We start from the raw sequence: 49942 nt of genomic DNA, 5'->3' as shown, positions 1-49942 counted from the left end.
GCACGAATTCCCATCTCTTTCTTCAACCTTTGTACGCGTTTATGGTTGATATTCAGTTTGTATTTTCTCTTAAGCCAGACTTTGACTCTCCGATACCCGGTGATTCCTTTCAGTTTTTTATGGCACTCTTCGATTTTTTTCTTTAACTGCTCGTCTTCTAATTGCTTTTGAGAAGGGTGTTTCTGCCGTTTTACCCAATTGTAATATCCACTTCGAGACACGCCTGCAATCTTACATAATTCTTGAATAGAAATATGGTTACCAGCCATTTCATGAATGAGGGCGAACTTCTTATGAGTTGGTACGGTTTCCATTCCCCCTTTCACATTTTTAAGAGCTTTTTTAGCATTTCTACTTCCGCTTCAAGACGCTAGATTTTCGTTTCAGGATCTTCTGGACGAGTTCTCGGTCTTCCTTTTCCTAGACCTTTTGCCTTCCTGCGTTTTTCCTCCAGACCGTTCATTCCTTCTTTGTCATAGTGTTCTACCCATCGACGTACCATGGTATGATCAATCCCTAACTCTTTAGCCACCGATTTGTAGCCCATGCCCTCTATTTTATATAGATCCACAGCTTTCTTTTTAAACTTTACATCATATGTTTTTCGTATTTTCCCCATAGAAAAAATCCCCTCCATAGTAGACAGATTAATGTGCTTTCTTTTTTCTGTCTACTATAAGGGGATCATATCACTTTGGTAACTATTGGTAAAAATACTAAAAACCTAAGAAAGAAAGGTGAGTCTACTTTGATAAAATTTAATCTATAACTCTTTATTATTTTCTTGTACCTAGGTATTATTATAGGTATTTAGGAAAGAGAAAATGCTACGAGGAATTAATGATATTAGGTTAATTTAGCTAGACTCAACCACTTTTGCTAATTTTTGAATTAAATTTTAAAAATACTCGCTACTAAATACTTTTGCTCCACAAAGAACTTCTATATTTTAATGTCCATAGATAGGGGTTTTCTTCTATTATCATTTCTCGTTTCATAATCACATTAAGGGCTTTGTCATCATGGATATTAGTCAAATATCATTGATTTACACCATTTTAAAATTTATATGGATATTCGGGTTAGAGTTAATTAACAAAATTTTTTCCTTTTTTATCTTTTTCTGTTTTGGATTTATCCAAAAAGAAAATTGTGATGGGTAACAAAAACGGGTAATGCAAATTGTCGCTTTCTTTCACTGTTCATGAAGCGTATGAAAGGAAATATTTAATTGCAGCTGTTTATAGTTTTTAAAAGTAATGAGAGACTGTGTTTTGTTAATAGGTGAGATTTCCAAAATTTGATGGAAAAATATCCATATGCAATGAGTTTGTTCTGGGGAATGTGTGGGAAAGGCAATAATTTTCTCAAATTGATTAATCAAGGCAACATCAATGGGAACGGGGTTGCGTCCTGATGTGGACAAAACAAAGAAAACGTCCTCTGGGCGAATATCCTCGTCGGCAATAAACTCTTGAGCAGAGTTGTTTTCCCATTCCAACATCGATGAACGAACAGCACCTTCATGAAGCATTAGGGGTTCAACAAATATTGGTTTAATCGGTACAAGACCTTCAGCGCGATAAAACACTTCTTCTGCTAAAATGTGTGAATGGCCGCATCAGAATAATTGAATAATACCACCCTTCTGAATTGCTTCGCTTACGGCATAAGCCACCTTTATTATTTTTTCTTTTTCATTTTTTAAAACGAGTTTGAGCCGCTCGGTCACTTTTTAAAAATAACGTTCGATCATAAATGGATATCTCCTTTTAAAATTGCTTCTACTTTAGGATCATCAAAATTATGAAATTCGTGATGAAAATAAATTCTCCTTCACATAAACAACTGCTGTCTCCCCATAACATAAGGAAATGATATTTCGGCGTTTCTAAGACAATATGAAAATATGAGAAAAGAAAAAGGAACCAGAGTGTTTTGTCCTCTGATTCCTTCTTACTAAACACAAACTGATCCCATTTACTTTGTTTCTCTTAACCCTTCAACATATTTAATAATCGCATCGGCAAGAGGATGGTCTTTTTCTAATTGCGCATATTGAGATAGGGCTCCCTCGATGCCAGCTTTCATTATTGTTTCTTGCAGTTCGATTGCTTCAGGGTCGTCTTTGTAATCAAATAATAAGAGCGCGGCAATTCCTTTTGTCAAACCGGCCGGTACTTCTTTGAATAGGTCGTAATATTGCTTGGCCGGTTTCATTAAGCGGTCATTCGCTCCTACTTTGCGAATCGGTGAACGTGCGACTCTGACGATTTCATCTGAAATAGATGGATTTGTAAATCTATGAATAATTTTTTCTATATATTTCTTATGTTCATTTTCATTAAATCCGTACTTTTTCACGAGTACAGCGCCTGACTCGTTGAGTGCCTGTTGTACATCAAAGTAAATTTCCTTATCATCCATCGCTTCTTTAATTGTTTGAAGCTTTTTGTTATATCCTAAGTAAGCAGCCATCGCATGCCCGGTATTGACGGTAAAAAGCTTTCTTTCAATATAAGGCAATAAATCATCCACAAGCTGCATGCCTTTCACGTTTGGAATGTCTCCAACGACATTCTTTTGTTCGACCACCCATTCAAAAAACGGCTCGACTGTGACAGCCAGCGGATCGCTGTTTTTTTGGTTCGGAACGATGCGGTCGACGGCGCAATCCAGAAAACCATAGTTTCTTTCGAATAAACTTTTTTCTTCATCTGAAATTTTTTCAAACACTTTTTCCTTCAGGAAGGTGGTTCCGCCGATCATATTTTCACAAGCAATAATATTTAACGGTTTTTGATTGACGGATAGTCTTTTGCGAAGTCCTTCCGCTAAGGTAGATGAGATGATCGGCAAAATATTCGGTCCGACCGCTGTGGTTACTAAATCTGCTTCTGTTAAATAATGAATGACTTTGTCACTTTCTGTTTGGCTATTCACAGCGGATACGTTTCGAATGATTTCCTCTTTGCCGGATTCATCCGCGATGAGAACCCGGTATTCTTTTCTCTCATTTAACAAGCGGACGACTTCATCATTGACATCGACAAAAACAACCTCATAACCTGATTGGGAAAGCAAGCTGCCAATAAATCCTCTCCCAATATTTCCTGCACCAAAATGGACAGCCAACATGTTAGTTCACCTCGCTTAAAAGGCGGATGATATCCTCTTCGCTTGCTGCTTCGATGAGTTTTTGAATATTTTCTTCCTCTGAACAAACAATCGCAATCTTCGAAAGAATTTCTAAGTGTTCATTGTCTTTTCCGGCAATTCCAATTAAAATTTTTGCGATATTTCCGTCGCCGAAATCTACCCCGTCCGGTACTTGGACGACAGAAATGCCCGCATGCTTGACGAGGCTTCTCGCATCCTCCGTACCATGAGGAATCGCAACAAAGTTCCCCATATACGTGGATGTCAGTTCTTCCCGTTCGAACATTTTATCAACATAAGAAGGTTCCACATACCCTTGTTCGACTAAAATGTTTCCCGTTAAACGGATCGCTTCTGTTTTATCTGCAGCGTTTGCACGCAATACAATATTTTCTTTTTTCAATACTGCCATTGACATGCTGATTCACTCCTTATGATGTTGAATTTGTTCGTAAAAATATTTCTCCAGCTGGTAGCTTAAAAATGAATAAATCTTTTCATAACTTCCTGATGAAAATACAGCGATGCTCTCCTCATCTTTAATAATTAATGAACTTATGTGGCTTAACACCGACAGCATCTCTTGAGGCGCAGATTCCGGTGCTAAGAGAAGCAAGATCGTGTTCATCTTCATCTCCTCTTGATGCATGCCGGTTACCGTTTGCCATTTCGCTAACGTATAGATGGTAAAGGAAGGAACCGTAATCGCCGGACTCCGTGTATGGTACAAAGCAAAGGGAGTATCCGGTATGCCTAATCCCCCTATTTTTTCCCTGTTAATCAAATACGTCAGAACCTGTTCCTGATCGCTGATAACCTCTTTTTGATACAGCTGTCGGCACGATTCAGCCAGGGCATCCTGGACAGATTCGGTCTCTAATTTTTGTAAAGTAAACCCCTTCAAAATATGGACGATGGTTTCGCTCATTTTTTGAACGGAGCTGAGCTTTTCAACAACTCTCTCAGCACCTTCCGTCCGTTGTTGGTCTTGTTCCTTTGGAGCTTTCACTCGTCGATTTTCAAGGAACTTTTTAATCGTTGAAATTTCCGTATCTTGAAGGATCGGGCTCACGACAAAATAATGACCCGTAAAGTTGTTCAGCGGCACAGTCGAGACAATGAGATCAAATTGATCCGTATCCACATCTTTTAATTCCAGGACAGATGTATGCTGAATGCGTACAATATCCGGAATTTCTTTTTTTAATCTCGTTGCTAAGATTTTGGCCGTGCCTAACCCGCTTGAACAGATGACTAAGGCGTGGATCCCTTTCCTTTCTCGTAAAAGAGCGGAGGCAAAGTGCAAAACTAAATAACCGATTTCCTCCTTTGGGACCGTCAGATCAGGGAATACTTTTTTGACGCCTTTTTCTAACATTGAAAAAAGCTCAGGATAGTCTTGAACGATTTTTGATAAAAGCGGATTGGCAATCCCCATGTTATGTTCAATGCGGTAAATCGCCGGTTTTAAATGAACGACTAAATCCTGAAATAAAGGATCGTTGTTCGTTAAATCGACGTTCAGTTCATCGCTGACAAAGCGAATCAATTCTTGTGCTTTGATTCCCACTTCAAAACTTGCTTCCTCTAACATGTAGCCTTGACGATCCCGAAGTTTCGCCCCCATTAAATGCATCGTAATATAACCAATTTCTTCATCCGGTATCGTGATTCGGAAGGCATGTTCCAGCGATCGGGCAATTTTTTCGGCCATTTCGAATTCCTTCGTTCCGCGGATCGTTTGTAAGTATTGCGGATCAAAATTGATCGATTCCCCTTGAATAATCCGCTCCACCGCCAAGGCCAGGTGGACAACTAAGGCTACATACGAGCTGTCCGCAATCGTATAAGGAAGCTCGTCTTGGATTTCATCAATTTGCTTTTCAATCGTTACTAACGTTTTCTGATCAACGAGTCCGAGGAGTTTCTCCGTCACGGAATTGAGCGTTTCCGCTGATCTTTTTTGAATCGATTCTTTCATGAATGAAAGAAATTCATATTCGCCGAAATGATGGAATAATAACTCGCTCATCATCCTGCGTTTCGCCGATTCAGAACCCTCAATTTCAACGCCGTATCCTCTTTTTCGAATAAGAGAAAGCCCGTATTTTTCAAGGGATTCGCTGATTTTATCTAAATCATGGCTAATGGTCGCGACGGTGACGTTTAAATCATTGGCAAGAGCTAAAAGCTTAACAGGCTCGGTCGCCTCCAATAAAGTGATCAGGACAATGGTTTGGCGCTCTTCCGGCGTGTATTCAGTTTGGGACAAGTGGAAAAGATGTTTTTGCAGCTCTTTTTTGTTGTGATCATCTCCAGCTATTTGGATGCCGAAGCCTGATTTTTTGATAAGCTGCAAATGAAATTCTTCTAAAATGCGCTCTACCCCTTTTAAATCCCGGTGAACCGTGCGGTTACTTACATTCAGCTGCTCCGCAAGCACCCTTACCGGAATTCCCTGATCATGAGCCAACAACATATCGAGGATTTTTCTTTCTCTTGCAGATATATACATCTCTTCTTCACCCGTCCCATTCGAGCAACCATTTTGCCCTTTCAATGGAAATTTTAGATTGATAATTGGTTTATGACAACAAATAGAAAATTCATTTTCATCCATTTATATGTTGCCATTTTTAAATAACATGTACCCCCAACAAGTGGGGGCTGCTCTCTATTCGTTCTTTTCTTTTAAACTGTTAATTAACTCGTCATATTTTGGACTATTGAGGAAGTTTTCAACCGAAACGTGATAAGCGTTTGGCCGTTTCTCCTTCGCGCGCTCTGTTAAATTTTTATGCGTAATGACAATATCCGCATCTTCCGGAAGCTGGTTGATCGCTGTATTCGTAACTTCAATATCCAATCCGGCTTTTTGTACTTTATTTCGTAAAATCGAAGCTCCCATAGCGCTTGAACCCATTCCCGCGTCACATGCAAACACAATTTTCTTCACTTTGGTTGGAATGGTTGCTTCTGTTTGCAGCGCAGCCGCAACCTCACTCTTTTTCCCTTTTAATTGCTGCATTTTTTCTGTCGCCTTGCTCAAGTCTTCCTCTTCTTCATTATTTTTTGCAGCTTTTAAGAAAATAGATGCGACAAGGAAGGATACTGCTGCTGCCACAATAACCCCTGCCAATACGCCAAGATGGTTTCCTTTAGGCGTCATCGCTAACAAGGCGAAAATACTTCCCGGAGATGGAACCGCTACAAGTCCTGCATCGAAAAGTGTAAACGTTAATACGCCGCTTACGCCCCCAGCCATCGCCGCTAAAATTAAGATCGGTTTCATTAAGATGTATGGGAAGTAAATTTCGTGAATACCGCCAAGGAAATGAATGATTACCGCACCAGGAGCCGATTGTTTGGCATTACCTCTTCCGAACAGCCAATAAGCAAGCAAAATACCAAGACCCGGACCAGGATTTGTTTCTAATAGGAATAAAATCGATTTCCCTGTTTCCGCCGCTTGCTCGATTCCAAGCGGACTCAAAATTCCGTGGTTGATTGCGTTATTTAAAAATAAGACTTTCGCAGGTTCAATAAAGATATTCGCTAACGGTAAAATTTTGTGATTAACAATGAACTCAACACCAGCAGCTAACGTTTTGTTCAGTCCTAAAACGACTGGTCCGATTCCTTTAAATGCTACTAACGTTAAAATCCCGCCGATGATTCCGGCAGAGAAGTTGTTGACTAGCATTTCAAAACCTTGTTTAACTTTTCCATGGATGAGCTGGTCAAATTTCTTGATCAAGTAACCGCCGAGCGGTCCCATAATCATCGCACCGAGGAACATCGGAATATCAGCACCGACAATAACCCCCATCGTCGCTGTTGCACCGACGACGCCTCCGCGAACATCATAAATCATCTTACCGCCTGTATACCCGATTAACAATGGCAATAAGTACGTAATCATCGGACCGACAAGCTTGGCAAATGCTTCATTCGGAATCCAGCCTGTCGGAATAAACAACGCAGTAATAAAGCCCCATGCAATAAACGCCCCAATATTAGGCATAATCATTCCGCTTAAATAACTGCCAAATCGTTGTATTTTAACACGTACACTTGATTGATTGTCCTTTTCGTGAACCATTAATTGTCATCCTCCTTTTTTACTATACTAACTTTCCTGTTTTCATATTAAAGCGCTTTCAAATAAGGTTCAACGAAAAGTAAATGTCATTTTGTCGCAAACGTTATTGTCATTTTTTAAAAAGATGGGGGAATACACCATCGTAACGAATTTATTTTGATTTTTCGCGTGGTGACAGGCATCAATCCCAGTTATGAAACACCAGGCTAAGGGGCTCTCACTTTTAAGCCAAAAACTTGAGGAGAATTTTTCGTTAAACTATAGTTTTACCAAAGTTTGAGGCAGGAAATAAAAAGTAATATAATGAAAGAAAATGGCCCGGATTGCGGTAAAGAAAAGGAGGGACGGTGTTGACTGAACAGATCGAGCCAATCATCATTGAAGTGTTGACCGAAACGGTGTCCCCATATTTGATTTATTTGTTTGGATCAACGGTTACAGGACATGTTCATCAAGACAGCGACATTGATATCGCTTTTCTCAGCGACCAAAAACAATTGGATCATTATGAACGATTTATGGTTGCGCAAGAATTGGCATCCAGACTGCACCGGGACGTCGATCTTGTGGACCTCAAACAAGCAAGCACTGTGTTTCAGGCGCAAGTGGTCAGTTTCGGCAAAGTCATCTATTGTCCAAATGAACAGAAAAAAGCAGAATATGAATGGAGAGCCTTGAAGATGTACGCAAAATTGAATGAAGAACGCACGGAAATCTTGCGAAACATTAATGAAAGCGGGTCGGTTTATGAAAAATGATGTCATTTTAAACAAATCAATACCGTCTCTTTTGAAAGCTCGGTGTTTTCATATTGCACATCGACAATCCTATCGCGGCCCGTGTGGTTTAAAATCCCGTTCAAAAACGCGATCGTAATTCGCTTTCGGCTTGGGTGGCCGAACAGCTACTTAAACATAAAATACATTTTCAAATCGAGGTATTCTTCTGTTATTGGAGACCATCCTTTCGGGGAAATTTTTGAGAGGAGATAGGTGGATACGATTTTATTAAAGCGGAATGAAGGGGGAAAAATCAAGATTCTAAACAGAATTTTCTGAAAAAAGAGAGCCGAGTGATTACGAGCTCTCTTTTTCTGAAATTTTAACAATCTTCGACATGGTATTATGTCAAGAAAACAGACACGTTAAACACAGAAACTGAATTTATGCAGCTACTTTTCTCTGATTAGCGTAATAAGCAGCCTCAAATTCGCATGGCGATACATAGCCAAGGGCTGAGTGACTTCTCTCGAGCGGTGACAGGCACCTATCCCATTGAAGCCAAGGCTAGTCCAGAAGAATATTCTTTCGGGAAGTTTAACTTGGCACATATTAGACTCTATGGGTATATGTTATTTATGGCAACCGACTATCATATAATTCTAAAAGATACACATATAAAAGCACGGTATCAATCGTATCGTCATTAAATAACCATTCGTTTAACGCAGCGCTGTCAATATCTTCGCCAATTTCATCATCAAATGTTTCTTCATACTGTTCTTTTTCTTCATCAGATAAATCATCATAATGATTACCTTCTTCAAGAAACTTTAATTTTGTTTCAATCGTACGATAATCAACTAAATATCCATCTTGAACAGCTTGATCTAATTCATAGGCATAGGTCGGTACCCCGTTTTCTAAATCAAACACTTCGTAACGAAATTTATGACAATAGCATCACTTTTTTCAATTTCATCCTTAATCAGCGACCTAGGCGCCGGATGCAGCCATTAAGCAATCATTTTGCTTTGGCAACAGCGACGCCTGAAATACTGGAATCTTTATAATTTGCTGATTTATGCTGAATGTTTTAATAATCCTTCCTTCTCTTTCCGGTTTTCCTTTCGCTTTATAACAGTGCTTTTGAAAGTGCCGGCAATGCCTTTAGGAAAACCTAAAATAACAATTATATAGAGAAGACCTAAGAAAATCGGCCATCGTTCAAAAATCGAATACTCGGTCCCAAGCTCCGATAAATAGTGCTGAATAAATTCAACCGCTCCGCTGCCTAAAATTGGCCCAAACAAAGTACCGACGCCGCCGATCATTGTCATAAGAAGCGCATCTAATGTGGTTTCAATGGAGAAGACCGACGGATTCACAAAGCGAAGGGTCACTGCATATAAAGCTCCGCTGTATGCGGCCACCACCCCGGCTATGACGCTTGCGATAATTTTATAATGAAGAACTTTAAAACCAAGGGCTTCTGTTCGCTTTTGATTTTGCGAAATCGCTTTTAATACTTTTCCAACAGATGAAGAAGTGAAAGTACGAAGCAAAATATAGATAAGAACAAGGCTGATTAATGAAAAAAAGTAAAAAGTAAACCGGTCTCTCAAAAATTCCGGCACCTGGAAGGTAAATCCGTCACCCCCCTGCGTCATCGATCTCCATTTTTCTGCAATAATAAGAAATAATTCAGAAAATCCCAAGGTAAGCATAGCATAAAAATGACTTTGCAGCCTTAACGACAGCATTCCGATTAAGAAGCTGATTAACACAGCTGCAATAACAGCAATAGCGATGCCGAGAAGGAAAAATCCTATTGTATTATCATTGGCATTCAGTATAATCGCCGTGCTATAAGCCCCGATGCCAAAGAATAGGCAATGACCAAAGGAGACGATACCGGTATAACCTAAAAGAATATCATAACTCATCGCAAAAATAGCAAAGATAAAGATTTGCGTAAATAAAATGAGCATGCTGCGGGAATCATTTATGAAAGGGAAGATGCTTAAGAAAAGAATTGCGATTATGCCGGCGATGAGTGAAAAACGATTATATTTTGCTAAAGCCACTTTAGACTCCCCCCTTTTCTCCTAAAAGTCCGGACGGCCTGAGCAATAAAATAACAATAAGCAATAACATATTTACAGCAAGGGACAGATCAGGGTAGTAATAAGCGGTATATGCGCCTGCCAAGCCGACAATGATTGAGGCAACGGCTGCCCCCTGAATGCTTCCCAGGCCGCCAATAATAACGACAATAAATGCTAATACCGCATATTGCATTCCCATATCAGCAAAAATCACGCCGGAATATGGCCCCAGCAAAAATCCGCCCAAAGCGGCCATTCCCGCTCCCAGCAAAAACACAAAGGAGAAAACGCCTTTAATATTTATGCCAAGCGCCTGTACCATTTCTCTGTTGTCCACGCCTGCGCGGATCATAATCCCGATTTTCGTTTTATTTAATAGAAGCAAAATCATAACGTAAATAACCAGCCCGACAAGAATTACAAACAAACGGTATTTGATAAAAATCACACCGCCAACATCTATGCTACCTTCAAGCCATTTGGGCAGGCCAGCGCGAATGGGATTCGAGCCCCAAAACACACGCAGCAACTCAATCAGTACAAGCATTCCGCCTAAGGTTACAAGAAGCTGCCGAATGTGATTGCCATAAACCGGCCGGATTAATATTTTTTCAACAATCCAGCCGAGCACCATGCCGCCTATCACCGTAGCGATAAAGGACAGCAAAAAGTTGCCGGTAACTGTAAAGAGCCATACCCCTAAAAAGGCGCCCCATGCAAAAAAACCTCCATGGGCAAAGTTTAAGACACTCATAAGTCCGAAAATAAGCGTAAGACCCGATGCTAAAAGAAAGATCAGCATACCTGTCGAGAGACCGTTGATCAAAAGATTCAGCAACGTATTCAAATTACTCCCCCTCACATGATCAGGATATTCCCAAATACTTCCTTGCCGTTTCTTTATCCTCCCTCAAATCATTCATAAACCCTTGATGGACAATTTTCCCATCGTCCATCATGTAATAGTAATCACCTATGTGGTTGGACATAAAGAAATTTTGTTCAACGAGCAAAATGGTAGTTTTTTCTTTCATTTGTACGATCGATTCCATTAGTTTTTCAACCATCAGCGGGGATAGCCCTTTGCTGGGCTCATCAATTAAAAGCAGGCCGCTGCTGTTAATATACGCCCTGGCAATGGCAAGCATTTGTTTCTGACCTCCGCTTAAATAGCCGCTTTTTTTATGCCAGTATTTCTTTAAATCCGGAAAAATCTCCAGCATCCATTCAGCCTTTGCCTCTCCTTCAGGGTCTTTTTCCTTTTTTGCCAGCGCAAAAGTTTCTTCCACCGTTAAATGTTGAAAAATACCCTGATCTTCCGGTACATATCCGATTCCTTTCCGGGCAATCACATGAGTTGGGAGACCATTCAGCTTTTCATTTTTATAGTAAACAACACCTTCCGAAACAGGGTAAAATCCCATGATCGTTCGAAGTGTTGTAGACTTTCCTGCCCCGTTTCTCCCGAATAAAACAGTAATGGTTCCTTCTATTACCTCGAAAGTGACACCTTGCAAAATATGAAATTGATCAATATAGGTTTCAAGATTTTCCACTCGCAGCATGTGAAAGTCCCCCTAAATAAGCATTTTGCACACGTTCATCCTGCATAATTACACCCGGTTCTCCTTCTGCCAACAATTCCCCATTGAATAGGACTACAAGATAATCCGACAAAGCAAGTACCATTTCTATTTTGTGTTCAATTAAAACAATGGTATTCTCTGAATCTTTTTTGATATTTTCAATCACTTCCAAAATCGCCGGAACTTCTTCCACCGATATTCCTGCTGTCGGTTCATCAAGCAGAAGCAGATTGGGCTTCAAGGCTAAAAGCATGGCAATCTCCAGTTTTCGTTTTTCCCCATGGGTTAAATTTATAGCTAAATAGTCCTCTTTTTCCTTTAAAAACACCATATCAAGTAGCCTTCTTGCTTCTTCAAGCTGTTTGCGATATTTGGCAGGTTTTGGTAAAATGCTGTAAAAATCTTTTCTTTGCGACTGGACAGCAAGTCTGACATTTTCAAGAACCGTCAATTCCGGAAAAATATTTGTTAATTGAAAAGATCTACCCATCCCCATTCGTGCTCTCTCTGCCACTGATAAATTGGTAATGTTTTGTCCTTTGAAATAAATCTCTCCCTTTGTCGGCGCGAGCTGTCCGCTCAGCAGGTTGAATAAAGTAGTTTTTCCTGCCCCGTTCGGCCCGATGATGGACAAAAATTTTCCCTTAGGCGCCTTAAAATTGACATCCCGGATTACTTCCTGTTCGCCAAATGAAATGGAAAGATTGCGAGTCTCCAATAAAGCCTCCAAGCCTTGCGCCCCCTTCCTAATTTTCATAAAGAGGAGAATACAAGATTCTCCTCTCGCTTTATTGATTTCGAATCGGCGGCTCGGTTTCGTTCATATCCAATTCGCGGATCAACACCGGAACCGGATGGTCAACGCCTTCCTGATTTTCCAGAGTTATCGAATAGAGACTTTGTAAAGCCTGATGGTCTTCTTCACGGAATTTCATTTTGCCTTTTGGGGAATCAAATTCCATGCCTTCCATTGTTTCAATCAACAGCTGAGCATCCGTGTCTCCCTCCGTTTTCTTTAAGGCTTCTACAATGGCGATGGCTGCCGTCATGCCTCCGGCAGTAAACAGATCCGGAATTTCGCCGTCAAACCGTTTCTTATGTTCTTCCACCAACCAGTCATTGATTTCGTTATCCGGAAGTGTATGATAATAAATCGAATAGCCTTCCATGCCGATTAATGCATCCATGGTTTTCAGCGATGCAATATCCTGTACGGCCGTTGAAATTTTTATTCCCTGCTCTTGAACCTTCATATCTTTTAATTGTTTCCACGGCGCGTTGGAGCCTGCCCAGACGATATACAAGTAATCCGGTTTTTCGCTGATGGCACTTTGAATATTGGCTGTAAAATCGGTTGCATTCGGGTCCGCATAAACTTCAGCCACAATTTCCGCCCTGCGTTCTTTAGCTGCTTCAATAAAGGCTGCGATACCATCCCGCCCATAAGCATTGTCCTGCGCTAACGTTGCAATTCTAACGCCTTCTCCAGCAATCGCAGCTGCACCTGCAACTGCATCTTGAGAAGAGTTTCGTCCGGTCCGGAAAATATATGGGTTAAAATTATCGCCTGTTATGCTGTCGGCAGCTGCTGGCTCCACGATCATGATTATTTCATATTCTTCTGCCAGTGGCAAAACGGCAAGCGTATCGCTGGAACTGGTTGAGCCGACAAGGAAATCTACTTCATCCTCTTCCAATAGTTTCGTAGCCTTTTTCACAGCAACATCCGGTTTTGTTTCTGTATCTTCCACAATAAATTCGATTTTTTTCCCTACAACTTCACCTGTTCCGTCCGTCGCATAGTCAAGCCCAAGCTCAAATCCTCGAACAGTTTGTTTTCCGTAAGCTTCCAGCGCTCCTGTTAAAGAAGCCAATAAACCGATCTTGATTGTATCTTTTTCTTTTTCTGAACTTGAACTGTCGCTTCCGCATGCCGAAGTCAATAGGAGCGACCCGATTACACATGTAATAAGAAAACTTTTTAGTACGGCTTTTTTCTTATTGAACATGTTTCCTATCCTCCCTAATTATTTTGATTTTTATAAAACTGAATGCGGTGAAGCAATCCATCGGCGACTATTATTTCACCATCATTGGTAAAACCAATGCCTTGCGGTGAGAATAAATCTCCCGCATGTCCGCTGAAACTTCCAAACTGCTCTATAAATCTTCCATTGGTGTCATACACATTCACGCGATTATTTGATGTATCCGTTACATAAACCAGATCATTTTCGTCAATTGCAATACCTGTTGGCAAGAATAAGTCTCCCGGTCCTTCTCCCCAATTTTCCAATGGATCCAGATTGCCGCTGCCGTTATTGGTTCCCCATTTTGCAAGAAAATTGCCGTTGTTATCAAACTTTTGGACTCGGTTGTTGATTCGGTCTACAACATATACATTATCCTGGGAGTCGATGGCAATCTGCATCGGCTGGAAGAATTCTCCGTCGCCTGTGCCTTTTTTGCCCCAGCTTTTTTGGAAAACAAAAAGGGAATTGAACTTCTGAATCCGGTTGTTTTCCGAGTCAGCGACAAAAATATTTCCTTTGTTGTCAACCGCTACCCCTGTCGGGAATTGGAAGTATCCATTTAACGTTCCATAAGATCCATAGTAAGCAAGCAGCACTCCAGAATTTGAAAACTTTTGAATCCTGTGATTGACTGAATCCGCAACATAAACGTTGTCATATTTATCGATTGCAATTTGTCTTGGTACGAAAAATTGTCCTGGATAGCTGCCATAGCCAAGCGGACCCCCCGTTCCGTACATGCTGCCCCATTTGCTGACCAGTTCGCCTTCGGAGTCATACTTTAAGATTCTGTGATTAAAGGAGTCAGAGATAAATATGTTTCCTTCCGAATCCACTTCGGCATCGAACGGACCCGCATATTGTTTATCGTGCCAACGGTCATTGCCAACAGACATAATGTAGCTTGCAGAAAGACCCATTTCAAAAAAGTTCACCAGACGATTGTTGCCCGTATCTGTCACATATAGATTTCCATCTCCATAAGGCAATACTTGATTCGGGTAAACAAGTAGCGGAAAAACGCCTGTCTGGTACAAAAATAGATTATCCATGCTAAACTTCATAATGCGGTTGTTGTACGTGTCCGCTACATAGAATGCACCTGTTTCCCGATCAAAATTGATTCCTCTCGGATGGTAAAACTGATAAGGTCCCATGCCCGGTTTAGGTCCGCCAATTTTCCGCTTAAATTGGCCATTTACATCAAAAACCTGTATCCGGTTATTATAAGTATCCGCTACATAAACTTCGTTGTTATTGCTTATAGCAATTCCTTGCGGCAATGCCAGTTGTCCGTCTCCTTTTCCGTATTCGCCAATAGTTAATAGATATTCGCCATCAGAATTGAATTTCTGTATGCGATGGTTGAATTCATCGGTGATATAGTAATTGTTGTCCTGATCAACGGCTATTTCTCTTGGAAAACCGAATTGATAGTTTTCCTTACCTTTTGTTCCCCAGCTTTTTATAAACTGGAATTGTGCATTAAACTTTTGAATCCGGTAGTTTCCTGTATCGGCAACTAATATATTGCCCTCATTGTCAACGGCAACGCCAAACGGCATATTAAACTCTCCGGGACCATCACCGAGCTTCCCATATGTAGCCAGTATGTTCCCGTAGGAATCCATTTTTATAATCCGATGGTTGCCCATATCAGTCATATAAATATTCCCGCTGCTGTCTTTCGCTAATGCAACAGGGCTCCGAAACAGCTCTTCGCTGTCCTCCTCAGCACCCCAAGACTCTTGATATACTATTTCTGCAGAAACTTCCGCCCCCAAAAAGCCGAAGCATATAGCGAATATTAGTAAAGATCGCCAGATTTTTTTCATTGGACATCACCCCAGCCATTTAATTACCGTAGCTGCCCAGGTATAGCCGGTGCCAGCGCTTACTGCCACTGCGATATCGCCGTTCTTTAGTTTTCCCTGCTCACTGGCAAAGTGGAGTCCGATACAAGGATCCAAAGCAGACATATGGCCATAATGATCAAGATATATCGCCTGATCATCAGACAAATTTAGCCCGTCTAGTAATTCTCTTAACATGGATCGTTTCGTATGCAGCGGCAGCAACAGCTGTATATCCTCAACCGAAAGCCCGCTTTTTTCCAAAGATTGCTTGATGACTTTGTGAAAGTTTGGAATGGATACCGGATCGAGTTTTTCCTTCATGCTTAAAGGATCTGTCACATCAATATAATGCTGGCGGTTTTCAACGGTAACGTAGCTGGCAAAATGGACCGATCCACCTGCAGGCACCCGGACATCATTATGGAAAGAGCCGTCTGTTATGATAGCGCTTTCAAGAATCTCACTCTTAGATGCCCCCCTCTTTACCAGTGCAGACGCTCCCCCGTCGGCAAAATTGAACATAAATCTAGACCGTTTATTGCTGTAATCTAGAATTTGCGATTCCTTGCATCCGCCGACCAGCAAGATGTTTTCAATGGAATGATCGGAATTCAGCATGTCCTTGGCAACTTTCAATGCAATCGGAAAGCAGGAGCTTACGTTCATAATTTCAAAGGCATATGCGTTCCTAGTCCCCAATTCATAGCTAATTTTCGGAGCACTGGACCAGACGTAGTAATCTTTATGGGGGCTGCCAAAATAAATCACCACGTCAATGGATAATGGATCAACCTTTGCCAAAATATTTTTTGCTGCTTCAATTGCCATGTCGGATGCATGCATCGTCTGATCCGCCACATGCTTTTCATACAAACCAAATTTTTCAATGATGACCGATTCCGGTATGCCTGTTTTTTCAGCTAATGTGGCTGCGGTTTCCACATCCTTTGGAAAATAAACACTTGTTTCTTCGATTCCGATTCGCTCTGTCATACTTTCTCTCCTTCCTTTGGCACAAGCATAACTGCTGATCCCATTAGCACCAGCTCACCCTTCTGGTTCCGGCACTCTGTTAATAGTTTTATAATGTTCTTTTCTTCAATAAACTCCTGAACCGTGGCTGTAGCCGTGATTGTATCCCCGATATATACCGGAGCGGTAAAACGAAGAGTCTGTTCCATATAAATGGAACCTTTTCCCGGTAGATACATGCCTAAAAGCTGTGACAAGAGACTGGAAGTTAACAGGCCATGGGCAATGCGTTCTTTAAATCTAGTATTCTTTGCATACTCTTTATCAATGTGGATCGGATTAAAATCACCGCTCAAGCCGGCGTACAATACAACGTCAGCTTCCGTAATTGTCTTGCTGCAAGAAGCTGTCTGTCCTTCAGTGAATCTTGTCATTATTGTTTCACCCTTTCCCGCATTTCTGGCAGGCTGCTTTTTTGGATTTTTCCTGTCGCATTTTTCGGAAGTTCATCAATGAAATAAATTTCTTTCGGCACTTTATATTTTGCTAAAAATTTCAAGCAGTAAGTTTTTACATCCTCTTCAGTTATCGAAGCGTCTTCTCTTTTCGCAATAAAAGCAACCGGAACTTCCCCCCAGCGCGGATCTGAAATGCCGACCACCGCCGCCTCCCTGACTTCCGGCAGCTGGTTGATGACTTGTTCCACTTCAAGGGGATAAATATTTTCTCCGCCGGATATGATCATTTCTTTCTTCCTTCCCACAATATAGAAGAAACCTTCGTCATCTGTCCGTGCCAGATCTCCTGTATGGAACCAGCCATCTTTTATCGCCTCGTTTGTAGCTTCCGGTCTATTCCAATATTCTTTCATAACAATTGGGCCGCGGACAAGCAGATTGCCGACCTCGCCCGGCCTAACCTCATTTCCTTCCTCATCCACCAGCTTCACTTCGCTGAATAAGACCGGTTTTCCAATTGATCCTTTTTTCCTACGGGCATCTTCCCGGCTCAGCATAAAGACTGTCGGAGAAGTTTCAGTCAGTCCGAACCCTTGGCCGAATAAATAGCCTTTATCCGTAAACGCTTGAATCAGTTCGCGAGGACATGGGGCGCCCCCGCTGTAGAACCAGCGCACGGAACTCAGATCAGCTACATTAAACGCCGGGCAGTCAAATAAAGCCTGGTGAATGGATGGCACGCCCATCACAACCGTAGCCTGGTGTTTTTCAATCATCTCGATGGCTTTGTACGGATCAAATTTTCCCGGTATAATGATCGTTCCTCCGACAAATAGTGTCGGCAAGGCGAATAAGCCAATTCCGCCGATATGAAACAGCGGAAGCAACACCATGGAACGGTCCATGGATGTTAAATCAATGGCAAGAATATTGTTAATCGCATTCCAGTACATGTTGCTTTGTCTGAGCACCGCTCCTTTTGGCTTCCCGGTTGTTCCCGAGGTGTAGCAAATAATGTAAGGGGCATTCTCATCAATTTCTTCATCAGGCAGTTCTGCCTCCTTCTGTTTTATATCATTCAGCTTCTCGATGGAAAACAGCTTAACCCCGGTTTCTTTTTCGATGCTTTTTGCCATTTCAAAAAACGGCTCTTCCGCAGCTAATATAGAAGTTCCGCTGTCTTGCAGCTGAAAAATCAGTTCGTTAATATTCAAACGGATATTTAAAGGAACGGCAATGCATTGAAGCCGTGCAATGGCAAACAGCAAAACGACATACTCCAGACGGTTTTGGGAAATTATTGCAATCCGATCTCCTTTTTTCACTTTCAGTTCATTCAATAGGAATAGGGCTGCATTTTGAATTCTTTCATTTAATTCCTTATAAGTTAATTGTTCCTGATCGGTAATAACTGCAATTCGTCCCGGATTAATGCTCGCTCTTTTTTCAATCCAATAAGCGATTCCCTGCATAAAATCCCCATCTCCTTTATGGCTTTTTGATTCCATTAAAGATCAGCGTCATCGCGGCATCAAAAACTTCCTCCGGCACATCCTGTCCTTCCCAAAACACCCAGCGCATGCCTAAAAATTGTCCGATAGACATTAGGCAATACGCCACGGTTTCCAGATTGATATCTTTAAACTCTCCGTCTTCCACCCCCAATGACAAACTTTTTAAAAACCCGGAAGCAAGTTTGTCATAATACCAGCGATATAAATCCTTGTCGACAACAACCGCCTGCTGAACGATGCTGTATAGCTCAGGGTGGTCTTTCACCCAGCGGAAAAATGCCTGGAATCCCTTTCGTTGGGCATTTTCATGATTCTCCGCATCCTTCATTTCCTCTTTTATTTTGAATCTTAATTCTCGGCTGTACATTTGAATTAGTGCATCAAAGATTTCCTTTTTTGATTGAAAGTAATTATAAAAGGTACCCTGGCCAACGCCTGCTTCCTGAGTAATGTTGACTACGGAAGTTTCATAATAACCTTTTTTGCCAAAAACCTTTTCTGCTGCCCTTAATAATTTTTCCCTTGTTTCCATGCCCTTTCTTGTTAGATTAAGAGTTTCTGCTGCAGCATTTTCTGACATATGAATCACCTCTCAGTTTTTATTATATTCAGACTATTTTTTATTGTCAATATTTTTCTTTTTAACTACTTTACAATCGGATGAAGAAGAAAACCAGTTATTCTCCGACGGTTTTTTTAGTCTTTTCAGCCCAAAACGCCCAACTATTCGAAAATGCTTAGGTGGAAGTGCTGTAAAAGGGCAAGAAGAAAGGGATAGACTGGTAAAGGGGTATCTACTCTTTTCCCTGTCTTATGATCTTCGTACCAGAAATGTGATGTTAGTCTAAAAAGTGGACACAGAGAACAGAGAGATTATAATAAACTTAATTACAATCGGTTCGAGGTGTCCAATGATGAAAAAGAGAGCATTTGATAAAGAGTACAAGATTCAAGCCGTTGAGTTATGCTTGGAGGGGGACAAGTCCATCGCCCAAGTGGCAAAAGAGTTAGGTTTGGCTTACAACACTCTTCATCGATGGGTCAAAGAATACAAAGAAAGCAATGGAACAAGCTTTGTAGGTTCAGGCAACGTCAAGCCACAAAATCAAGAAATCATCGAATTACGCCGCCGTAATCAAGAGTTGGAGGAGGAATTAGCGATCTTAAAAAAGGCGTTAGGCATCTTCACCAGAAACCAGAAGTAATTTACGCCTTCATTTTTCAACACCGAAATAAATTTCTTGTTGTGAAGATGTGTCAAGTGCTCGGTGTTTCAAGAAGTGGATATTACGCCTGGCTTAAGCGGGCGAAAAGTAAACAGAAAGAACAAAAAGAACAACTCACTCAACAGATTCGAAATGAGTATCTAAAGTCCCGTAAGATTTACGGAAGTCCGAAAATTACGCAAGAAATACGCAAACAAGGAATTCGTGTGTCTCAAAAGACGGTGGCTCGCATCATGAGTGAAGAAGGATTAAGATCGATTACGATGCGTAAATACAAGGCGACAACCAATAGTAATCATCCTTACAACGTGTATGCGAATCTGTTGGAACAGAACTTCCAAACAACGGCTCCAAATGAAGTATGGATGGCCGATATCACGTATATTCCCACTGACGAAGGATGGTTTGGTATTATCCCCTACAGGTAGACAGTAAAAAAAGAGAACATTTGATATGATGTTCTTAGGAGTCTACCTGGGAGGGGATTTTTTATGGCTAAAAAAGGACAAACCTTTAAGTCTTATTCAGAGGAGCTTAAACGTGAAGTCATTCGTTCGAAATTGGAGGAAGGCTGGTCTTATCGACAGCTCCGTGAACGCTTTGGAATCAAGAGTGATGCGCAGATTGCACAATGGGTCAAGAAAGTTCGAAATGGCGAGTCTTTGGAAGATCAACGAGGAGTGTGGAATCGCAAATATTTTTCAAGTTTAGAAGAGGAAAATGCTTATTTGAAAGCGCAAGTGGAATACCTAAAAAAGCGCAATCCAAATCTACACGGGAAGGAATGGTCCTAAAATCGGAAAGGTTTCTTATTATTGATGAGCTACGGAAAAAGTACCCATTTGCATGGTTACTCAAAATTGGTGAGGTTTCAAAAGCCGGATACTACAAGTGGCGCAAAAATCGATCCAAAAGATCATTACGTCTGGAAGAAACTCTTTTGTTGAAAGAACATATATTGGCTATTCACGGATTGACCCCCTAATTTTGGACACATCCTATCTTATTTTAGGTTATTCTTAAAATTTCTCATTTTTTCTTGGCAAGAAGACGAGATCCTCTTGCCTTATACGCGAACTTCTTTGATGATTAACGCTTCTGTTTGCGCTTTTTTGTAAAATTCATGCGGTGGAAGATCGAGAATACTAGAATGAATTCTTCGCTCGTTATAAAATTTCATGTACTCCATCACTGCTTGATAAGCCTCTTCATAGCTGTCAAACATCATTCTCCCTAGACATTCTTCCTCCAGTAAACGATGAAACGCTTCAATATGTGCATTCATATTCGGTGTCCGCGGTGGAATCCGTTCATGTTCGATTCCAAATCGCTCACAGGCAGCTTCAAAGACATGTGAAATAAATTGTGGGCCGTTGTCTGTACGAATTACAGGTTTATTGGTCTGTTCAAATTTCTGACGCTTGAATAACGATCTTTGTAGCGTCTTTACGGCGTCGCTTCCTGAACAACTCAGTCCAATATGGTAATCAATCACCGAACGATCATACACATCGATAAGCGATAAAACAAAGAAAAAGCGTTCTTCTCCTTCGATATATCCGTATTTCACATCCATTTCCCATAACTGATTCGAACCGGTAATGATACGATTCCGAGCGAGTTTCCGTGGATAAGAAATCCGTTTCTCTCGCTGTGGACGTAGTAAATCCATCTCTTTACACAATCGATAAACCTTTTTCTTACTGATAATGAGCTGATGGTCTCTTCTTATCTGGATCGTCAACTTCCGGTATCCGTAAGCAAATCCTACCCCCATGACAAGCTCAGATAGCCATTCTTGGATTTGCTCGTCTGGCACTTTTTCACCCATTTTCGTCAGAGAGTAGCCGGGGATTGGACGTCCCCCACCTACTGTTTTCTCCTCGACTTTTCCGTTTTGTTGATAATAGTAGGTCGAACGATTGATTTCCAGAATCTCCAGCACTTTCGTAATCGGATATCCTTTCTCGATCCACTGCTCGGCTACTTCCAATTTTTCAGTAAGTGAGCATTCCTGTAATGAAGAAAAATGAGATTTGAAACAAAAAAAGTCCCCTTGGTATGATACAGGGTGTCATGGCCATGACCCCTAACTAATAGACCAAGGAGGACTCGATATGAATTATAACCGAAATTCGAAAATTAGACAAATCACTGAACAAACATTAATCATTGGCGTTGATATCGCGAAACACAAACAAGTGGCAAGAGCTCAAGATCATCGGGGAATAGACATATCAAAAGCCATTGTATTTGAAAACTCAAGAACAGGGTTTCAAACGTTTTTAAATTGGGCAAAAACGTTAATGAACCAACATGAAAAAAGAGATGTCATCGTAGGAATGGAGCCAACGGGACACTATTGGCTGAATCTTGCTTACTTCTTACAATCACATGACATCCTATGTGTCACTGTGAACCCGATGCATGTGAAACGAAGTAAAGAGCTGGATGACAACTCTCCTACGAAAAACGACGTGAAAGATGCGAAAGTCATTGCCCAACTCGTCAAGGATGGTAGATATTCCATCCCGATTCTTCCGGAAGGAGTTTACGCGGAATTACGTGAAGGCATGAAACTTCACGACATGGTGATGCAGGATCTATATGCGGTTCAAGCCCAAGTACACAATTGGCTGGACCGATATTTTCCTGAGTTTCTTACGGTTTTTAAAGATTGGACAGGGAAAGCAGCGCTGCAGCTTTTAAAATTGGGATATCTTCCAAAAGAAATTGCGAAGGTTTCATCCGAACAGCTTCTTTGGGAAGTCAAGAAAGTGGCCAAACGAGCCGTTGGAATGAAGCGAATCGAACAGTTTAAAGAGGCCGCCAAAGTCTCCATTGGACTTCAAACGGGTACTCAAATGGCCAAGGAAGAATTACGATATTTACTCGAGAAGTACGAGTATTTAATCCATCGTCTAGACGAACTGGAAAAGCAGTTAAGCGAAATGGTTCAAACGATTCCGGGGGCTAAAGAGATGTGTGACATCAAAGGAATCGGAGAAATGACGGTAGTTGGTTTTTTCGCTGAAGTGAGCGACCTCCGCCAATACCAGCATCCACGCCAAATCATCAAACTGGCGGGACTGAACCTAAAAAGAAATGAATCGGGGAAACATCGAGGAAAAACGACGATTAGTAAACGAGGGCGAAAACGACTGCGAGCCCTCTTATTTCGAGTGGTGATGCCCCTATCAGCGAAAAACCAAGCGTTTAAAGCCTTACATGAATACTATCGCACACGGCCAGATAACCCATTAACCGCTAAGCAGTCTCTTGTCGCTTTATGTAGTAAACTCATTCGAATCTTATTCACCATTGGTCAACGTCAAATTTCGTTCAGTGAAGAGAAAATGATACAAGATATTCCACACTTAAAGACATTACAGGAAGTCGCTTAATCTCAAACAATGTATTGAAGATAGACATCAGAAGCGCGGAGGAGTCGGTCGTAAATCCCCATTCGGGCATAGACCCAGCAAGTGAGCATATTCCGACCTCCACCTCATGGATAGGTTGAACGAAGGAATGTAGGAGCGAAGGACTCCGTGAGACATGGGAGGGTACACCGCCATGAGACGAGTGGAGATCCAAAGATGCGATCATAGGGAAAAGTCCTCCATTTTCAAAAAAATAGGATGATGGAGTTTGTTCCCCTACACCCTACCTATCCAAAAATTTATAAATATTGAATTTATATCCTTATTTCTGATGTCTACGAAACGTCGATGCTTATAAAAATCAAAGAAATTTAAAGAAAGAACGAGTAAATCAATATTTTATAGAGGGAGGGTTCTTCTTTTTTATCAAATCACGCAAAATCGCAATTTCTAAATCTTTTTCCCCTAATAGCTTCTTAAGCTGTTCGTTTTCCTCCTCCAGCCTTTTTACTTCAGCTGAAGAGGAAATAACCGTTTCTTCGCCTAGCTGTCCTTCTTCGTATGCCTTCACCCATCTTTGCACGAGATTCGGGCTAAGCTCGTATCTTCTAGCTACCAATGCTTTATTTCCAACTTCTAATGCTTCTTTCACTACTTGTAGCTTAAATTCCTTCGAATGTTTTCTTCGTTTCATGTACATCAAAAGCCCCCTTCATTTGGTCACTTCGATTATAAAAAACACCTTATCGAGTGTCCAAATTCATTAGGGGGCTAATGAGTTCATAAGTTACATCCGTACTTTGGATATAAACGCATGACAAGGGCATTATCCAGAGAAGGAATCGTTGTGAACCATAAGCGTGTGAGACACTTAATGAGAGAGTTAGGCATAAAATCGGTGATTCGCAAGAAACGACCTTTCTACGGACGAAGAGGTTCCGTAGTATTTCCTAACGTACTAAATCGTGAGTTTTATGCCGAGAATCCGTTCCAAAAGCTCGTAACGGATATTACTTATGTTCGTGTTGGAGACACTTTTGCTTACTTGTCTGCCGTTTTAGATTTATATAACAATGAGATTGTTGCGTGGGAGTTATCCGAAAGAAATGATCTTGAATTGGTATTGAATACACTGAAACAACTGGATGGGAAGCCGTTTGGCAAGAATGTTCTTCTTCATTCAGATCAAGGGTTCCAATACACAACAAAATCATATGAGAACCAGCTCAAAGAACTCAAGATTCAAGGAAGTCATTCTCGAAGGGGAAATTGCCATGATAATGCATGTATCGAATGTTTCTTCTCACATTGAAAGACAGAGAAGTTGTATTTAGTGCGCCCAAAAACGATAGAACAGGCTTATCAGGCTATTCAAGAGTATATTCATTTTTACAATCACAGTCGTTTTCAAGAAAAACTGAACGGCCTTTCCCCGATTGAATATCGAGAAAAGGCCGCAGCTTAATATACTCTTTTTTTTCATTGTCTACTTGACAGGGTTACGTGCATTTCTTTTATCTTATCGAACTTCGACAAAACTCGAGGAGTTACACTATTTCTAAGGTTCGATAGAGCTTTCTTACCCCATTCTTCATTTATCTAAGATACTTCATTAATCCAATCGGCTGGGATCAGCGCTTTATCTTCTCTCCATCTATGTTTAACAGCTGATTGATATTTTTTATCAGGCAAATCTGCGTGATCTAAAACAATTATTTGAAAATTCGGTGATAGCATATCACAAACATCAAATAACAATTTGAAAATACGATTAACTGCTTGTCTATCTTCATCATTAAGATTATTTATAAATTCTTTTTTATCCTCGTAATTTTCAGTAGGATAATATACCTGTGTTGGCTGGTCAATAATTAGAAAGTTAGGAATTGGACGGGATTTTTCAACAAAAAATTTATGTAAAGCTAAATGGCTTATTAAGTGATAAGCTAACCAGTTTTCTGCACTTCCCATCCGATTTAGCGGTATAGGCCTTTCAGAATTATCAACAACTACGGTTAATTTATTTAAATCTAGCCTAACTGGATTATTACTATGTTCTAATTTTAATTCATCTGACCATTTTGTCATATCTAAACTTAATCGGGATAATATTGAATCTATTTTTTCTTGGACCTTTTCTGCATCTATTTTTTTCTCTAATTCTTCAATCTCATTTTCCAGAACTCTAATATTTTCCCTTAATCCTGACAAGTTATCGTTTAGCTTTAAGCTATCTAACCATAAGCTAATCCTTCCTACAACGCGACTAATTTTAAGATATTTATCATTTAATGTCTGAGTAGCTTCATTTTGCAATATAAGATCTTTAATTTCAGCTTCTTTAATGCGTATCTTCATTTTTAACTCCGCTAACTCATCTTCAAGATTATTAATGTAATTTCTTATTTTTGTTTTTTCTTTTTCTGTTTTAGCTAAATTATTTTTAACCCTTCTTAAATTAGCGTATATTTTTTTTATTGGGTCATATGTCTTGTTTAATTGACTTGAACATAAAGGACATTTCTCAATTTCTTTTTCACTATCTTTAAACAAATTTATAGTTTCTAACCTTAATCTCTGATGTTCTAATTCTCCCATATAACCACTAACTTCATTTTCAAATACTTTAGCTGATTTTACTCTCTCTTTTTTTTCAAAATATTCTTTTTGCAATTTTCGAAGTTCATCTCTTAACAAATTTACTCGATCATTTTCAGGATAATCAAACTGTTTAGGGTCCCATTTTACAATCTCATTGAATTCTCTTATATATTCTTCTAATGAAACAGGATTCTTTTTATATTCATCAATTAATCCAACAGATTTTGCCTCTTCAAATAGAATAGTTGCTTTACTTATCCCTTCACCTTCAATCATTTCAGCTTCATTTAATTCTCTTTTTAATTTTCGAAGGATCGTGTTCTTCCTCTTAATTTCTTGTTTTATCGCAAGGTCATCTGCTCTTAATGCTCCCAAAAAATAAGGTAGTGTGTCTTTAATTGCAAAACTTAAAAAGGCGTCAGATTGACGATGAAATAAATTATTTTTTGACGCAACCTCTTCTTGTGCTTGCAAACAAAATAAAAGAGCATGTTTAATATTTGCCTCAATAGGTTCTCTAGTGTGTCCCTGAGGAGGAATATACAAGTTAGGTGAAATTCCAATTTGTTTAGTAAGTGTTTGAATTACAGCTTCAATTGTAGTATTAGGTTCCTTGATTTCTTTTGGAATAGATACAATATCTTGTTGTTTAATATATGCTCTATTAGTACTTTTTTGGTCTATTGGTGGATTTTCTCGTGCTATAAAAATTTGTCCATTTGGAAGTTGAAGCCTTATCCCAAACCATTTTACAGTTCTCCGAATTATTCCTTCAGCAATCCTACATTCATTACTACCGAAACAATACTCAATGATGTCAATTAGTGCAGATTTACCTCTCTTTGAAGCGCCAGTAACTATGTTAACAGAACCTAAATCAAAATCTAAAATTCTGCTTTTTCCACTATGACTATATAAAACAATATTTTTAATTTGCATTCCTAAGGTTTCACCCCTAACATAGCATAAATAGTTGTCTCGTCCCCTACACGAGCAAACCATCTCCCAATTATCTCAGCCGCATTAAAACAATCACTGATTTCACCATTTTTAAAACCTTTTGTTTTTTTTCGATATTTATTTAAATTAATATTTCCATCTTCGTTTATGTATATAGAATTTGTGTGTAATAAAAAAATTAACGTTTCATTAGAAATACTCACAAGTGATTTTATTCTATTAGGTAAATTAATTAATATTTCTTGGTTTTCTTGTAACCATACATGCATTTGTTTTCGTCGATTCTTTAAAATAGATTCTCTTGTGAATTTATGTAATACTAATGCTAAAACTAAATAAATTATTGATACAGGGAATGCAGAATTGGTGTACTTTTGATATTCACTTATACATCTTCTAAAAACTTCACCACAAAACGCAGGATTTAATAATATCTCTACCTCAATGGGCTTTTCTTCAAAAATCATGTTACTTCCTCCAAAAGTTCATTTAACAAATGTCTTAATCTATTTTTAAATTCTGCATGCCAGCCTACTTTCATTTCATTAGCTAAAATATGGTAACTACCTCTCATAATAAATGGCTCTGTACACTTTTCTCTTATATTTATTTCCATATCTTGAATAGTTTCATATAGATCTCTTCCATAAGAAATCAACTTCTCCTCAGTTTTATCTTCCTCAAAATCTAATTTTTCTAACATTGCTTCAAATTTTCTTTCCCATTCGTCAACTAAAGTCTTTTCATATTTTTTTAATTCGTCATCAAACAATAAATCGTTCCGAATCCATCTTGATCTCTGCTCATAGGCTTTAATATAATCACTGATAGCCTTTTGCACTCTCTTAGGACGTAACATAATTAGTTTAAGTTGTTCAATAAATATCCTTTTATCTTTACTTAAATCATCTTCAGACGGAATTTCAAAATCAATTTCATAAATAGGTAAATTATTTTTATGATATTGTTCGGTTATATCATTTAATTTATTAAGAACTTCCTCTTGAGTAATTGATAATACAGAAGGTCTTCTCTTCATGAGAAATTGTATTGTTTTTTCAAACCACCATCCTTCTAACCGATCCAATACTTCCTCTAGAAATTCTATTCTTGTACTTGTCTTTAATATTTTTTTAATTTTTTCTCTTGTATCAATAATATTAGGCGATCCATCTAATATTCTAATCGCTTTTACAAGTTGTCTCCTTTCTTCTCTTGTTAATGATAAAAACTCTTCATATGCTTTTTTGTTAGTTTCATTTGAATTTGAATTAGCCACTTCCTCTAATAATTCTAAAGCCTTATCTACATCTCTTTTTACAGTACCTTCTGGATACAATGTTTGCGCAATAATATTTTCGCTTGTAGCTTTAGATGTTGTTACTAATGTTAGAACAGTTTCGTTAGGGTTTATTTTCCCCTTTTTTAAAGCATCACACCAAACTCTAATTGTTCTCCATAAATCAGTTGATGTATCTGCAACAGAAGCATTTTTAGTTGTATGATGTTTTGTTTGAATAAGCTCTTTCGGTGTTCCATGTTCTTCAAAAGTTATATCATCTAAGCTTTCAATGGAAATAGAATAATCTAGCTCTTGTTCTAAAATAAGAAATAAGGCATATCGAACTTGGTAAAGATAACCTAACATTTGCGATGAAGCTGAATGTGTTGACATAATTCCCCTCCTTTCTACTAATCATTTAAAAAATATCAAATTCAAAACTATTTTTCTGTCGAAGTTTGTCATTTATAACAATTTGAACGTGTTGCAAAATGCATATAAAACTGGTAATCGGAAATAATATACAGTTAAAAAATAACACCTAAGGAGTGAACAAGATCATAATTACCAATTCTGTGTTTGAACATGCATTATTTTGACCAAATGTTCCTTCTCTCAGAGGAATTATTTCTATACATTGATCAACTTTCTTTTCTTGAGTCACCTTATATGATTGGACGATCGCCCTTATCTAAAAATCACTGATTAAATATTTCTTTGTTGAAAACATACTTCTCTATTGATTCCTTACGACAGTTGGTGAACATTCTACGTCGATTTGATGGTTTTTGTTGCATTTTGATGACTTCAAGGTATTCTCCATTGGTTGACATTTTCACGAACCAATAAGTAACTCCAAGAACATGGATTTTCTGCCTTTCATCATCAACTTTTAAACTACTTCAGTATTCAATCCCCGTACCACTCTTCGAAGTAGTCTCCACAACTGACAAACAAAGTGAGGAATATCGACTCGTTATCATTGGTTCAAAGAATACAAACTGCATCTTTAGACAACAATAAAAGGAATGATTTGATTTCATGTTTTCACCACAGTCAACAGAAATAACGCGGCAGTGATACCGGAATTACTTTCGCCTTTGCAAGACAGGGACATTGAGTTTGTGCTTGTTGATGTAACATATGACAGCAAAACCATTCGTAAAATGGGGACCAAGTCGAGTTCTTTTTTATTTCTCGGATTAACTGTCGCAACAGTGATGAACGAAAAAATATCTACGATTGTATGATTTCTTCTTGAAAATAAGATTTGATAAGTAAGTGGTTATTCCGCTGTCGAGGCACCATCGAACGGTTGGTTAATTAACTGAAGAATGATATTATGGAACAACTTCGATGGTATGGGTTTGATCGGTATTTGTTGCATATGTAAATTTGTATACTTATAGATAATTTTAAATTTTTATATTTTTATATTTTCTTTCTTGTCTTAACTATTTATTACTAGCTGACCTATGTTTTTCCAGTACAGGCCCTTGGAGTCCTGAGACTTTTAGAACAGATAAGAAAAGAAAAGGAACCAGAGCCATGTAGCCCTGATTCCTTAACATTAACAATTTATGCTGTCAACTTTTCGGATCGCAATTCACGAGCACTTGTGTGATAATAAAGTTTTTGCGTGTAATACACGGCTAAACTGCAAGAAAGACTTCTTCTAGCACTCACAACTTAACTTTATTTTATCCTAAGTATATTTCACTCTCTTCATTTTCTCCAATGTTTCATTCTATACATTGCATTAAGTATTTCCTGATTATACTACCCCTTAATATTCTACTACTACGATTATTTGTTCCCTGTAAAGTAGCATTATAATATTTATAGAAATCTGTATTAGGATCGGCTGAATCCTTTAATTTATCAATTGAAGTATAGAAATCATCTAAAACTTCCCTAGTCTTTTTGACGGATAGCTGCTTTTTATCTTTGAATAAAATCCTATGAATTTCTACAATCAGCGTAAATAAATCAGACTTTTTGAAGACACGGGAATTTTTATCAAATTCAAGCAACTCAATAAAGTCTAACACCTCAACAATCTGATTAAATACTATTTCCTTTTCAGGAAAGACATCATTGTACTTCTCTAAAAACTCTTCAAACAAGTTATCACGATTAAAATATGTAGAAAGAATTGTAATAAAAATTGTCAAACAAAACTTTATATCATTCATCCTTCTGATATCATTTGCACTAAATACATTATATTTTTCAAAAAAATTTTTTTCGGAGAGTGTCAATGAAATCTGCTTTAATTCACCGTCATATCTGGCATTATTAATTTCCATTGCATTTAAAGAGTAACTAGTAGAATTGATTCTTTGAAATACTTCTTTAATTTTGTCGATAGATATTGCACCTAAATCCCTCACAACAACTTCATATTCCAAAAATTTTAATTTATCTTCTTTAGACAAATCTTTATAAGCTGGAATACCTTTTTCAAGTACCAACTCATCCGATCCCTTGAAATATTGTTGTAAAGTAGTTATTCTTTGTTGTCCATCCACTAACAATTCAATACCTTCTGCGGTTTCTTCATCAACATCTCCTGCTGCAACATATATTTCTGGAAAAGGTAGACCCTCTAATACAGTTTTAATAAACGCATTCTTATGTTTATTTGTCCATACTAATCTTCTTTGGAAATCCGGTCTAGGAATTAAAGTTCCAGAATCTATAGCGTGTAATAAGACCCTTATTTTTCTATTTGTTGCTGACGTCTTCAAGAAACCCACTCTCCCTATAGATAATTTCTTTACATAAAGTTATACACTTTTTCTGGTATGACTCAAAAAAGAATCTTGAGTAATAAAGTCCAGCACTTATTTTATAAGGACCAAACTCTCCTGATGCAGTTAAATTTCTAAAAAAATCCCACCATTCTTGTGCTTCTGAAAAACGTTTAGCAGGAGGTAAAAGGTCTGGCCGAATCCATCCAGATAAAAGATAATTCTTAAACCTTTCCTCTTTCGGCCAATACTTAACCTCATTTTTATATAAATATACTGCCTTCCAAAAACGTTCGAATAATTCTTCTGAAACAATTGCTATATCTATATCAGAACTATCTCCAAATTGCCTGAATTGTTCATTTGGTTTAATTGTAAATCCCAATTTACCTGAACCAACCATGAATACATCTGTAGGATGTAAGCCAAAATGTTTAGATATTTTACTTTTTAGCAAAAAATATGTATCATTTGATATACAAACTGGGTCCATGTTGTGTTGGAAACATTTTTGAATAATCTCTTCTTCTTCTAACTCAAAAAGATCCCTTTTAAAGGCACCTATTCTTTCCTCTATTAACGAATACTCAATCATTTTATATTCTATCCCCCGCTATTCTTTAATAGAGTAACCTAAAAACTACTATAATAATTTGAATTTTTGTTTTGCAACAACCCATTCGACCACGGTACATTAAGATATGACTGTAGAAATAAAAAGTTTTGAAGTTCTTTATTACGACTTATATAGTAAATTAGCGATAAATAACTGAATATTCACAATATCTCTTGCTACATTCAAATAATATCGAATTGTCGTAAAAAATATTGTCGAATTCTGTCGTAAAAAACAAAAAACAGAAGCTAAAGCAGCTTCTGTTCATCCTGTCGACAAAGTCGACAAGCTGCGTAAAAGCGATCTTCTCATTTGTCATTCTTTAAAATCCACTAATTCTTCCTATACACCGCCTCTAATCCCTTAATCGTCTTGTTCGAATCTACATCATCATGTGGAATTAATAAGTATACCCATTCTTTTCCACCGTTTTCGAGGGCGTGCTTGGAAGCGTGTTGACACCATGTGATTGCAGCTTGCGCTTTCAGAGCAACTTCTCGGTCTTCTTCGATTTTATTAGTTGCTTTTATTTCGCATAAATACATTTTTTCATCTGTTTCAACAATGAAATCTGGGATGTATGCTTGTGTTTGATTATAGTAAATTTTGATATGATTTTGCGTTGGTTTCAGCCATTTTAAAACGGACGGATCGCTTTCACAAATTACCGCAAATTTTCGTTCAGCGTCGGATTCAAATTTTTGCGTTCGGTACAAACATTTCTTAAAGCCACCAAAACACATACTGCGAATCGCTGATTTATTTGCTACTGGCTGTCGGAAATCACGTACTTCCTCATTAACATCGACGGCTACGCTGCTGTTTTTTAATGTATCAAAACCAACTCGAACGATTGCCTCATAATTCGTTGGCTCTTCGTAATAATGCTCTTTCATCTGCGCATAAATCAATTGTGCTAAACGTTTTTGATTGTAAACAACTACATTTTTTACGTCATCTTCTGTTTTTAAATAACTGCGAAGATACGTAATCAATTGCTCCGATAGCTTATACAACAATTCAGCATGATCTTCATAGGAAACAGCTGGATAATCCATTAGATGAAAGACAAGATAATCTTCTAAGCGTTCTTCTGTTGTATTGATATCTTTTTTAATTTGCAATACTTCCCTTTGATGAGTACGCAAATGCTCAATCAAAATATTTTCAGCAACTGGTTGGAGTTTCGGAATCAAGCTACAATCTAAATCAAAATCGTGGTAGCCCCATGAAATTTCTCCGGTCGGTTGCAAAATAATTCGCGGAATTTCAATAGACAAATCAGGAAGTAACTCGACTGCTTTTGCAACCATTTCTTCAACCATTTTTTGAGGCTCTTCTTCAAATAAAGACAACTGAGATACCGTATAAGTTTCACTAACTTCATTAATAATTTGTTGTTGAACGGCAGGATCTTTTAATTGTTTAGAACTATATAACGTTTGTTGCTTTGAAATTGCTCTCACTACTGTTTCCGCAATATTTCTCTTGATTTCTAGTTTCTTTTCCTCTTCAGGAGTGATGGATTCCTTCATTCCCACTAACTCATCGATTAATGATGCTTCTACGTTCGACTCGATTGTGATTAATTTCTTTTCTGTCTGCGCAACATCACGACCAATGACAACCCCGCGACGAATAATGGAATTAGGATTATTCGCCTCATCAATAATTTCTTGGAATTTATCATGTGCAATAATCGTTAAACGATCGACTGCCGGTACACCTGTACGCTTTCCATATGGAAGACGGAGACCGCGACCAATGGACTGTTCCACTAACGTCTTTGAGTTGGCGGCACGAAGTGGAATAATCGTATACAAATTCGTTACGTCCCATCCCTCTTTTAACATGTTCACGTGAATGACAATTTCAACTTTGGAATTTGGATCTTCAAGCGCAAGCAATTCTTTAATTGTTTCATCCTTTTCTTCACCGCGTTGATTGGAATGAACGGTAATAACTTTTCCCTTATAACGCCCTTCAAAAAAGTCGTCACTTTCAATCATATTCATGAGCTCTTCAGCGTGATTCGTATCTTGGGCAACGACAAGAATAAATGGTTTCACTAATTTTACATTATTTTCCCGCGCGTATAACTCTAATTCCAATTTTGTTTCTTCATGGACGCGAATACCATCTTCCAGTTTTAAGCGTTCTAATTCACGTTCACGTTCATTAAACTTCGCAGGATTAAAGTTTTCTCTTGTAGCGACAGCCGGCTCTTTCACATAACCATCCTCCATTGCTTTATACAAAGGATAGCTATAAATCACATTTTTAAAAGGAATCGTCTTATTTCCGCTTTCCACTTGCGGTGTAGCTGTTAATTCTAAACCGAGAATCGGGTTTAATTCGTTAATTGCTTTGACCCCAGCTGATGCTCGATAACGATGCGCTTCATCCATTAATAAAACGAGATCAGGAAGGGATTTCAAATAATCGAAGTAACTTTCCCCTAAATATTCACTTAACCGTTTAATTCTTGGCGATTTTCCTCCTCTAACTTCGCTATTAATCTTAGATATGTTGAAGATGTTAATGTTTATAGCTACCGGATCAGCTAAAAAGATGGCTTGCTGATCATAGTTATCCCCTGTAATAATGTTCGGTTGTTTATTAGCAAACTCGGAAAGCCCCTTAAACACATATTTCGGTGTATTTGGCGTAAAATCTTGGATTAATTTTTCATAAATTGTTAAGTTAGGTGCTAAAACAAAGAAATTACGAATTCCTTTTGCAATATGTAAGTAAGCGATAAACGCTCCCATTAAACGTGTTTTTCCGACACCCGTTGCCAACGCAAAACAGAGCGAAGGAAATTCGCGTTCAAAATCGGTCACTGACGGGAATAACCCATTAACAGCCTCTAACTTTTCCTTCAAAGATTGGGGATCATTGTTTTTATTTAAGCCGAAGTGTTCAATCACTTCGGCAAGAATTTCAAGCGACTCTTTTTGCGGTTTTCGAAGGCTAAGCCGGGATGAAATAGCACTAACGATACGATTCATCTCTCTTCCCCCTAAAATAGCTCTAATTGTTCCGGTTCTTTTTCTTTCATTGGCAATTCATTAATTTTTAAACTGTAATCATCGCGACCAAATTCACATTTGTTTAAAATCGCTTGCGGAATTTTTTTAATTGTCACTTGTGGAAAGTCATCAACGTTGACATTAAACGCCTTACAACAAATGAGCAATGTTTCATTTTCTTTCATTTGCTCTACGATACCTTCCACCATTTGCTGGGTGACAAGCTGTGTTGTTGTATAAATAAAATCGTTCTCCGTCGATTGACCTTGTTTCCAAAACACTTCTGGATCAGGATTGTACGTAAATCCTTCATGTTTGCACATCGCTTCCGCTAACATTTCGGCATTATATTCCGGATTGATAATCCAATTGCCAAATTTATCTTTCTTTAATAAACTTGGCGCTAACTTGTAATAGCGAAAACCGCCCCCACCTTTCCAATTCACCGCTTTACTAATTCCGCCTTGATCCGTCCCGTCGATCACTTTCTTCATTCGAGGAATAATATGCGTATGGCAATGCTCACCAAGTTCTATCATAATCCAACGACGCCCCATTTTATGCGCCACCGCCCCAGTTGTACCTGAGCCGGCAAAAGAATCAAGAACCCAATCTGCTTCGTTTGTTGCAAGTTCAATTATTCGCTGAATTAATCTTTCTGGCTTAGGAGTAGCAAATTTCTCTTCATTTGGTACAAGCCTAGCAACTTCATTTGTAGCTTCTCTTGTAGTACCCACCTCATTGCCAAACCATATAGTTTCAGGAACCCTTCCTTTTTGCTCAAATAGATATATTTTTCTTAGAACTCTTGTTTCGTTATCAACAAAAATAATTTCGCCAGACTCCACCTTTTTCCAGAATGTTTCTTCATTCCATCTCCAACCGTTTTCTGGTGGTTCAATTACATTACCGCTTGGAGTTACAACTTTGTACCTTAAATTTTCACGATAGTTCGGACTCCTTACATCCCCGCTTCTCCAAGGACCTTTTGGATCGTTATCAGGATTTCTATAAGCCGTATTATGTTCCTCCGTTCTAGGTAGACGATTTAATACGAATTTTTCTGATTTTCTATATACGAGAATTGAGTTATGATGTAAAGAAAAAAACTTTGCGTCATTTTTAGACTGTACGCTATGTTGCCAAATAATATTTGCTAAAAAGTTGCTTCTGCCGAAAATTTCGTCACACATTACTTTTAAATAATGTAGCTCTGTATCATCAATAGCTATCCAAATAGAACCATCATCGGACAACAAATTTTTTAATATTTCAAGTCTACTCTTCATCATATTTAACCAAATAGAGTGCTCTAAACCATCATCATAGTGTTCAAATGCATTTCCTGTATTATATGGAGGATCGATAAAAATACATTTTATTCTCCCAGCAAACTCCTGCTCCAACGCCTTCAATGCTAATAGGTTATCGCCGAAAATAAGCCGGTTATCAAAAATATCATTTTCCGTCACTCGTTCCTTGGCGTGATAAGAAAGTTCTGGGTCTTCAAGAAGAATGCGCGGTTCGAGTTTGGGTTGTTCGTCTTTGCCAATCCACGTTAGTTCTAGTTTTTGTTTTTGAGCCAATGTACTCCCTCCTATTGTTACACGATTCTCCATTTTATCGTAAAAAGATGTTCTGTTGAGGTGCGCTGTTCTAGTCGTTTCTCTACTTCCTCGAACAATCGATCTTTTTGTTCATCAATTTCATCTTGCTGATCATAGAGATTTCGCCGCATCTCGTTTCGCTTCTTTTCAAGTTCCTTAATTTGCTTATTCATTTCAAGCTTTTCTGCTAGATTGCGCGTAAGTTTTGCCTCTCTTTTTATATGTTCAATTTCAACTGTCATTTCATCTATATCTTTTTCGAGCTTATTTTTCAAGTCTTGTGACCATTTTTCCAGCTTTTCTAACTCTGAATCAAGATAAGCAGATGCCCTTTCCATAATTTCATTTAAGATTGCTTCTTGTTGTCCTTCACTAATTCGACGAAGCGTATTGCAAATCGACTCGGAAAGCTCAATCGCTTCCCCTTCAACGGCAGGTAGTTCAAACATTTTTTCGCACATTTCTTGATCGAGTTGGTCTCCTTCTAAATCAATCGCTGAAAAAACAAGGTGCTGTTCATTTTCTAGCGATTCTACATGAAGCAATTCTAAAGATAGCCACCCTTCTTTCCCTATCAATCGCTCTAATATACTAACTTTCCCTTCATAATCAGAATAACGGAACGTAATTTCTTTTGGTATGAGTTTTCTCTTCTTTGCTTGCTCAATCCATTTTTGCGCAAGCGGATGAGAAAAACGATAGTGATGAACGTTTGGTCTGTCTTGCTTTTTCACTTGCGAAATCATTTGATATGTTTCATGATCTTTGACAAAACTCAATGTTTCATCATCAAACGTTGCTTCCCTCGCACCTTCATATTTCGATAAATTCCAAAGGTAACGTTCCATACGATTGAGATGTAAGCTTGTTTGATGATAATGGTCTCGTAACTTCTCTCTGACCTCATCATCAAAATTCTCCAATAAATGCATACGCGTTTCTTTCATTTTTAATTGTATTTGCTCATCTAGCTCCGCTTGTAAATTTATAAATGCTTGTTCAATTTCTTTCGCAGTGCGACAAGTTTGATAGATTTGTTGAATTCGTTTTTCAAAATCTACACCAGACTCTAACGACCCTAGTACCTCATCTGAAGAACCAAACACTCCTTCAAACAAGCGGAATTTTTCAGAGAGAATTTCATACACTTTTTTATCGGCTTCATTTTTACGGTTTAAAAAGTTGATGACAACGACATCGTGCTTTTGACCGTAACGGTGACAACGTCCAATACGCTGTTCAATTCGCTGTGGATTCCAAGGTAAATCATAGTTAACGACTAAGCTACAAAATTGCAAGTTAATCCCTTCTGATGCCGATTCTGTCGCAATCATAATCGACGCTTGTTCTTTAAAATATTCGACGAGGGCCGCACGCATATCCGCAGTTTTCGAGCCGGTAATTTTATCATCGTACTGATGTTTTTCTAGCCATTGTTCATAAATTTGCTTCGCCTGTTCATCTTCGTTTTCCCCATTAAATAACACAATCTTGCCAGCGTAGCCGTTGCGTTCAAGAAATTCACGCAAATAAAGCTGCGTTCGTCGTGATTCTGTAAAAATCACCGCCTTTTCGTTTGCGCCTAGCATTCTTAATTTTTCAAATCCTTTTTCAAGCGCAATTAGCAATGCTTCCGCTTTTGAATTTTCTTTAATCGATTTAGCTAGTAAGTAATATTCTTCCAATTCTTGTTTTTCTTCTTGAATAAGGCGTTTCATTTCATCTAGCGATAATTCATCTATGTATGATGACTGTTCTTCTTCTCCCCACTCTTCCATTGTATCGTCAAATTCATCAACATCTGCATAAACGTTCGAATGATCTACGGCTATTTCTGTTTTTCCACGCTCTAGTTCCACTAGTAACTGCTCAAGTCGTTTAATTAGAGAAAGCAAGGTATCAGAAATAGCAAAGGAAGAAGATGCTAACAATTTACGGACAACTAACGTCATTAATGCCCGTTGGCTTGTCGGTAAAGCAAAGAGTTGTTCTCTCTGTAAGTATGCAGATACTTTTTCGTATAATTCCCATTCCGCATTCGTTGGCATAAACTCCTGAGTAATTGGAATACGCTGTGTATAATTCACATACTCGGTAACTTGCCGTCTTAAAGTACGATGGCAAACAGGCTTAATACGTTGCTTTAAATCTATAAAATCCATTTCCGACATTTCTTTTGTGCCACGAGCAAATTGACGTCTAAACGTTGTTTCATCTCCAAAAATATGAGGGTCGATAAAGCTAATAAGTCCGTATAATTCCATCAAAGAGTTTTGTAATGGTGTTGCTGTTAATAAGATTTTTGGATAACCAGCTGTTGCTGCTCGTAATGTACGCCCAATTTTATTCGATTTTTTATACACATTTCGCATGCGATGTGCTTCGTCGAAAACAATTAAATCCCAATTTACTTTTTGTAGCATATCCGCTTTATTTCGAGCGTATTGATACGAAGTGATAACAATTTGATCTTGTAGTAAGAAAGGATTCCGATGACCAGAACGTACCATCTCGTTGAAGTTTTTACTTTCTAGAATAATAGATGGGATATAAAACTTTTCCCAAAGTTCTTGATTCCATTGTTTTCTTAGTGGAGGTGGCACGATAATAAGAATATTCCGCTTTCTTTCTGCCCACAATTGACTAATAATAAGTCCCGCTTCAATTGTTTTTCCTAATCCTACTTCATCAGCTAAGATAGCTCCCCTCTCTAATGGAGCACGAAAGGCGAATAAAGCTGCTTCCACCTGATGTGGGTTTAAATCGACCGTAGCATTAATGAGTGATTGACTTAAGCGTCCTATCGAATGTGATGAATTTTGTTTCGTTAATTCATAAGCAAAGTATTTGCTTTGATATGGTGTTGTCACTAATTAGACCTCCCAAATGTAAATCCCACTATTACTTACGCTACCGAACATAGTATATACTTTCATTATACTCGACATTATTTTACAATAACAGGCATTCAACAATATACGACAATGTTTTTTAAGTCTCAAATTCTTCTCACTATTATTCCCGATTGTTGACAAGAAGAAAGCTACATGTTCGATTCAATCCATTCCATATGTTTTATAAATGGAAGCAATTAGTGATTTTTTCTCGCATTAACAGCTAAGAAAATATTACAATATATTGAAGAAAAAATATTAATTGATTCAAACAATTAGATAGCAATTTCTTAAAAGTTTATGAAAGAGAGGATGGAAAATAGATGCACACCACCCTGAACGCTCAAGAAATGCCGTTACATAAAGTGTTTAGTGATGATTTTTTATTTACCATTCCTTCTGTTCAAAGACCTTACTCTTGGACTACCGATCAAGCGGGAGAGTTATTGGATGATTTACTTGAGTTCATTGAACATTATGGAATCACTGAAAAAAATATTGAGCAAATCCCAGAACCTTATTTTCTTGGAAGCATTGTCCTTGTAAAAGGGGAGAAACCAGAGGCAGAAGTATTGGATGGGCAGCAGCGTTTAACGACTTTAACTATCTTATTATCTGCCCTGCGTAGTTATTTACCAGAAGAATATGCGAACGAAATTGACGAAATAATTGTTCAGCGCGGTAGTCGAATTCGTAAAATTGAAGATACATATCGTCTTCGTTTACGTAAGAAAGACAATGACTTTTTTAAAAAATACATTCAAGAGCGCGATGGAATTACAAAACTAACAAAACAAACCCCTGTAAAAACAGACAGTCAAGCATTAATTAGGGATAACGCGCTATATTATTTAGAGCGTTTTAACGACCTTGATGAATCTACTTTAACAACGTTACCAAGTGTCATTGCTACGCTATGCTATATGGTTATTGTGTCTACACCAAATTTTGACTCTGCTTTTCGTATCTTTACTGTTTTAAACGACCGTGGACTAGATTTAATGGTTACTGATATTTTAAAAGCTAAAATTATCGGTAAAATTCCTGAAAGCGAGCAAGAAATCTACACAGAAAAATGGGAAGATATTGAAAGTGCGCTGGGCCGAGAGCAGTTTAATGAATTATTTTCACACATCCGTATGATTTTGCAAAAAAGAAAAGGCATAGGAAACCTTAAAGATGAATACGATAGTATTTTAGAAAACATGTCTGGAAAAACATTTATCGATGAAATATTGATACCATACAGCGACATTTATATACAAATAAGAAATTATAAAACATCGTTTGTTAATGATGAAGAAACCGTCAAGATTTTAGAATTTCTAAATCGAATTGATAATATAGACTGGATACCTGTAGCTATGTACTATATGCATCATTATAATAACAACATTCCAGCTTTCTTAAAACGTCTTGAAAGATTTGCAGCAGTTCATATGATTTTACGGAAAAATTTTAACTGGCGACAATCAAAATATTCGACTATTTTACGAGAATTAGAACAAGGCAAAGACCCTTTTTCGAAAGCGAGTACGTTAAATCTTACTGACGATGAAAAGAAAGAAGTAATTGAAGCGTTGAATGGGGATGTATACAAAAAATTAAAAGATGCTGCTAAACGGTATGTACTTTTACGTTTAGATGCATTGTTATCTAAGGGACAGCCTTATTATGATTACAATACCATTACGATTGAACATGTACTGCCACAAACTCCTCCTAAGGAAAGCGAGTGGACAAAGAATTTCCCAGACATTGAACAGTATGTGCATAAATTAGGTAATTTAGTTTTACTCACAATAAAGAAAAATTCACGTGCCAAAAACTTTGATTTTGAGCGTAAAAAATCTACCTATTTTCAATCTAAAGATGGAGTCAGTACATTTGCTTTGACAACCCAAGTGATCCAAGAAAACGAATGGACACCAATAGTACTTGAAAGACGGCAAAAGTTTCTTTTAGATTTGCTGATAAAAGAATGGGAACTTCAATAAAAGAATCGATCTAGAGCGTCCTAAAGTTAGGGCGCTCTAATTATTCCCCCATAAAAAAAGAGAGCTCACTCGCTCTCTTCCTCCTCTTCGTCATCATCAGGCAACGAAAACGTTCCCCACTTTTTATAATGATTATTTGTCAGCATTTTCTCAATTTCCGCTTCGATATCCTCTTCCTCCGTCACTGGCAGGGACATGCCCGCGTATCCCCAACCGTTTGATTCGAGCCATTCAGTGAAAGCTGCCAAAAATTCATCGTGCTCTTTGTCACAGTTGACGATATAGCCATCTAATCGAATGTCAAAACGCATAATAATCTCTCCTCACTGTCTTATGAAAACTAGAGATACAACTGGCCATTGTAACATATAATAATGTGAAAATATAAAATGTTTTACCCCATCAAGCGCAAAATTTCTTTAAACACCACCGTCGGCTGTTTCCGCATATCATCCACCTGCAACTTCTTGATTTCGTCCCCTTTCGTAATCACCAGCTGATGTTTAGTTAGTTTGATAACAATGTCTTTGATTCGATATGCTTCAATTTTTGACGCTTTGTCTAAGTATCGATCATCCAAATCAAACCGAATTCGATCGGATAGTCTCCTAAGCATTCACCACAAAGTGATTTCCTCTTTTGATTTCATAAATAATTCAGGCAGTTCTTTTGCTTCTTTTAATGTGTTTAACCTTGTCATCGTGTAGACCGATATTCCATATCCTACTGGTCTCACAATGTTCTTTAAAAAATGCCAGCTTTCTATTTCAAATTTCACGTACTCTTCCGTACTAGTTTTTGGTAATTCGTTAATCTCAAATCGTTTTACGAATTTCACATCCATGATTTTCCCGTAGCAAGTAACACCATTTACCGGTGATGCTCCTTTTTTTGGATAAAGGGCAATATATGTTGCTTCTTGCCAACCTTTTTTTAATCGCTTCACAGGAATGTGATAAAAACGGTGCTGGAGATGGGCGCGGTAGTTTTGCTCTCGCGGGACCATTCCGACAAGGACTTTTTCATCTAGAGAAGATGTCCATTCTTCGATTGCTCCTCTTGGGAGAATTCCTTCCTTTTGCAGTTCCTCTGGACTTTTTTCGACTAGCCGTTCAATTAATCGTTCTACTAATCGAGTCGCATTCGGCAAAAACGGCAGTCCGCCAATATTGACTTCATTAATGCTTTTGTATAGCTTATGTTATTCATAGCTATCTTCATTGTACCTAGGGAATAACACATAGGCACCAAATGCCGCTCTTTCGTACGGACCATCGTGGCGAACAACGAGCGAATCACGATAGCGATGCATCGTGTTAATATCTTCTTCCCTCGGTCCTGGAAGTTGATAATTTGGATGATAACTACATCCTTCAACGGCAAAATCAAGGCGATATTTTGCGTCGAAAATATAATTCTACGTGTAGTCTTTTCCCTTCTTTTCAATCGCCAGCATCGTATCGGGAATTTGCGGAATCGTCGGCAGTTTCCCTTCGTACTTTTGATAGGTGAGCGTAATTTTCTCGCCCGTATGCGGGTGCTCATATACTCTTGTCGCGGAGCGGTTTTTTTCTAAATTGACAAATAAACCAGTGCAATTGACTTTGATGATGTTTCTGACTTACGAGCTTATACTTTTTCCCTAATATTTGTCCTAATTTCAGAAACGTCCAGTACTCATATAACGTCGCGACATCTTTAACAGACATTTGATACAGCTTCCCTTGAAGCGCAAGGCCTCGTGTAACAATTAAATAAATTTGAAAGGCGTCGCGATAACCAGGTGCCATCTGCAAAACAAGACTCATCACAGAACGATCGAGTTTTCCAACTGGTTGCCAAAATCGATTTTTTATTTTCTTTTCTAATTCTTTTTTCATGTTCGTAATCTTTTCAAGCAAATCGGGATTAATTTCTTATTTTTTTAAGTGAGGACACCTCCGTATCCCCACCTTTATTCTCGGGCTTTGGGTTATCCTCAGACCATAATTGCCATAGGTTAGTTGACATTTTGATCGTTCCACATTATTTTACATCCCCACATCAAACACAAACGGCTCAAAGTCGATCTCCCAATTGTCAGAAGAGCCTTCAAAGTACAGCTGGAAGGTGGAGACTCCCTCTTCTAAAGCCGGGAAGACGATGATGCCATCTGTTGTGACGCCAGGAAGTAGTTCGGATTGGACTTCCGGGTAGTTGGCATCGTAGTTCATTTCTTCTTCTAGTTGTTTACCGTTGGCGATGAGTTTGGCGTCAAATGTGTAAAAGTAAATTTTGTTGTTGGTTTCATTGGCGACTTGGACATACACGCGAGTTTCTTGGTCAGCAAGTTCGACTTTTTGAACCGTGAGTTTATAGCCGTGTTGGTTTTGTTCTGCGTTCAGTTCGATTGTTTGTTTGGCTGGGGCGAATGCGGTTTGGTAATCTGTTTTCTCAATAGAGTCCGCAAGAATCATAGGTGCAGTAATCACACCGCCAAAGGCGTTTTCTCCTTCAAATGCATCTTTTACCGTTCCTGTGACATGAATTATATCGTCCATGGCTACATCTACATTCGGGTCTTCGATCATAATAATCGCATTTCGCTCACTGTTGTTATTCGCAAATACTTGTAAATACGTTCCGTCGCTGTCACGTTCAGGTTCGACAAAGATGCGTCCGTAAAAATCGACTTTCGAACCTTTGTATTTTTTCGGATCAGAGAACATTTTTTCAAACTCATCCGCTGAAAGAACGGTACCTTTTGATACAGATACTTCACTAGTTGCTTCGTTTGCTCCATCCGTTGTACTAGTTTCTTCCCCACAACCAGCCAAGCTAAGAGATAAGGCTGCAAAAATAAATGTAAATAATGCTTTTTTCATCTACATGTTTCCTCCCCGTTTTTGATTTCATCCTCATTGTAATGAAAAAGGTATGCCAAATTTGGCACACCTGAAGAGAATCATTTTATGTATTTTTTCGTATATTGTTAGTTATATTGTTTGTGCATAAGGGTAATTTCTTTTTTTACTTCTTCCACTAACCAGTCGGGAGATAGGACTTTTGCTTTATGTCCCCATGTTAAAATCCAGCCAATAAGACCGGAGCTGATTTTCGCTTTTGTGGTCAGCAGGAAGTGTTCATCATCGACTTTTTTGATGTCGGCCTCTAAGCCAAACCGGTCAAGAACAACATTGATTAATTCGTGATGAAACTGGATTTTAATCCATTGATCTTCTCCAGCAAACATATGAAACGTTTGATCGACATACTTTTTGATATCAATAGGTTCCCGTCGAAACGTTTCGTCGGTTACTTTGACATTTCGCATCCGGTCTAACCGATAATGGCGAAACTCCTCCGTTGGCTTATATTTTCCGATTAAATAATAGAAATCATGCTGCCAAATTAACGCGTACGGTTCCACCTCGTACCAGCTACCATCCCGATTATAAACAAATTCCTTTTCTACATTGTACTTCCCGTATTGATACTTCAAGACCCGATGTTCAGAAATAGCTTGATGAATGCGGTCGATATTAAGTTTAATTAAGTTATAATCCATGTTGACGGATTGATGGAAAATAAGAGGGTCCGGTAAAGATTTGGCGATATGCTTACTCGTTAACTTTTTGACCTTTTGAATCAACAGTTTCTTTTCTTTTTCCGTAATAAACCGGGCGGATAATATCGCATCGACAATTAATCGAAGTTGATACGTTTCAAATAATCGGTCTTGATGACTATACAATGCTTTTCCATGTGGTCCTTTATTGATCATCACTTCAAAGCCTTCTTCATTTAAAGCATCAATGTCTCTCTTGATAGCACGAGGGTCGAACGCCATGTTGTCTCCAAATTCGAGCTGAAGTTTTTCAATGATTTCCTTCATCGACAGTTCATGATGTTCATCTGTTTCCTGAAACAGGATGTCTTTTAAACGAAGTAAACGTTGACTGGCTTTGATTTCAGCCACAACAGGATCCTCCTTCCGAAAGTTCAATGAAGAACTAGCCTATTATATCAAACTGTATCGGATTTGAAAAAATCAAAACGCCAGTATGGGTCTGGCGTTTGAAACCATTAGCTTTTCATTGTCCGCGCCTTCCAAACAAGCAATTCGATTGCTATCCAACGAATACCATGCCAACTACTAAAAATGCATTTGCCACACTCATGATCTCCGTCCAGTGAAAGCCGTCTTCATGTAACGAAACCCCAAGAAACGTTAGCCCTACCCCATCGCCATCAATGATGGGAAATCTCTTTTCCTTCCATTCTTTAATGTATCCATAATAGTCCTTTAATGAAATAAATTTATAAATACAAATGATGCCGAACGCTAACAGCACATTTTGCAGGAGCAAAAATTTGAAGCGCAAAGGAACCACTCCTATTGATTGAATTTTCTTAATTTTATAAGTAAAATTATAACACGATTTAACATTTTTTTGAATTTCCATAGGCGGTTGAGATGATTGTCCTTTTTTTTCTGAAAAATTTGGCCAAACCATCATATAAATATGTTAAATCATTTTTTATGGAGGGAACTTAATGGCAATTCCGAATCTTTGGAAGTTGTGGATGTACAAGACGCTTCGATTGCTGGAAGTGGATGAGCTGCAATTGCCGACGGAAACGATAGAAGAATTTGAGCGATTGTATGAAACGTATATCGTTCATGGTCATGGTGATGTTATTCCATATACGAGCCCTTTTCCGAAATACATGTTTTTGCATTATTTAATTGAACAAAAACAGGTCTTGATACATGGATCGAACATCGGTAATATTGAACGTTTCGAGCCGAAAGAACAATTGCTTTTTAACGGAAAACCGGTAAAAGCGGTGTTTGCGGCATCTGATGGTATTTGGCCGATGTTTTTTGCGTGCATCAATCGACGTGAATATACGGGTTCATTGCGTAACGCTTGTTTGACGGTACCAACGAAAAAAGGGATTAAACGTTTTTACTATTTTTCCGTTGAACCTTTTGAGGGCGAGCTTTGGAATGATGGCTGGATTTATATTATGCCGAAACAAATGTTTACCCATGGTGGAATTAAAGATGAATGGATTTGCGAAACGCACGTCAAGCCGCTCGCGAAGTTAGCGGTCACCCCAGCCGATTTTCCCTTTTTGAAAAACGTGCGGTACCACAATAGAGGGAATCGTCTATTCAATTTTATAAGTAAATTTTCGTTATTTAAGAGTAAAATCTTTTCGATTATGAGTAAAAATTTATAATTTGTGAGAAAAAATCGTTAATTTATGGGAAAGAATCGATTACTTATGAGAAAAAATTCATAATCAATGAGCAAAGCTATAATTTATGAGCAATAACCTAAAGTATTGAGCATTACCGATAATTTATGAGAAAAATCCCGTCACTTATGAGGAAAAATCAATATTTTATGAGCAATAATCCGACATTTATGAGGAAAAATCCATAATTGATGAGAAAAAATCTATAATTTATGGAAAAAAATCTGTAATTTATGAGAAAAAAACTATAACTTTTGAGAAAAATCCATAATTTTTATGAGAAAAACCTATAACTTATGAGCAAAAACCTAAAGTTTTGAGTATTACCCAAAATTTATGAGCAAAAATTTTTATCTTATGAGAAAAAAACATAATTTATGAAAAAAAAAACTATAACTTATGAGCAAAATGCATATTAATGAGCAAAACCCGTCACTTATGAGGAAAAATCTAAAATTTATGAGAAAAAATTTATAACTTATGAGAAATAATCCTTAATTTATAGGAAAAAAATATAACTTATGAGCATAATCCATAAATTATGAGCAAAAACCGTAACTTTTGAACACTACCCAAATTTAAGAGCAAAACCCGGATCTTTTGAGCAAAATTCTATAATTTAAGAGAAAAAATCCTTAATTTATGAAAAAAAATCTATAACTTATGAGCAATAACCGGTATCTTATGAGCACAAACCATATTTTATGAGCAAAATCCCCGATTTAGGGAAAAATCAAAATTTTAATTTCCGCCCCTAAACTAAAAAACCCCACTATTAAGCGGGGTTCACGGCTAAAATCATCGCTTCATGCGGACGAAGCGTGAGTTGATTCAAATGTAGGTGTTTGTCATTCGGATAGTTTGTTAACAATACTTCTGCTGTTTTCCCTGCAAACGGAGCTGGAATCTGATACGTATTTTCATTGTCACAATGGTTCAGTAAGATGAGCCATGTGACTTCTTCCAACTTTCTCGTATAACAAAAGACATGCGGATCGGTTGGGTTAAGATCCTCGTATTCACCGTAGACCATTACCGGATGCTGTTTCCGAAGCTGAATGAGATTTTGATAATAATAGAAAATGGAGTCCGGATCGTTTAATGCTTGTTTGACATTGATGTCTTTGTAATTTGGATTGACCTTGATCCATGGGTTTCCTGTGGTGAAGCCAGCGTTTTTTGAATCATCCCACTGCATCGGCGTACGGCTATTATCGCGGGACAATGGCTGGACTTGGGTTAACGCTTCTTTCGGGTCCATTCCGTTTTCGACAAGTTCTTTATATTTATTTCGCGTTGCGATATCATCGTAATCTTCAATTCGATCAAAACGGACGCCGGTCATGCCGATTTCTTCTCCTTGGTAAATGTACGGAGTTCCTGGTAACGTATGTACTAATGTGGCTAATAGTTTGGCGGACTGAACGCGGTATTCACCGTCATTTCCGTAACGAGTCACTTGGCGGGTATGATCATGGTTGTTTAAAAATTGCGAGTTCCACCCTTTTCCCCATAGGCCATCGTACCATCGCTTTTGAATCGCTTTAAACCGAAGCGGATCCCAGCTCGGCATTTCGTCACATACTTCAAAATGGAACAATGTGTGTAGTTCGTTCCGGTCTTCGCCGACATATTTTAATCCTTCTTCTGGATGAACGAAACCGACTTCACCGACGGTCATGATGTCATAATGACGTAACACTTTTTCGTTCATTTCTTGTAAGTATTCGTGCACACCCGGATTGTTCGCTAAGTAGCTAATATATTCCGGATTTTCAACGTCTTTAAACTCCTTTGGTTTCCCTAACATCGCAATCGCATCCAGGCGGAACCCATCAATTCCTTTATCTAACCAAAAACGCATCATTTTGTATATCGCCTCTCGCACTTCTGGGTTCGCCCAGTTTAAATCCGGTTGTTCCACCGCAAACGAATGGAAATAATATTGTCCCGTCGTTTCGTCATACTCCCATGCCGATGGGGTAAAATACGAGCGCCAATTGGATGGGGGCTTGCCATCTTTTCCATCTCTCCAAATATACCAATCTCGTTTCGGATTGTCTTTAGAAGACTTGGATTCTAAAAACCACGGATGCTGGTTACTCGTATGATTCACGACTAAATCCATGATCACTTTCAGACCAAGCCCATGTGCTTTTTCAAGAAGCTCTTCGAAATCTTCCATCGTCCCGGCTTTCGGCATGATGGAATAATAATCGGCAATGTCATACCCATTATCGGCATCGGGCGACACATAAAACGGATTCAACCAGATCGCATCCACGCCTAATGTTTTAATATAGTCGAGCTTTTCAATCACTCCACGCAAATCCCCATACCCATCACCATTCGTGTCGTAAAAACTGCGCCAATAAATTTGGTACACAACCGCCTCTTTCCACCACGTGCGTTTCATAGCCTTCACCTCTTTTTTAATTTTTTCACATAATTCTGAAATATTTTTTTAAAAAACAACCTCCGCTAGTTGTATATACATGTATTATACTATAAATCTTGTAAAAAGTTGTTATTATATAAAAAACACTCAGGTATTTTTCACCTAGCGTTCACATTTATCGGTAATAATAGTAGCAATGAATCCTTGCTATTTGCATATTTCATGTCAGCAAAAAAGGACATTACATTAAAAACATACTGAATTTTCATACTTTTTTTATTTACACACAGTTTATATTTTTGTATAATTCTCTTAATTTCGATAAGTTTACTAATTTAAAGGAGGAAAGAATAATGGCTCAAGCTTCTACATTGTTTAAAGTGTCCGCTAAAGGCAAGTGGGAGTCTGGCGTTAAAACCAATATCTCTATTCGAAACTTCCCAAATTTTTCTATGGATGAACCAGTAGAATTAGGTGGAATTGATACAGCGCCAACTCCATTGGAATATGTGGCTGCAGCTCTGAACGGTTGTAATGGAGTAATGATTCCTTTAGTTGCTAATGAATTAGACTTTACTTTCTCGGGAATTGATTTTGAAACAACTGGCATTATTGATACCCGGGGACTAATGGGAGAAGAAGGAGTTACTACCCATTTCCAAAAAGTTCGTTTCCACGTAAATATACAAACAGAAGAAAGTGAAGAGAGAATTGAGAAATTGAAGAATGAAGTAGAGAGAAGATGTCCTGTTTTAAATCTTTTACTAGATGCAGGAGTTAAAGTTGATACGGAATGGAAAAAGATTTAATTACGAATATCACAAGCAGTTAGGCCGATTGTGGCCTGATAAAATTCGTTGAAAAAGTGGTAAAAATGAAGTGACCCCTGTCAAGTAGACAAGAATAAATAAGCACATTTAAAAAGCCTGAGTCCATATTCATAAGGACTCAGGCTTAAGGTACAAATACATAAGGAAATACTAATGAATTACTTCCGGATACTGTAATTGATTTGCTTATTATATTTATAGTTTCTTGAACTGCAACGATTGTCAGTTCTCCAGTTGGGGTATAATCACCAATGAGCGGATTGACCCCCTAAATTTGGACACATCCTATCTTATTTTAGGTTATTCTCAAAATTTCTCGTTTTTTCTTGGCAAGAAGACAAAATCCTCTTGCCTTATACGCGAACTTCTTTGATGATTAACGATTCCGTTTGCGCTTTTTTGTAAAATTCATGCGGTGGAAGATCGAGAATACTCGAATGAATCCTTCGCTCGTTATAAAATTTCATGTACTCCATCACGGCTTGATAAGCTTCTTCATAGCTGTCAAACGCCACTCTTCCTAGACATTCCTCCTCTAGTAAACGATGAAACGCTTCAATATGTGCATTCATATTCGGTGTCCGCGGCGGAATCCGTTCATGTTCGATT

41 protein-coding genes and 10 pseudogenes are annotated in these 49942 nt (G+C 38.3%); 10 read left to right on the top strand and 41 right to left on the bottom strand.

Translation table 11 applies throughout. From position 1 onward, the window contains the following. From ABES52_RS10870 to ABES52_RS10840, 8 genes and pseudogenes are all read right to left on the bottom strand, one after another. The coding region (locus tag ABES52_RS10870) for an IS3 family transposase (protein ID WP_429651175.1) at positions 1 to 314 on the bottom strand (314 nt) is incomplete at its 3' end. Between the two features lie 56 nt (positions 315 to 370). Beyond that, positions 371 to 619 (bottom strand): helix-turn-helix domain-containing protein, encoded by a 249-nt coding sequence (locus ABES52_RS10865; protein ID WP_429651174.1) that lies wholly within the window; start codon positions 617 to 619, stop codon positions 371 to 373. A gap of 576 nt (positions 620 to 1195) precedes the next feature. Next, positions 1196 to 1384, bottom strand: coding sequence for a competence protein ComK (locus tag ABES52_RS16900; RefSeq protein ID WP_488168058.1), 189 nt, complete (start codon positions 1382 to 1384; stop codon positions 1196 to 1198). After that, positions 1382 to 1732, bottom strand: a pseudogene (locus ABES52_RS10860) (sugar isomerase domain-containing protein); the annotation flags it as partial. The gene ABES52_RS16900 and the pseudogene ABES52_RS10860, both read right to left, overlap by 3 nt. Positions 1733 to 1980: 248 nt before the next feature. After that, a complete protein-coding gene (locus ABES52_RS10855) occupies positions 1981 to 3138 on the bottom strand; it encodes a mannitol-1-phosphate 5-dehydrogenase (protein ID WP_429651173.1) in 1158 nt (385 codons plus the stop codon). Between the two features lies 1 nt (position 3139). Continuing rightward, entirely contained in the window at positions 3140 to 3577 is a 438-nt protein-coding gene (locus tag ABES52_RS10850) for a PTS mannitol transporter subunit IIA (RefSeq protein ID WP_429651172.1), read from the bottom strand. A gap of 6 nt (positions 3578 to 3583) precedes the next feature. After that, positions 3584 to 5674, bottom strand: a complete 2091-nt coding sequence (locus ABES52_RS10845) for a BglG family transcription antiterminator (protein WP_429651171.1) — start codon at positions 5672 to 5674, stop codon at positions 3584 to 3586. 159 nt (positions 5675 to 5833) lie between these two features. After that, the gene (locus ABES52_RS10840) at positions 5834 to 7261 is read right to left on the bottom strand and encodes a PTS mannitol transporter subunit IIBC (protein ID WP_429651170.1); all 1428 of its coding nucleotides are present in this window, start codon (positions 7259 to 7261) and stop codon (positions 5834 to 5836) included. Between the two features lie 350 nt (positions 7262 to 7611). Between ABES52_RS10840 and mntA the strand changes: the two genes are divergently transcribed. Continuing rightward, positions 7612 to 8019, top strand: a complete 408-nt coding sequence (gene mntA, locus ABES52_RS10835) for a type VII toxin-antitoxin system MntA family adenylyltransferase antitoxin (protein ID WP_429651169.1) — start codon at positions 7612 to 7614, stop codon at positions 8017 to 8019. 29 nt (positions 8020 to 8048) lie between these two features. Here mntA and ABES52_RS10830 read toward each other — a convergent pair. The 13 genes and pseudogenes from ABES52_RS10830 to ABES52_RS10770 form a co-directional block, all read right to left on the bottom strand. Next, positions 8049 to 8165, bottom strand: a pseudogene (locus tag ABES52_RS10830) (Rpn family recombination-promoting nuclease/putative transposase); the annotation flags it as partial. Positions 8166 to 8661: 496 nt separating this feature from the next. Next, positions 8662 to 8922, bottom strand: a pseudogene (locus tag ABES52_RS10825) (hypothetical protein); the annotation flags it as partial. Positions 8923 to 9062: 140 nt separating this feature from the next. Next, the gene (locus tag ABES52_RS10820) at positions 9063 to 10067 is read right to left on the bottom strand and encodes a branched-chain amino acid ABC transporter permease (RefSeq protein ID WP_429651168.1); all 1005 of its coding nucleotides are present in this window, start codon (positions 10065 to 10067) and stop codon (positions 9063 to 9065) included. A 1-nt stretch (position 10068) separates the two neighbouring features. Beyond that, the gene (locus ABES52_RS10815; protein ID WP_044894219.1) at positions 10069 to 10935 is read right to left on the bottom strand and encodes a branched-chain amino acid ABC transporter permease; all 867 of its coding nucleotides are present in this window, start codon (positions 10933 to 10935) and stop codon (positions 10069 to 10071) included. Positions 10936 to 10954: 19 nt separating this feature from the next. Then, entirely contained in the window at positions 10955 to 11653 is a 699-nt protein-coding gene (locus tag ABES52_RS10810) for an ABC transporter ATP-binding protein (protein ID WP_429651167.1), read from the bottom strand. After that, positions 11631 to 12404 (bottom strand): ABC transporter ATP-binding protein, encoded by a 774-nt coding sequence (locus ABES52_RS10805; RefSeq protein WP_044894217.1) that lies wholly within the window; start codon positions 12402 to 12404, stop codon positions 11631 to 11633. The genes ABES52_RS10810 and ABES52_RS10805 overlap by 23 nt, the downstream gene beginning before the upstream one ends. Before the next feature lie 58 nt (positions 12405 to 12462). Continuing rightward, complete coding sequence (locus ABES52_RS10800; RefSeq protein ID WP_429651166.1) at positions 12463 to 13683, bottom strand: substrate-binding domain-containing protein; 1221 nt, start codon at positions 13681 to 13683, stop codon at positions 12463 to 12465. 14 nt (positions 13684 to 13697) lie between these two features. Further along, complete coding sequence (locus tag ABES52_RS10795) at positions 13698 to 15542, bottom strand: 6-bladed beta-propeller (RefSeq protein ID WP_429651165.1); 1845 nt, start codon at positions 15540 to 15542, stop codon at positions 13698 to 13700. 6 nt (positions 15543 to 15548) lie between these two features. Then, positions 15549 to 16556 (bottom strand): 3-oxoacyl-ACP synthase, encoded by a 1008-nt coding sequence (locus ABES52_RS10790; protein ID WP_429651164.1) that lies wholly within the window; start codon positions 16554 to 16556, stop codon positions 15549 to 15551. Further along, the gene (locus tag ABES52_RS10785; protein ID WP_429651163.1) at positions 16553 to 16969 is read right to left on the bottom strand and encodes a MaoC family dehydratase; all 417 of its coding nucleotides are present in this window, start codon (positions 16967 to 16969) and stop codon (positions 16553 to 16555) included. Before ABES52_RS10785 ends, ABES52_RS10790 begins: the two co-directional genes overlap by 4 nt. Beyond that, entirely contained in the window at positions 16969 to 18465 is a 1497-nt protein-coding gene (locus ABES52_RS10780; protein ID WP_429651162.1) for an o-succinylbenzoate--CoA ligase, read from the bottom strand. Before ABES52_RS10780 ends, ABES52_RS10785 begins: the two co-directional genes overlap by 1 nt. Positions 18466 to 18481: 16 nt before the next feature. Then, positions 18482 to 19087, bottom strand: coding sequence for a TetR/AcrR family transcriptional regulator (locus ABES52_RS10775; protein ID WP_429651161.1), 606 nt, complete (start codon positions 19085 to 19087; stop codon positions 18482 to 18484). Positions 19088 to 19213: 126 nt separating this feature from the next. Continuing rightward, positions 19214 to 19338, bottom strand: a pseudogene (locus ABES52_RS10770) (IS91 family transposase); the annotation flags it as partial. Between the two features lie 80 nt (positions 19339 to 19418). Between ABES52_RS10770 and ABES52_RS10765 the strand changes: the two are divergent. The 3 pseudogenes from ABES52_RS10765 to ABES52_RS10755 all read left to right on the top strand — a co-directional run. Further along, a pseudogene (locus ABES52_RS10765) lies at positions 19419 to 19592 on the top strand (transposase); the annotation flags it as partial. 51 nt (positions 19593 to 19643) lie between these two features. Continuing rightward, positions 19644 to 20137: pseudogene (locus tag ABES52_RS10760) on the top strand (IS3 family transposase); the annotation flags it as partial. Between the two features lie 87 nt (positions 20138 to 20224). Then, positions 20225 to 20715: pseudogene (locus ABES52_RS10755) on the top strand (transposase); the annotation flags it as partial. A gap of 84 nt (positions 20716 to 20799) precedes the next feature. Here ABES52_RS10755 and ABES52_RS10750 read toward each other — a convergent pair. Further along, positions 20800 to 21726: an IS3 family transposase gene (locus ABES52_RS10750; RefSeq protein ID WP_429651160.1), complete on the bottom strand. Its 927-nt coding sequence runs from the start codon at positions 21724 to 21726 to the stop codon at positions 20800 to 20802. 124 nt (positions 21727 to 21850) lie between these two features. Here ABES52_RS10750 and ABES52_RS10745 point away from each other — a divergent pair, with 124 nt between their 5' ends. Beyond that, positions 21851 to 23137 (top strand): IS110 family RNA-guided transposase, encoded by a 1287-nt coding sequence (locus ABES52_RS10745; protein ID WP_429651159.1) that lies wholly within the window; start codon positions 21851 to 21853, stop codon positions 23135 to 23137. Between the two features lie 370 nt (positions 23138 to 23507). On the opposite strand, the gene ABES52_RS10740 is transcribed toward ABES52_RS10745, so the two are convergent. Further along, complete coding sequence (locus ABES52_RS10740; RefSeq protein WP_429651158.1) at positions 23508 to 23810, bottom strand: transposase; 303 nt, start codon at positions 23808 to 23810, stop codon at positions 23508 to 23510. Between the two features lie 84 nt (positions 23811 to 23894). Here ABES52_RS10740 and ABES52_RS10735 point away from each other — a divergent pair. Beyond that, a pseudogene (locus tag ABES52_RS10735) lies at positions 23895 to 24581 on the top strand (IS3 family transposase); the annotation flags it as partial. A gap of 134 nt (positions 24582 to 24715) precedes the next feature. On the opposite strand, the gene ABES52_RS10730 reads toward ABES52_RS10735, so the two are convergent. Genes ABES52_RS10730 through ABES52_RS10720 form a run of 3 tightly spaced genes read right to left on the bottom strand, consistent with a single transcriptional unit; the run spans position 24716 to position 28352 of the window. Further along, positions 24716 to 26656: a DUF3732 domain-containing protein gene (locus ABES52_RS10730; protein WP_429651157.1), complete on the bottom strand. Its 1941-nt coding sequence runs from the start codon at positions 26654 to 26656 to the stop codon at positions 24716 to 24718. Positions 26657 to 26658: 2 nt separating this feature from the next. After that, on the bottom strand, positions 26659 to 27144 hold the full coding sequence (locus ABES52_RS10725) for a three component ABC system middle component (protein ID WP_429651156.1): 486 nt from the start codon (positions 27142 to 27144) through the stop codon (positions 26659 to 26661). Next, positions 27141 to 28352, bottom strand: a complete 1212-nt coding sequence (locus ABES52_RS10720) for an ABC-three component system protein (protein ID WP_429651155.1) — start codon at positions 28350 to 28352, stop codon at positions 27141 to 27143. The genes ABES52_RS10725 and ABES52_RS10720 overlap by 4 nt, the downstream gene beginning before the upstream one ends. 170 nt (positions 28353 to 28522) lie before the next feature. Here ABES52_RS10720 and ABES52_RS10715 point away from each other — a divergent pair. Continuing rightward, positions 28523 to 29352 (top strand): annotated as a pseudogene (locus ABES52_RS10715) (transposase). A 349-nt stretch (positions 29353 to 29701) separates the two neighbouring features. Here the strand turns inward: ABES52_RS10715 and ABES52_RS10710 are convergent. The 5 genes from ABES52_RS10710 to ABES52_RS10690 form a co-directional block, all read right to left on the bottom strand. Next, the gene (locus ABES52_RS10710) at positions 29702 to 30709 is read right to left on the bottom strand and encodes a DUF262 domain-containing protein (RefSeq protein WP_429651154.1); all 1008 of its coding nucleotides are present in this window, start codon (positions 30707 to 30709) and stop codon (positions 29702 to 29704) included. Then, positions 30687 to 31307, bottom strand: a complete 621-nt coding sequence (locus ABES52_RS10705; RefSeq protein ID WP_429651153.1) for a hypothetical protein — start codon at positions 31305 to 31307, stop codon at positions 30687 to 30689. The genes ABES52_RS10710 and ABES52_RS10705 overlap by 23 nt, the downstream gene beginning before the upstream one ends. Before the next feature lie 353 nt (positions 31308 to 31660). Further along, positions 31661 to 34339, bottom strand: a complete 2679-nt coding sequence (locus ABES52_RS10700) for a DEAD/DEAH box helicase (RefSeq protein WP_429651152.1) — start codon at positions 34337 to 34339, stop codon at positions 31661 to 31663. A gap of 11 nt (positions 34340 to 34350) precedes the next feature. Beyond that, positions 34351 to 35979, bottom strand: a complete 1629-nt coding sequence (locus ABES52_RS10695) for a site-specific DNA-methyltransferase (RefSeq protein ID WP_429651151.1) — start codon at positions 35977 to 35979, stop codon at positions 34351 to 34353. Next, the gene (locus tag ABES52_RS10690) at positions 35964 to 38837 is read right to left on the bottom strand and encodes an SNF2-related protein (RefSeq protein ID WP_429651150.1); all 2874 of its coding nucleotides are present in this window, start codon (positions 38835 to 38837) and stop codon (positions 35964 to 35966) included. Before ABES52_RS10690 ends, ABES52_RS10695 begins: the two co-directional genes overlap by 16 nt. A gap of 347 nt (positions 38838 to 39184) precedes the next feature. On the opposite strand from ABES52_RS10690, the gene ABES52_RS10685 reads away from it, so the two are divergent. Beyond that, a complete protein-coding gene (locus tag ABES52_RS10685; RefSeq protein ID WP_429651149.1) occupies positions 39185 to 40858 on the top strand; it encodes a DUF262 domain-containing protein in 1674 nt (557 codons plus the stop codon). Between the two features lie 65 nt (positions 40859 to 40923). Here the strand turns inward: ABES52_RS10685 and ABES52_RS10680 are convergent, their stop codons facing one another. The 8 genes and pseudogenes from ABES52_RS10680 to ABES52_RS10645 form a co-directional block, all read right to left on the bottom strand. Next, positions 40924 to 41169 carry a hypothetical protein gene (locus ABES52_RS10680; protein ID WP_429651148.1) on the bottom strand — a complete coding sequence of 82 codons (246 nt, stop codon included), beginning with the start codon at positions 41167 to 41169 and terminating at the stop codon, positions 40924 to 40926. An 83-nt stretch (positions 41170 to 41252) separates the two neighbouring features. Further along, the gene (locus tag ABES52_RS10675; protein WP_429651147.1) at positions 41253 to 41474 is read right to left on the bottom strand and encodes a hypothetical protein; all 222 of its coding nucleotides are present in this window, start codon (positions 41472 to 41474) and stop codon (positions 41253 to 41255) included. Beyond that, on the bottom strand, positions 41475 to 42008 hold the full coding sequence (locus ABES52_RS10670) for a DUF8743 domain-containing protein (protein WP_429651146.1): 534 nt from the start codon (positions 42006 to 42008) through the stop codon (positions 41475 to 41477). Positions 42009 to 42059: 51 nt separating this feature from the next. Further along, positions 42060 to 42467: pseudogene (locus ABES52_RS10665) on the bottom strand (nuclease domain-containing protein). Beyond that, complete coding sequence (locus tag ABES52_RS10660) at positions 42400 to 42738, bottom strand: DUF2357 domain-containing protein (protein WP_429651145.1); 339 nt, start codon at positions 42736 to 42738, stop codon at positions 42400 to 42402. The pseudogene ABES52_RS10665 and the gene ABES52_RS10660 overlap by 68 nt, the downstream one beginning before the upstream one ends. A gap of 150 nt (positions 42739 to 42888) precedes the next feature. Continuing rightward, positions 42889 to 43722 carry a DUF4352 domain-containing protein gene (locus ABES52_RS10655; RefSeq protein ID WP_429651144.1) on the bottom strand — a complete coding sequence of 278 codons (834 nt, stop codon included), beginning with the start codon at positions 43720 to 43722 and terminating at the stop codon, positions 42889 to 42891. 107 nt (positions 43723 to 43829) lie between these two features. Further along, positions 43830 to 44816 (bottom strand): helix-turn-helix transcriptional regulator, encoded by a 987-nt coding sequence (locus ABES52_RS10650; RefSeq protein WP_429651143.1) that lies wholly within the window; start codon positions 44814 to 44816, stop codon positions 43830 to 43832. Between the two features lie 151 nt (positions 44817 to 44967). Continuing rightward, entirely contained in the window at positions 44968 to 45222 is a 255-nt protein-coding gene (locus ABES52_RS10645; RefSeq protein ID WP_429651142.1) for a hypothetical protein, read from the bottom strand. Between the two features lie 172 nt (positions 45223 to 45394). On the opposite strand from ABES52_RS10645, the gene ABES52_RS10640 reads away from it, so the two are divergent. Further along, complete coding sequence (locus tag ABES52_RS10640) at positions 45395 to 46087, top strand: hypothetical protein (protein WP_429651141.1); 693 nt, start codon at positions 45395 to 45397, stop codon at positions 46085 to 46087. A 793-nt stretch (positions 46088 to 46880) separates the two neighbouring features. Here ABES52_RS10640 and ABES52_RS10635 read toward each other — a convergent pair. Further along, on the bottom strand, positions 46881 to 48521 hold the full coding sequence (locus tag ABES52_RS10635; RefSeq protein WP_429651140.1) for an alpha-glucosidase: 1641 nt from the start codon (positions 48519 to 48521) through the stop codon (positions 46881 to 46883). Positions 48522 to 48856: 335 nt separating this feature from the next. Here ABES52_RS10635 and ABES52_RS10630 point away from each other — a divergent pair, with 335 nt between their 5' ends. Then, positions 48857 to 49312 (top strand): OsmC family protein, encoded by a 456-nt coding sequence (locus ABES52_RS10630; protein WP_429651139.1) that lies wholly within the window; start codon positions 48857 to 48859, stop codon positions 49310 to 49312. Positions 49313 to 49686: 374 nt separating this feature from the next. Here the strand turns inward: ABES52_RS10630 and ABES52_RS10625 are convergent. Beyond that, positions 49687 to 49942: integrase core domain-containing protein (locus ABES52_RS10625; protein WP_429651138.1), on the bottom strand; the 256-nt coding region annotated here is incomplete at its 5' end.

The organism is Aeribacillus pallidus (genome assembly GCF_050478865.1).
Taxonomy (GTDB): Bacteria; Bacillota; Bacilli; order Bacillales; family JACDOC01; genus JACDOC01.
This window is presented reverse-complemented; position numbering and strand designations above follow the sequence as displayed.

Bases quoted from the DNA above. Each gene is read 5' to 3' on its own strand.
- ABES52_RS10865 (WP_429651174.1), bottom strand. From the start codon at position 619: ATGGGGAAAATACGAAAAACATATGATGTAAAGTTTAAAAAGAAAGCT.
- ABES52_RS10855 (WP_429651173.1), bottom strand. From the start codon at position 3,138: ATGTTGGCTGTCCATTTTGGTGCAGGAAATATTGGGAGAGGATTTATT.
- ABES52_RS10850 (WP_429651172.1), bottom strand. From the start codon at position 3,577: ATGTCAATGGCAGTATTGAAAAAAGAAAATATTGTATTGCGTGCAAAC.
- ABES52_RS10845 (WP_429651171.1), bottom strand. From the start codon at position 5,674: ATGTATATATCTGCAAGAGAAAGAAAAATCCTCGATATGTTGTTGGCT.
- ABES52_RS10840 (WP_429651170.1), bottom strand. From the start codon at position 7,261: ATGGTTCACGAAAAGGACAATCAATCAAGTGTACGTGTTAAAATACAA.
- ABES52_RS10810 (WP_429651167.1), bottom strand. From the start codon at position 11,653: ATGCTGCGAGTGGAAAATCTTGAAACCTATATTGATCAATTTCATATT.
- ABES52_RS10800 (WP_429651166.1), bottom strand. From the start codon at position 13,683: ATGTTCAATAAGAAAAAAGCCGTACTAAAAAGTTTTCTTATTACATGT.
- ABES52_RS10795 (WP_429651165.1), bottom strand. From the start codon at position 15,542: ATGAAAAAAATCTGGCGATCTTTACTAATATTCGCTATATGCTTCGGC.
- ABES52_RS10790 (WP_429651164.1), bottom strand. From the start codon at position 16,556: ATGACAGAGCGAATCGGAATCGAAGAAACAAGTGTTTATTTTCCAAAG.
- ABES52_RS10785 (WP_429651163.1), bottom strand. From the start codon at position 16,969: ATGACAAGATTCACTGAAGGACAGACAGCTTCTTGCAGCAAGACAATT.
- ABES52_RS10780 (WP_429651162.1), bottom strand. From the start codon at position 18,465: ATGCAGGGAATCGCTTATTGGATTGAAAAAAGAGCGAGCATTAATCCG.
- ABES52_RS10775 (WP_429651161.1), bottom strand. From the start codon at position 19,087: ATGTCAGAAAATGCTGCAGCAGAAACTCTTAATCTAACAAGAAAGGGC.
- ABES52_RS10745 (WP_429651159.1), top strand. From the start codon at position 21,851: ATGAATTATAACCGAAATTCGAAAATTAGACAAATCACTGAACAAACA.
- ABES52_RS10740 (WP_429651158.1), bottom strand. From the start codon at position 23,810: ATGAAACGAAGAAAACATTCGAAGGAATTTAAGCTACAAGTAGTGAAA.
- ABES52_RS10730 (WP_429651157.1), bottom strand. From the start codon at position 26,656: ATGCAAATTAAAAATATTGTTTTATATAGTCATAGTGGAAAAAGCAGA.
- ABES52_RS10725 (WP_429651156.1), bottom strand. From the start codon at position 27,144: ATGATTTTTGAAGAAAAGCCCATTGAGGTAGAGATATTATTAAATCCT.
- ABES52_RS10720 (WP_429651155.1), bottom strand. From the start codon at position 28,352: ATGTCAACACATTCAGCTTCATCGCAAATGTTAGGTTATCTTTACCAA.
- ABES52_RS10705 (WP_429651153.1), bottom strand. From the start codon at position 31,307: ATGATTGAGTATTCGTTAATAGAGGAAAGAATAGGTGCCTTTAAAAGG.
- ABES52_RS10700 (WP_429651152.1), bottom strand. From the start codon at position 34,339: ATGAATCGTATCGTTAGTGCTATTTCATCCCGGCTTAGCCTTCGAAAA.
- ABES52_RS10695 (WP_429651151.1), bottom strand. From the start codon at position 35,979: ATGGAGAATCGTGTAACAATAGGAGGGAGTACATTGGCTCAAAAACAA.
- ABES52_RS10685 (WP_429651149.1), top strand. From the start codon at position 39,185: ATGCACACCACCCTGAACGCTCAAGAAATGCCGTTACATAAAGTGTTT.
- ABES52_RS10680 (WP_429651148.1), bottom strand. From the start codon at position 41,169: ATGCGTTTTGACATTCGATTAGATGGCTATATCGTCAACTGTGACAAA.
- ABES52_RS10675 (WP_429651147.1), bottom strand. From the start codon at position 41,474: ATGCTTAGGAGACTATCCGATCGAATTCGGTTTGATTTGGATGATCGA.
- ABES52_RS10660 (WP_429651145.1), bottom strand. From the start codon at position 42,738: ATGAAAAAAGAATTAGAAAAGAAAATAAAAAATCGATTTTGGCAACCA.
- ABES52_RS10655 (WP_429651144.1), bottom strand. From the start codon at position 43,722: ATGAAAAAAGCATTATTTACATTTATTTTTGCAGCCTTATCTCTTAGC.
- ABES52_RS10640 (WP_429651141.1), top strand. From the start codon at position 45,395: ATGGCAATTCCGAATCTTTGGAAGTTGTGGATGTACAAGACGCTTCGA.
- ABES52_RS10635 (WP_429651140.1), bottom strand. From the start codon at position 48,521: ATGAAACGCACGTGGTGGAAAGAGGCGGTTGTGTACCAAATTTATTGG.
- ABES52_RS10630 (WP_429651139.1), top strand. From the start codon at position 48,857: ATGGCTCAAGCTTCTACATTGTTTAAAGTGTCCGCTAAAGGCAAGTGG.